Source organism: Streptomyces graminilatus, from assembly GCF_001418565.1.
GTDB classification, from domain to species: domain Bacteria; phylum Actinomycetota; class Actinomycetes; order Streptomycetales; family Streptomycetaceae; genus Streptomyces; species Streptomyces graminilatus.
In genome coordinates this window covers 1-57671 of sequence record NZ_LIQQ01000121.1, presented here as the reverse complement: position 1 = coordinate 57671, position 57671 = coordinate 1, and the positions used below count along the sequence as shown (strand labels likewise).

The following is a 57671-nucleotide window of genomic DNA, read 5'->3' as shown; positions in this document are numbered from 1 at the left end:
TGTCGAGGCCCTGCACTACGTGGTGAACGTCCACGCCAAAGCCCTGTCCGGCAGAGTCGCGGGCCCCGTGGCCCTGGTCCTCCAGGACATCACCGGACCCTCGCTGGCCCATGTCGCGGCAGGGGCGGAGCAGGAGGCGGCGGCGCGCGGCAGGCTCAGTCTGGTCTGCGCCACCCACAGTGACCAGGACCGGGAGGACGACCTCGTGCAGCTCATGCGCGAACAGCACGCGGCGGCGGTGGTCCTCGTCGGCGGAGCGGTGCTCGACGACGGCTACCAGGCCCGCATGGCCGAGTACGCCAGGGCGCTGGACGCCGCCGGCTCCCGGCTGGTGCTGTGCGGCCGGCCGCCCCTGCCCGGCGACCTGCCGGTGACGGTCGTGGAGTACGACAACCGGGGCGGCGCCTTCCAGGCCGTGGACCATCTGCTCGGCGCGGGACACCGGCGTGTCCTCTTCCTGGCCGGTGAACCTCTCAACACCAGCGCCGAGGAGCGCCGGACCGGTTACCGCCAGGCCCTGCGGGCGCACGGCGTGGACTACGCCGGGGAACTGGACATACCCGGCCCGTACACCCGGGTGTCCGGCTATCAGCGGACCCGGGCCGCGCTGGACGAGGGCCTGGATTTCACCGCCGTCTTCGCCGGTACCGACGTGGTGGCCGTCGGTGCCCTGGCCGCGTTGCGTGAGGCCGGTCTGTCCGTGCCCGGTGACGTGTCCCTGGTCGGTTTCGACGACGTCCCCTTCGCCGCCGACCTGACGCCGGCGCTCACCACGGTCCGGGTGCCCTACGAGGATCTCGGGCGCACCGCCGTCCGCCTCGCACTGGAGCGGGAGAACCGCCTGGCCGGCGACGACCACGTGGTGCTCGGCACACAGCTGGTGATCCGGCAGTCGGTACGACCGCCGAAGTGACGCGGGCGTCGTCCGGATCGAGGGCCCGCCGAGCACCGTACGCCCCGCCGTCTACAGCGGCGCCGGCGACGAAGCCCCCGCGATCAGCAGGCGGGGACCGCCGGTGCCGTTCGCCGGTACGGTCCACAGGTCGGTGTCGCCCACCTTGCCGTCGCTGGGCAGGGCGTAGGCGACGGTGTCGTTGTCGAGCCAGGTGGCCTGGTCGTCGACGCTGTGGCGTTCGGCGAGCGCCGTCTCCTTCAGAGTGCCCAGGTCGAGGACGTACTCGTGCCAGAGGGACGTACGGGACAGGACCCGCTTCTTGAACGCGACCCGGGTCCCGTCGGGCGAGAGGGAGGGGCACTCCACGTTCTCGGTCAGGGTGGTGACCTCGCGCCTGGAGAGCGAACCGCGGACCAGGTAGGTCTTGCCGCCGGTGTTGAGGGTGGCGTAGAAGGTGTCGTCGTCGGAGGCGAAGGTGACGCCCCAGAAGTTGATGTCCGAGGCTCGGTGGGGCTTGCCGTCCAGGGTGATGGAGAACGTCTCCAGACTGGGCGTCAGCCGCATGGTCCGGGTGTCCACGATCGACGTCCGGGTGGAGAAGAACGCGGAGGAATAGGACTCGCCGGAGACGAAGACGGTCCAGGCGACGTAGTGGCCGCTGGGGGAGACCCGGGCCCTGCTGGGCGTTCCCGCGAGCGCATAGGTGTGCCGGACGCGGAGGCCGGCGTCGAGGATCAGGGCACGGTTGCTCTGCTTGAGGACGCCGGGGACGGACTGGAGGCAGATGCCCGTGCCGGACGCCGCGTAGAAGCGGGCGCACTTCAGGCCGGAGGCGGTCCGGCCGGACCCCGGGTCGGTGGACGGGACCGAGGCGACCGCGGCGCGGTGCGGGCCGGCGGCGGCGTTGACGAACGCCAGGCGGTTCTTCTGGTCGAGCGTCAACCTGCCCGTGCTGACGGCGGGGCCGCCCCGCTGCGGCCGGTTCGCCAGGTCCGCGCGGTCGGCGGCGTGCAGGACCACACCGGTTCCCACGCCCGTGAGGATCAGCGCTCCCGTGACGAGTATGAGCAGACGGCGACGCAGCGATGTCATGTCGATCCCTGGGACTCTGTGACGGTGGTGATGGTCATCGGGTCTCGCCGCCCGGCCGCAGCACCATGCCCGCGACGGCCGCGCAGCACAGCAGGCCGACCGCGGATCCGGCCAGCGCCGGGCCGTCGCCCCACACCGTCCAGGCGGCGCCGAAGGCCAGCGAGCAGCAGAACCGGGCCAGCGCCTGACCGGTCCCGACGATGGCGAGGCCGCTGGCGCGCAACTGCTCGGGCACGATGTCGGCGAGGGCGGCCGGGAGTACGCCGTCGGTGGCCGCGTAGAACAGGCCGTGCAGGGCGAGTACGAGGAAGGGCAGGGCCGGGGTGGAAGGGGCCCACAGCAGGAGGGCGTAGCCGGTGAGCAGACTCACGTGCCCGGCGAGGAACACGGTGCGCCGTCCGACCCGGTCGGCCAGCGCGCCGAGCGGCACGGCCAGCAGCAGGAACACCGCGGCGGTGCCCAGCGGCAGCAGCGGGAACCACTCGTCGCCGATGCCCGCACGCCGTTGCAGCAGCAGATAGACGAAGGCGTCGCTGACCGTCGTGAGCCCGAGCAGTGCCGCACAGATCGTGAGCGCCCGCAGGCGTGGCAGCTTCAGCAGGGCCAGCGCTTCGCGAACCCGCACGGGCGGTCTGCCCGCCGACCCCGCCGCCGACCCCGCCTCCGACCCTGTCGCAGCCTCCGCACCCGCTTCGTCGGGCCGCGCGACCCGCCCCCTGCCGGGTACGAACAGCACCAGTACGAGCACACCGAGCACGGCGACACACGCGCTCACGCCGAACACGGCGTCGTAGCCATCGGTCGCCGCACGCAGGATGAAGAAGGCGGCCAGCGGGCCGAGCATCGCGCCCGTGGTGTCCATCGCCCGGTGCACACCGAAGGCGCGGCCCTGCTTGTCGGACGGGGTGGACAGGGAGATCATCGCGTCGCGCGGGGCCGTGCGCAGGCCCTTGCCGGTGCGGTCGAGGGCGAGGACGGTGCCGAGGGCGCCGACGCTGCTCACGAGCAGGAGCAGCGGCTTGCACAGGGCGGACAGGCCGTACCCGAGCCCGGCCATCAGCTTGTGGTTGCGCACCCGGTCGGCGAGATGGCCGCCGGTGAGCTGCACCAGCGCGCTGACGCCGTTGTAGACACCGTCGAGGGTGCCGAACACGAGCGGGGTGAAGCCGAGTGTGGTGACGAGGTAGAGCGGCAGAACGGCGGTGACCATCTCCGAGGAGATGTCGGTTATCAGGCTGACCGAGCCGAGCACGAGCACGACCGGAGCGACCCTGTGCCCCGGGCCACGTCTTCGGCCCTGCTCGCTGTCCGCCTGTGCGGAGGCGGAACGGTCGGTGAGATACATGATCGAGTCGAACTCCAGGTGCGGTGCGATCAGTTCTGCCGGCTGCTCTCGTCCCGTAGCCAGGTACCGAAGTCCTGAGCCCGGATGGCCTTTCTGGCTGCCCGCCGGGCGGCGACCGCCGCCGCGAGGAAGACTACGACACTGGGCAGGAGCCGCGGATCCCTGCGGACCAGGGCTTTCAGATCCGCGACGCTGGTTCGCGCCGAGGCGTCCTTTGGCCCCTGGTGCTGCTCCACCTGTGCGGTGGACACCGCGGCCCGGACCCGACGTCGCATCAAGTCCCGCCAGGTGCGCGGCGGGTGGACCACGACACCGGCGCCCCCGACCACGAGCCGCTCCCCGGGGGCGAACGCCAGGGACGCGGCGAGGTCGTCCGCCATCAGCGGGGGCAGCGCGGCGATCCTGGCGTGCCCCGCCTTCGAGACCGCGATGACGCCCCGGCCGAACAGCCCCTCGCGGACGGCCGGGAGGCGCTGCCACACCCGGTAGTAGGCGCGCACCCGCCAGCCGCAGCCGGTCAGCGGGATCCGCCGCTCGGGCGCGGTGGCCAGGATGTCCGAGGCGTCGTCGGTCAGGGGCTCGACCAACGCCCGTACGTCCGCGGCCGTGAGGACGACGTCGGCGTCGACGTAGAGGCGGGGGAAGCCCCGCGCGTGGTCGTCCCCCGCCCGCATGGCGGCGTGTTTCGAGGGGGTGGGGATCTCGACCACGCGGACACGGGGTCCACGGGCGGCGGCGATCCGCGCGGTGTCGTCCGTGCAGCCATTGCATACAACCACGATGTCGGTCTCGCCGTCGCCGGGGGCGGCGGGGCCGGCGGGGTCGGCCACCAGTGAATCGAGGAGTCGGCCGATGACTTGCCCCTCGTTGTGGGCCGGGATCACGATGCTCGTCACGTGGGCAGTATGCCGTCAGTGTCACTAATGCGATGTGTGTTTCGTTCAACCGTTCCCGTCATTGCGTTTGGTGGTCTAGATTGAGTGCCGCCGGACCGGTTTGGGTGGAGAACTTGTACCTGACGTACCGTCACGGTGGGGCTCTTTGTGCGTTTCTGAACTTGTGTTACAAGCATGCTGGGGGGCATGGAGCGGTTGGGGACCGCTCTCGCTCCCTCGCTTTCCAGTGTCGCTGTGTGGAGGGCACTTCGATCGGGGGGTAGCCGCGCATGTGGTGGGGGGAGCATGGCCATTGAGGTCGCGCATGAGCAACTGGTTGTGGAACGCAGGACTCCGGAAGCCCGTCGGAGACGATGGGACCGGAAGTACCGGATCGCCCTGCTGGTCGCGGACGGCTTCGCGGCCCTCGCCGCGGCCTTTCTGATCCACTCGCTGTACGGCCGCTGGGCGGTGGCCCTGGTGCTGCCTCCGATGTGGATCGCGGTCATGGCCACCCACCGTTCCTACGACCGCACCGCACTCGGTCTGGGAACCGAGGAGTACCGACGGGTGCTTCGCGGAGCTTTCGTGCTGCCGGCGCTGGCCGTGTGCGCGCACTACTTGTTCGCGCACGACGAGGGACTCCTCCATGACATGGTCATGGCTGCCGTGCCCGCCGCTGCGATCGCGCTGCCGGGCCGCTATGTGCTCCGCCGGCGCCTCCACCGAAGATGGGCCCGTGGCCGGGACCGGAGCATGACGCTCCTGGTCGGCCCGTCACGCTCCATCGTGGAACTGGTCGCCGTCCTCCGGCGCAACGGGGCACAGGAACTGCACGTCGCCGGGGTGTGCCTGAGCGATCCCAAGAACCGGGCCGAGATCCACCAGTTGGGGCTCCCCGTCCTCGGCGGCATCGGCGACATGGACGACGTGGTCCGGGTGATGGGCGTCAGCACCGTGGTGGCGCTGCCGCTCCCCGAGGCCGACGCCTCCGTCCTGCGCCGGATGTCCTGGACGGCGGCCGTACAGGGCGTCGACTTCCTGCTGGCCCCCGTGCTGACCGACGTGTCCGCCTCCCGGCTGACGGTACGTCCCACCAACGGGGTGCCCCTGCTGCGCGTGCAGGCGCCGAACCTGACCCGGTTATCCCGGCTGCCCAAGGAAGTTCTCGACCGCCTGCTCGCGGCGGTGCTCCTGGTGTTCCTCGCCGTGCCCATGCTGCTGATCGCCCTGGTCGTCCGCCTGGACAGTCCCGGGCCGACGCTGTTCAGGCAGCAGCGGGTGGGCCGGTACGGAGACCACTTCACCATGTTCAAGTTCCGCACCATGCGGCCCGATTCGGAGGATCTGCGGGCGGAACTGGAGCACCTCAACGAGAACAGTGACGGACTGCTGTTCAAGGTGAAGGAGGACCCGAGGATCACCCGGGTCGGTTCCGTGCTGCGTCGCACCTCGATCGACGAACTCCCGCAGCTCATCAACGTACTCGGCGGCCACATGTCGCTCGTCGGCCCCCGCCCGCCGCTGCCCGAGGAGGTCGAGGAGTACTCGCCGGAGGTCAAACGGCGGCTGCTCGTCAAGCCCGGCCTCACCGGGCTGTGGCAGGTCAGCGGACGCTCCGACCTGCCCTGGGAAGAGGCGGTCCGGCTCGACCTCGGCTATGTGGACAACTGGTCGATGGGGCTCGACCTGGAGATTCTGGCGCGCACCGGATCCGTGGTGGTACGTGGAACGGGGGCCTACTGATGGACCGAGAGAAGAGGGACCAAGTGACGCAGGGCGCGGAGCCGTTGGGTATCGCGGTGGTGGGTGCCGGCTACTGGGGACCCAACCTCGTGCGCAACTTCCAGGCCGGCGAGCAGTTCCGGCTGCGCTGGCTGTGCGACCTCGACGTGGACCGCGCCCAGCGGGTCCTCGGCGGCTACTCGACCGTCCAGGCCACCTCGGACTACGCGGCCGTCCTCGCCGACCCGTCGGTCCACGCCGTCGCCGTGGCCACGCCCGCCGGGACCCACCTCGACATCGCCCTGGCCGCCCTGCGCGCCGGGAAGCACGTCCTGGTGGAGAAGCCGCTCGCGGCGACCTACGCCGACGGCATGCGGCTGGTGGCCGAGGCGGAGGAGCGCGGGCTCACCCTGATGTGCGACCACACCTACTGCTACACACCCGCCGTGGGCCGTATCCGGGAGTTGGTCCGCTCCGGGGAACTCGGCGACATCCACTTCGTCGACTCGGTCCGGATCAACCTCGGGCTGGTCCAGAAGGACATCGACGTCATGTGGGACCTCGCCCCGCACGACCTGTCGATCCTGGACTTCATCCTCCCCGACAACGTCGAGCCGGTCGCCGTCGCCGCCCACGGGGCCGACCCGATCGGCGCGGGCCAGGCCTGCGTCGCCTATCTGACGCTTCAGCTCAACACGGGGGCCATCGCCCACGTGCACGTCAACTGGCTCTCACCGACCAAGGTCCGCACCACCATGGTGGGCGGCGCCAAACGCACCCTGATCTGGGACGACCTCAACCCCGCCCAGCGCGTGTCGATCTTCGACCGGGGCGTGGACCTGGCCGCGCCCCAGGAGATCGGCGCGGACGAGCGCCGGGACATGCTCGTCTCCTACCGCTCCGGGGACATGGTCGCGCCCGCCATCGGCGAGAAGGAGGCGCTGCGCAGCATGGTCGACGAGTTCGGCGACTCGATCAGACAGCGCCGGGCACCGCTGACCGACGGCCGCGCGGGCCTGCGGGTGCTGGACATCCTTGAGGCCGCCTCCCGGAGTCTTGAGTTCAAGGGCGCGGTCGTCGGCCTGCGCGCCGGACGTTGACGTTCCCAAATTCACTGAGAGGGCATGGCAGTTGAGCAGCGTACGAGGTAAGAAGATCCTGGTCACCGGGGGAGCGGGCACCATCGGCTCCAACCTCGTCGACCTGCTGGCCGAGGGCGGCGCCCGCGAGATCGTGGTGCTGGACAACTTCGTGCGCGGCCGGCGGGCCAACCTGGCCAAGGCCATGCCCAGCGGCGCCGTGGAGATCGTCGAGGGCGACATCCGGGACGCCGCCACCGTACGGAAGGTCACCGAGGGCGCCGACCTGGTGTTCCACCTCGCCGCGATACGCATCACCCAGTGCGCGCAGGAACCCCGCCTGGCCAACGAGGTCATGGTCGACGGCACCTTCAACGTCCTGGAGGCGGCGGCCGAGGCCGGTGTGGCCAAGGTGATCGCCTCGTCCTCGGCCTCCGTCTACGGCATGGCCGAGACCTTCCCGACGACCGAGCGCCACCACCCGTACAACAACGACACCTTCTACGGCGCGGCGAAGGCCTTCAACGAGGGCATGCTGCGCAGCTTCCACGCCATGTACGGCCTGGACTACGTGGCGCTGCGCTACTTCAACGTCTACGGCCCCCGGATGGACATCCACGGCCTCTACACCGAGGTGCTCATCCGCTGGATGGAGCGCATCGAGGCGGGCGAACCCCCGCTGATCCTCGGCGACGGCACCCAGACCATGGACTTCGTCGACGTCCGGGACATCGCCAGAGCCAATGTGCTGGCCGCCGAATCGGACGCCACCGACGAGGTGTTCAACATCGCCAGCGGCACCGAGACCTCGCTGCGTGAACTCGCCGACGGTCTGCTGGAGGCCATGGGCGCGTCGGGCCTGGAACCGGAGCACGGGCCCGCCCGCGCGGTGAACGGCGTGGAACGACGGCTCGCCGACACCAGCCAGGCCGCCGACCGGCTCGGCTTCACCGCCCGGATCGACATGCGTACGGGGCTCAAGGACCTGGTGGACTGGTGGCGTGCCGAGCGCGCCGCCGACGCCACCACCGCGGAGGCGGCCAAGTGAGCACCGACCGCATCCCGGTGATGATCCCCTGGCTCGGCGAGGAGGAGGCCAAGGCCGCCTCCGACGCCGTGCTGTCCGGGTGGGTCGCCCAGGGCCCCCGGGTCGCCGCCTTCGAGAAGGCCTTCGCCGAGCGCGTGGGCGCCGAGCACGGCATCGCCGTCAGCTCCTGCACCACCGCCCTGCACCTGGCGCTCGTCGCGCTCGGACTCGGCCCCGGTGACGAGGTCATCGTGCCCTCGCTGTCGTTCATCGCGACCGCAAACGCCGTACGGTACGTCGGCGCCGAACCCGTGTTCGCCGACGTCGACCCCGCCACCGGCAACCTGACCACGGCCACCGTCGACGCGGTCCGCACCCCTCGCACCAAGGCCGTCCTCGCCGTCCACCAGGGTGGCGTACCGGCCGACGTGCACGGTCTGCGCGCCGCCTGCGCCGACTGGGACCTGCCCCTCGTCGAGGACGCGGCCTGCGCCATCGGCTCGACCGTCGGCGGCAAGCCCGTCGGACAGGGCGCGCTGATCGCCGCCTGGTCCTTCCACCCCCGCAAGCTCGTCACCACCGGCGAGGGCGGCATGATCACCACCGACGACGCCGAATGGGCGGCACGGCTGCGCCGGTTGCGCGAGCACGGCATGAACGCCTCGGCGGCGGAACGCCATTCGAGCAGCAAGCCGGTCCTGGAGAGCTATCTGGAGGTCGGCTACAACTACCGGATGACGGACGTCCAGGCCGCGATCGGCCTGGTCCAGCTCGGCAAACTCGACGCGATGATCGCCCGCCGCCGTGAACTGGCCGCCCGTTACGACGCGTTGCTGCGGGACGTCCCCGGACTCACCCCCGTACGCGACCCCGGGCACGGGCAGAGCAACTTCCAGTCCTACTGGGTGCTGCTGGCCGAGGACTTCCCCGTCGGCCGGGACGACCTGCTCGCCGCGCTCGCCGAGGCCGGCGTCTCCGCCCGGCGCGGAATCATGGCCTCGCACCTCGAACCCGCCTACGAGGGTCACCCGAGCGCGCCGCTGCCGGTCACCGAGCGGATCAGCCGCGACTCGCTCATCCTGCCGCTGTTCCACACCCTCACCGAGGCCCAGCAGGACCGCGTGGTGGCGGCGCTGCGCGAACAGGCCCGAGGATGAGCGGACTCCTGATCATCGGCGCGGGCGGGTTCGCCCGGGAGACCGCACAGGCCGTACGGGACGCGGGTGACATCGAGCTGCTCGGACACCTCGACGACAACGCGGAGTTGCACGGCACCGAGGTGGACGGCGTCCCCGTACTCGGCGGCTGCGACCTGGTCCATGACCTGCCCGAGGCGCGGGTGGTCATCTGTGTCGGCAACCCCCGGGACTACGCTGCCCGCGCCCGCCTGGTGCGCCGGTTCGGTCTGCCGACCGACCGCTACGCCGCCGTGATCCACCCGACGGCGTCGGTGTCGGCGACCTCGGTGGTCGGCCCGGGTTCGGTGCTGCTCGCACACTGTGTCCTGACCGCCGCCGTGCGGGTGGGCGCCCATGTCGCCGTCATGCCGCAGACCGTACTCACCCATGACGACGTGGTGGAGGACTTCGCCACGATCGCCTCCGGCGTCCGGCTGGGCGGGGGAGCGCGGCTCGAACAGGGCGCCTATGTGGGCTCCGGGGCGCTGGTCAGGGAGGGCACGGTGGTCGGTGCCTGGTCGCTGATCGGGATGGGCAGCGCCGTGCTCGGTGACGTGCCACCGGGCGAGGTCTGGGTGGGGAGCCCGGCCCGGCGGCTGCGCGCGGCGGCGGTGCCCGCGCTCGACGAACTCGCGACAGCGACAACAGTGGGGGGACCGCTGAGATGAACCACATTCCGCTTGTCGACCTGAAGGCGGCCCACCGCGAGGTCGCCGACGAGGTACGGGCCGGATTCGAACGGGTCCTGGCCAACACGGCGTTCATCGGCGGCGACGAGGTGGGGGCCTTCGAGCGCGAGTACGCCGATTTCGGCGATGTCGCGCACTGCGTCGGCGTCGCCAACGGCACCGACGCGGTCGAACTCGCCCTGCGCGCACGCGGAGTCGGGCCCGGCGACGAGGTCGTCATACCCGCCAACACCTTCATCGCCACCGCGGGCGCGGTCGCCCGGATCGGCGCCCGGCCCGTACTGGCGGACTGCCTCCCCGACACCTGTCTCCTCGACCCGCAGGCAGCCCTGGACGCGGTCGGCCCGGCCACCCGCGCGGTCGTGCCGGTGCACCTGTACGGGCAGATGGCGGAGGTGACCGGGCTGGCCGGTCAACTGCCCGGCCACGTACGGATCGTCGAGGACGCCGCCCAGTGCCAGGGCGCCACCCGTGACGGCCGGTCGCCGGGCAGCGGCCAGATCGCGGCGACCAGCTTCTACCCGGGCAAGAACCTGGGCGCCTACGGCGACGCGGGCGCGGTCCTCACCGACGACGAGGACCTGGCGAGCCTGGTCCGCGCGACCGCGAACCACGGCGGCGTCGCCAAGTACCGCCACGACGTGGCCGGGTTCAACAGCCGCCTTGACGGGCTCCAGGCCGTAGTCCTGCGGGCGAAGCTGGCCAGGCTGGCCGACGGCAACGCGGCCCGGCGGGCGGCGGCGGCCCGCTACGACACCCTGCTCGCCGACCTGGCCGCCACCGGACGCGTCGTACTCCCGGCGACGGACACCGGCAACGTCCACGTATGGCACCTCTACGTCGTCCGGATCGCGGGCGCGGACCGTGACGACATCGTCGGCAAGCTCAACGCGGAGGGCATCGGCGCCGGGGTGCACTATCCCGCCCCCGTCCATCTCACCGAGGCGTTCCGGCATCTCGGCCACGCCCGTGGCGACTTCCCCCACGCGGAGAAGGCGGCGGACCGGATCCTGTCCCTGCCGCTCTTCCCCCAGATAAGCCCCGATCAGCAGCAGCGCGTCGTGGACACGCTCGCCAGGGCGCTCCAGAGCTGATCGGCCCCCACAGTCATTTGCTCCACCCCGACGCCAAGGGTCGGACCCCGCACAGTGCACAGCACCGCTGAGAGGTACACATGAACAGATGGAGAAGACGGATCCGGGGCGGGCGCCTCGCCGTCGTAGCAGCGTTGATATGGGCGGTGCTTCCGCAGGCCCTGCCCGCCTCGGCGGACTCCGATCCCTGCGGAGCGGGCTCGAACCCGGTCGTGTGCGAGAACTCCAAGCCGGGCACCCCCATGTCCGACTGGTACGCGCCCAACGCCTACGGCGGCATCAAGGGCTTCACCACCAAGCAGAGCGTCCAGGCCGGTGAGACCGTCCAGTTCAAGATCCAGTCGAAGGTCTCCTACCACGTGGAGATCTACCGGCTTGGCTGGTACGGCGGTGACGGCGCGCGTCTGATCTCGACCCCCGCCCAGGCGGCGGTGACCTATCCGGGCAACTACTGGTCCAACCCGGCCAGTTGCATCACCAAGAGCAGCACCGGCCTGGTCGACTGCGGCAACTGGCCCGTGACCGTGAACTGGACCGTCCCCAGCGACGCCGTGTCCGGCCTGTACATCGCGAACCTGACGCAGACCGACGGCGACGGCCTGATGCCGTACCCGTTCGTCGTCCGCAAGGACTCCAGCACCTCCGACATCGTCGTGCAGACCAGTGACGAGACCTGGCAGGCATACAACGACTACGGCGGCCAGGACCTGTACGGCGGCGGGGGCCCCGCGCCGGACGGCCGCGCCTACGAGGTCAGTTACAACCGGCCGCTGGACATCGGCGGCGACAACGGCATCTACGGCTCCGAGTTCATGATGCTGTCCTGGCTGGAGCGCAACGGCTACGACGTCAGCTATCTGTCGGGCGTGGACGTGTCGACCAACGGCAACACCCTGCTGCCGAACCACAAGGTGTACATGTCCTCGGGCCACGACGAGTACTGGACGCAGAGCCAGTACTCCAACGTCCTGGCGGCCCGGAAGGCAGGCGTACGGCAGGCCTTCTTCAGCGGCAACGAGGTCTTCTGGAAGACCCGGCTCGCCCCGAGCAACGACTTCACGAACACCGCGAACCGGACCCTGGTCTGCTACAAGATGACCAAGATGTCGCAGGGCAACGGCATCGCCGACCCCAGCGGCACCTGGACCGGCACCTGGATGGACCCGACGAGCACCCAGTACGGCCAGGCCTACCAGCCGCCGAACATCCTCACCGGCTCCATGTTCACGGTGAACGGCTACCGCTCCGACGCGATCACGGTCCCCGGCTCGTACGGCCAGAACCGGATCTGGCGCAACACCTCCATCGCGAACCTCACGCCGAGCCAGACCGCCACCTTCCCCACCGGCACCCTCGGCTACGAGTGGGACAGCGACCTCACCAACAGCACCAGGCCCGCCGGGGCGATCGACGTGTCGTCCACGACCGTGGACATCGACGACGGCAAGTACCGCCTCGACTGGGGCAACATGTACGGCAACGGCACGGCGACGCACAATCTCGTCGAGTTCCGTGACCAGGACTCCGGCGCCCTGGTGTTCGGGTCGGGGACCGTGCAGTGGTCGTGGGGGCTCACCAACCTCCCGGTGTACAACCCCGACGACGTGGTCGTCACCGAGGACGCCCGGATGCAGCAGGCGACGGTGAACGTCCTCGCCGACATGGGCGTCCAGCCGCTGACCCGGCAGAGCAACCTCAGCGTCGCCACGGCCACCACCGACACCACCGGCCCGGCCGTCACCGTGACCGGTCCGGCCTCCGGCGTCACCGTCCCGGCCCTGAAGCCGGTCACCATCTCCGGCACCGCCAGTGACTCCGGAGGCGTGGTGGCCCGCGTGGAGGTGTCCACCGACGGCGGAACGACCTGGAACGCGGCCACCGGTCTGACGTCCTGGACCTACAGCTGGACACCTTCGGCACCGGGCGCGGCGACCGTCAAGGTCCGCGCGGTGGACGACAGCGTCAACATCGGCGCCGTCACCACGGTCCCGGTGACCGTCGGCCCGCAGGCCTGCCCGTGCACCATCTGGCCCGCCACCACCGTGCCCGGCACCATCAACGGGGGTGACGGCGGTCCGCTGGAGCTCGGCGTCAAGGTCCGTACCACGGTGGCCGGTTCGATCACCGGCGTGCGCTTCTACAAGTCGCCCGCCAACACCGGCACCCACACCGGCAGCCTGTGGAGCGCCTCCGGCACCCGCCTGGCCACCGGCACCTTCACCAACGAGACGGCCTCCGGCTGGCAGCAGCTGAACTTCGCCACCCCGGTCACCGTCAAGGCCAACACCACTTACGTCGCCTCGTACTTCGCGCCCAACGGCGGATACTCCTACGACGGCGGCTACTTCTCGAACAGCGCGGCCGGCCTGGCTCCGCTCACCGCGCTCAAGTCCGGTACCGACGGCGGCAACGGCGTCTACCGCTACAGCTCGACCAGCGCCTTCCCGTCCTCGGCGTCCTCGGGCAGCAACTACTGGGTCGACGTGGTGCTCGACACCTCGACGGCGAGCACGACCCCGCCCGTCGTCACCTCGAAGTCCCCGACGTCGGGGGCCACCGGCGCGTCGATCACGGCACCGGTGTCCGCCGTCTTCGACCACGCCATCGACGCCGACACGCTGACGTTCACCTTGAAGGACCCGAGCGGCAACACCGTGCCGGGCACCAAGACGCTCCCCGCGTCGAACAAGGCGACCTTCACACCGTCGACGGAACTGGACCTGCACACCACGTACACCGCGTCCGTCCAGGCCGAGGACCTCTGGGGCAACGCCATGTCGGCGCCCGTGACGTGGTCGTTCACCACCAGCTCCACCCCGCCCGCGGCCACCTGCCCCTGCACGCTGTGGAGTTCCGCCGCCGTGCCGGCCAGGGCAGCCGTCACCGACGACCCCAACTCCCTCGAACTGGGCACCAGGTTCCAGTCCTCGGCGAGCGGCTGGGTCACCGGCGTCACCTTCTACAAGGGCGCCACCAACACGGGCACCCACACCGGCAGCCTCTGGTCCGCCGACGGCACGCTCCTCGCCTCCGGCACCTTCACCGCCGAGTCCCCCTCGGGCTGGCAGACGATGACCTTCGCGACGCCGGTGGCGATCACCGCCGACACGGCGTACGTCGTCTCCTACCACGCGCCAGTCGGCAACTACGCGGTGGACGGCGGCTACTTCGCGTCGGCCCACAACTCCTATCCGCTGACCGCGCCCGCCGACATCAGCACGGCCCACAACGGGCTGTACCGGTACGGCAGCGGCGTGGCCTTCCCCAACGGCTCCTACGGATCCGCGAACTACTGGGTCGGCCCGGTCTTCACCGCCGACGACCCGTCCGCGTCACTGACGTCGGGCTCGTCCACCGAGGTGACCACCTCCTCGCCGGCGCACACCGCCGACGCGGCGCACGCACTGGTCACGTCGGTGCCCGGCACGGCCAAGCTGTCGACGGTCAACGCGACGCTGACCGTCCTGCCGGGCGCGAAGGCCGAGGCCGCCAAGAAGCTCAAGGCCAAGGCCTACCTCTTCTACAACCAGGCCACCCACAAGGTGTCCGTCCACCTGTCCACCCCGCTGCCGGACGGCACGCGGTTCACGATCACGGTCACGGCCAAGGACAAGCAGCACCACACGGTGCTGTCCAAGACCTGGACCCTGACCAGCAAGACCGTCCGCAAGAAGAACTGACCGACTGCAACCCACCGCCGATGGCCTCCCGCACCCTCGCGGGAGGCCACCGCCGGGGATTGGTTTTCCCCACGATGAGTACCGTCAGTGTCGTGATCCCGTGCTACAAGTACGGCCATTTCCTCGCCGACTGCGTGAGCAGCGTCCTGGACGAGCAGGACGGCGTTGACGTCCGGGTACTCATCATCGACGACGCCTCTCCCGACGACTCGGCGGAGACCGCGCTCAAGCTCGCCGCCACCGACCCGCGCATCCAGGTCCGTGTCCACGAGACCAACAAGGGCCACATCGCCACCTACAACGAGGGCCTCCTGGAGTGGGCCGACGGCGACTACGTCGCTCTCCTGTCCGCCGACGACCGACTGGTCCCCGGCGCCCTGGTGCGCGCCGCCGCCCTGCTGGACGCCCACCCGGAGGCCGGGTTCGCCTACGGCCGCCCCCTGCGCTTCCAGCACGGCGGCCCGCTGCCCAAGGCCCGTACCCAGGGCACCGGTTCGGTCGTCTATCCCGGGCACTGGTGGCTGGACCGCCGGTTCCGTGAGGGCACCGGCTGCATCACCTCGCCCGAGGTCGTCGTCCGCACCAGCCTCCAGCGCGAGGTCGGCGGCTACGACCCCGAACTCCCGCACGCCGGCGACATCGAGATGTGGATGCGGCTCGCCGCCCGCGCCGACGTCGGCTACGTACGCGGGGCCGACCAGGCCTTCTACCGCGTCCACGGCGACAACATGTCCACCACCGACTTCGGCGGCCAGCTCGACGACCTGCGCCAACGCCTCGTCGCCTACGACTCCGTGCTCACCAAGTGCGCCGACCTGCTGCCCCAGGCCGACCACCTCGCGACATCCGTGCACACCCGCCTCGCCCGCTACGCACTGCGCCGCGCCTACCGCGCCTACGACCGGGGACGCACCGACGTCGTCCCGGTCGACGAACTCGTGGCCTTCGCCGGGGAGTGCCTCCCGGAGTACGAGTCGCTGTCCGAGTACCGCGCGCTGCGGCTCAGACAGCGGATCGGCGCGAGGACGATGCCGTATCTGCAGCCGCTGGTGTGGTCGGCCGTGGCCGAACGCGGGCGGGAGTGGCTGTGGTGGGAGTCGTGGAAGCGCCGCGGCATCTGATGACGACGCCCGACCCGAGGACCGCGCACACCTGCCAGGACGGCTCGCGCCCGCTCAGGCGCTCAGCCCGCCACCGGAACCCCGCCGACCCGGGGGAGCGCCTCCGTGTCCGGGGAGGACACCTTCCTCTTCCTGCGGCGCAGCGCGAACTGGTCGAACCACAGCGCGCTCAGCAGCGCGACGGTCGCACCCAGCAGCGCCGTACCGGCCACAGCACGGCTCCTGGTGCCCATTACCTGGGCGGCGCTCGGGGCGACCAGGACGGACGCGTTGATCCGCGCGCCCGCCGAGATGCCCTGCGCCGCCTGGACGTGCGCGACATGCGCGGAGTAGACGTCGATGATCCGCTGGACCCTCGTGTCGGCCTCGACCGGGTCCGCCGCCCGCGCCTGCACCTGCAACGAGGGGATCAGATAGGCGGGCGTCGCGCTGGTGCCGCTGTTGCGCGGGATCAACTGGTACGTCCCGTGCACACCGGCATCGCTCAGCTCGTCCCGCCCGGACGGCGACGCGAGCTGCTGGATGACCCCGTACGAGAGGGTGGCGAGCGGCGGTTGGAGATTCGTGAGCTGGTTCGGCTGGTTCCCCGTCACCGGGGGCTTGAGCACGACCACCGCCGAACTCAGATACTGCGGGGCCGGACGGATCACCGGATAGGCGCCGACGGCCGTCAGCAGGAGCGCCAGCACGGATATGTACCAGCGGCGGAGCAGCGCTTCGGCGACGTCACGGGGCGACACGGGGATTCCTTCCGTCGGCACCGATCCTCCCAGGCGCCGGGGCGGATCGCCAGCAGATCACGGCACCTATGCTGGTCCGGAGCCCGGACGCCAGGTCACGAGGCAACGGGCCGGGGGGAGTTCTCATGAGCCTTGGCGACATCTGGGCGATCATGTGCAGGCGCTGGTACTTCATGGTGCCCCTCACCCTGCTCAGCCTTCTCGCGGGCGGCTATCTGTACCGGACCATCCCGGTGTCCTACGAGTCGCAGAGCTCCGTCACCCTGCTCGACTCCACGGCGGTCGCCGACATGGCACCGACCTTCGGCAACCCCATATCGAACGCGGGCGGCACGCTCGTCGTCACCGCCGACGTACTGATCAGGACCCTCCAGTCGAGCGACTCGGCCAAGGAACTGCACTCCCGAGGCGTCACCGACCGGTACACGGCCGGATTCGCGCCGGAGGCCGACAGCCCGCTGCTCACCCTGAGCGTCACCGGCACCGACCGCGCCAAGGTGCTCCGGGAGACCACCACCCTCACCGGGTTCGCCGCCGAGCAGTTGAAGGCCCTCCAGGCCGCCTCCAAGGTGCCGGCGAAGTACTCCGTGCAGGCCACGCCGGTCGTACTGCCGCAGACCCCGGTCTCGCAGTCCAAGGCCCGCTACCAGAACATCGCGTCGGTCCTCATCGTCGGGATGGTCAGCGCGTTCCTGCTGTCCATCCTGGCCGAGGGCGTCGCGGTGGTCCGCCGCCGGGGCCGCGCCCAGGCCGGCTACGTTCCCCGCCGCCATCGCGCCCGGCCCCCCGAGCGGCAGCCCAGGGGCCCCCTGGTGCGTAGCCTGGACGCCACGACGATCCTCACCGGCTATCTGGTGCTGGCCTTCTTCGTCCCGTCGAACCTGACCCTGCCCGCACTGGGCGGCGTCGGCACCCCGGCCAACGTCTTCGCCCTGCTCGGACTCCTCTGGTACCTCGCGACCTGGCTCGGCGGCCGTATCCGTCCGGCCGAGGGCACCAGGCTGCCGCGCGTGGTGATGTGCGTGCTCGCCGTCGCGGTACTGCTGTCGTACCTCGCGGACGCCAGCCGCGAAAGCTCGCACCAGGAGGTCCTCGGCGCCGACCGGGGGCTCATCGGACTCGGCGTTTGGGTGGCGCTGGTGGTGCTGGCCTCGGCCGGCATCCAGGACCGCGATCGGCTGGAGACCCTGATGCGCCGGCTCGTCGTCCTGGGCACGGTGGTCGCCCTGATCGGCTACTACGACTTCTTCGCGGCGACCAACATCGCCGACTCCATCCACATACCCGGCCTCCAGTCGAGCACCGCCGGGATCACCACCATGGACCGCGGCTCCTTCACCCGGCCGCGCTCCACCACGGCCCATCCGCTGGAGTTCGGCGGGATGCTGGCCATCCTGGTCCCCTTCGCCGTCCACCAGGCCTTCGACCCGGTACGCCGGCACGCCGGGGCGCTGCGCCGCTGGGGCCCGGTGGCGGTCATGGCGGGCGCGCTGCCGCTGACGGTGTCCAGGACGTCCATCATCGGCGCCCTCATCGTGGCCCTGGTGATGGTGCCCCGCTGGAAGCCGCAGCGGCGCTGGGCGGCGATCGGCATCATCCTGGGATCGGTGGCCGGCTTCAAGGTGATCATCCCCGGGCTGATCGGCACCATCACCAACCTGTTCGCCACCTTCCTGTCCAACTCCGACAGCAGCACCCAGGCGCGCACCGTGAAGTACAGCGCGATCGTCCCCTACCTCCAGGAACACCCCTGGTTCGGGCGGGGATTCGGCACCTTCACCCCCGACCTGTACTTCTTCACCGACAACCAGTACATGCTGACCCTGGCCGAGATGGGCATCGTCGGTCTCGTCGCGCTGCTCGCCCTGTTCGTCACCGGGATCCACACCGGCGGTGCCATCCGCAGGCTCGCCCGCACGGAGACGGACCGCGAACTCGGGCAGGCGTTCCTCGCCTCGGCGCTGGTCGCCCTCGTCATCAGCGCCACCTTCGACGCGCTCAGCTTCCCCATGTACGCCGGGATGTTCTTCCTGACGCTGGGCGCCGGCGGCAGCTACCTCGGCTTCATCCGCAGGGAGGCGGCGGAGGCAACGGCTGCGACCGCCGCCGAGGTTCCCGCCCTCCGCAAGGCGTCAGAAGCCCAAGCCCAGCGACCTCAACTCGCGGAGTCCCGATGAGCACCGTCGCCGTCATCGTCGTCACCTGGAACAGCGCCTCGGTGCTTCCCGGATTCCTCGCCGCGCTGCCCGACGGCATGGCAGGCCTGGACTGGCGGCTCGTGGTCGCCGACAACGACTCCGCCGACGACACGGTCGAGGTCCTGCGGGAGTTGGCCCCCGACGCCACGGTCGTGCGGACCGGCCGCAACGCCGGGTACGCGGCCGGGGTCAACGCGGCGCTGGGCGCGGCCGGTTCGTACGGGACCGTCCTCATCTGCAACCCCGACATCCGGATGGGGGAGGGCTGCGCCAAGCGCCTGGTCGACAGTCTCGGCGACGGGGTCGGGATCGCCGTTCCCCTCCTCTACGAAGAGGGCAGCGACACCCCTCACCACTCGCTGCGCCGCGAGTCGAGTGTGACCAGGGCGCTGGGCGAGGCCCTGATCGGAAACACCCGCGCGGGACGCTTCCCGCGCCTGAGCGAACTCGTCACCGACCCGGCGGCGTACCAGCGGCCCACCCGCGCGGACTGGGCGACCGGCGCCCTGATGGCCGTCTCGGGCGACTGCCTGACCGCCTGCGGTCCCTGGGACGAGACCTTCTTCCTCTACTCGGAGGAGACGGAGTACTGCCTGCGCGCGAGGGACCACGGCTACGCCACCCAACTCGAACCCACAGCAGAGGCCGTTCACCTCGGCGGCGACTCCCAGGTCTCCCCCCGCCTCTGGACCCTCCTCACTCTCAACCGCGTCCGCCTGTACGCCCGCCGCCACGGCCCCCTGGCAACAGCCGCCTTCCGTACGGCCGTACTCCTCCGCGAATCATCCCGAGCAGCCCTCGGCCGCCCGGCAGCCCGAGCGGCTGCAACCGCGCTGGCCCGACCGGGCGCCCTGCGAAAAACGCCGGGCCCATAGAAGCGAGCCTCTGCATGGGCGCCCTGAAGGGGCGCGGGGAACTGCGCGACCAGCCACAACGACGCCGCAGCCGACAGATCACGCACGGAGCGGACTAGACCGCCGGTGCGCCGTCCCGCTCCGTCTTCACGGCTATGAGCGACTTGGGCGCACCCAGCACCCGCTCACTGAGGAGCACCGAGCCGGGGAACAGATAGCGCATCTCGGTGCGGGTCAGCAGCTCGATGTTGATCACCGCGTCCATCGCCGACTCCGGGCTGTCGGGGCGGCTGTGGACCAGCGGCCAGCGGCGTACGAGACGTGCCCTGGCGGCCAGCGGCAGGAACTGGAAGCCGGGCGCCACGAAGTGGGGCTCGACGGGGAAGTACCGGTACGGCGTCTGGATCCAGTGCAGCGGCGCCAGCGTCTCGACGGCCGACACGAACTTCCGGCGCTGGCTGTGGCCGCCCACGTGCTCGATGGTCGAGTTGGAGAACACCAGGTCGTAGCCGCCCTTGGCGCTCAGCTCGGCGGCGACCGCCTCGTCGGTGACGTCGGCGATCTCGGCGGTGATCCAGTCGGGCAGCTCGGCGGGATGCGCCTCCAGGTTGATGAGGTGGACGTGCTTGGCGCGCAGCGGTGCGCGCAGCCACATCTCGGCCGTACCGCCCAGGTCCAGGACACTCATGTTCTCGATGCCGGGGAAGCACCGCCGAAACCGCTCCCAGCGGGCGATGCGCATGCGCTCGCCCAGCGAGCCGGGTGCGTCGACGAACTTGTTCCTGAGGGCGCGGGAGCGGGCCATGGGATCAACCACCTGTGTTCGGAAAGAGAGACGAGCAAACGAGAGACGAGCAAACGAGAGACGAGCAAGCCAGAGATGAGCAAGCCAGAGATGAGCAGGCGAGAAGAGAGCAACGGTTGGCGGAGCGCGTCGGATTCATCCGGCCGTCACCACTGGGTATAGAAGCTGGCCGGATTCACCAGATACCGCACGGTCGGGTGCGCCACATGAAGCACCCGGTGCCCACGCGCGTACCGGTGGATCAGCTCCCAGTCCTCCCGGGGCATCACCTCCGGTGTCCGGCGCAGGCGGCTGAAGCGAAGAGAACGATCGCGGCGGGCGACGAAGGCGTTGGTGTCCAGGAAGGACTCGCGGGCGGCCCGCCGCCGGTCGTAGGGCACCGACAGGACGTCCATCTCGCTGCCGTCGGGCAGTACCCGGCGCAGTGCCGTGTAGACACCGTCGGGCCCGCCCGGGGCCTCCAGGACCGCCAGCGCCCGTTCGAGATGGTCGGGTTCCCACAGGTTGTCGTCGTCCAGGAACGCCACGTAGCGCGAGTGGCCGAGGCGGATGCCCACGTTGCGGACGACTCCCGCCACCCCGGTGTTGTGTGCCAGGGAGACGGCGAACAGCCTTGGATCGTCGGGGAGTTCGGGCAGTCCGGCGCCGTCGTCGACGACGATCACCACCTGGTCGCGCACGGTCTGGTCCAGCGCCGAGCGTACGGCGGCGCGCAGCGCCTCGGGACGCCGGTGGGTGGGGATCACCGTGGCGACCAGCGCGGAGGGCGGCGACGGCAGGCCGGCGGCGAGTCGCCTGGTCTCGGCGTCCTCGATCCGCCGCAGCCGCACCGCCGTGGGGGCCAGCAGGACCTTGTTCCTGGCCTCGTAGAGCACCAGCCAGCCGAACAACGCCTTGAGCAGGGTCCAGGGCGCCCGTACGGCCCGGCGCACCACCCCGCTCACGCCCCCGCTCACGACGACGGCTCCGGCTTGACCAGTCTGCCGTCGGACATCCGGTTGTCGCGCCACACGTTTCCGGCGCCGCCCTCGTTCCAGTGGGCGACCACACCGTAGCCGCCGGAGGTGGGGTGGTACTCGGTGGAGAAGATGTTGCCGGTGACCCTGATCCCGGTGGCACCGGTGCTGCCGCCGTAGAGGGCGTAGGCGCCGCCGGCCATCCAGTTGTCGTCCACGGTGACGTTGCGCACCACGCCGGTGTCCGCGAACAGGCCGACGCTGCCCGAGGCACCCTCCTTGAGGCCGGTCGGGTTCAGCAGGGTGTTGTGGCGGATGATCAGGTGGCCGGTGTTGCCCCCGCCGCTGATCACCGAGTTGGTGTGCTGCCACTCGCCGCCGAGGTTGATGAACGGCTCGATGTCGTGCACGTAGTTGTCGTGGATGTTCCCCTGCCCCATGGACAGCGCGTCGCCGAACACCGACACGTCGCACCAGCCGACCTCGATGGAGCTTGCCCCCATGTTCGACACCGCGTAGTCCACACCGCCGTTGTCCGGCCCCTTGCCGGGTACGGCCGTGATGGTGGAGTGCAGGACCTTCAGACCGCTGAAACCGGGGCGCAGGTTGATGCCCCACCAGTTGTCCGAGGTGACCTTCGTGTCGATGACGGTGACGTCGTTCGCGTAGATGTCGAGCGAGCCGGTGATGTCCTGGCCCCGGATGACGAGCCCGTCGGTACGGATCGCCCAGTTCCCGGCCTTCTTGGGCTTGAGGGAGATCCGCGGACCGGTGGAGTCGGCGTCGGGGAATCCGCAGGCGCCGGGCGAGGCGCAGTTGGTCCTCGCGGCGGGTGCGCCGTGCGTACTGCCGGCGCCCGCCGTCGGCGTGGGCTTCGCGGGAGGGGCGGGCGTCCTGGTCGCCGTGGGCTTCGGGGTCGGTGTCGGTGTCGGGGACGGCGACGCGGAGAGGCCGGCGGTCGCCTCCCCGGCCGTGGCCGACGGCGTGGCGCTCGGGGAGGGTGCGGCCGGGCTCGTACGACAGGTCGGCCCGTCGTCCGGGCAGCCCCGCGACTCGGACCGGTCCGGTCCCGAACAGGCCACCCCCAGTACCCCCAGAACCGCCAGCAGGGCCGCGAGCAGCAGTCCCGCGCGGGAGTTGCGGCCGATGTGCCGTGACATCAGGTCACCTCAGGTCCTTTTGGGGCGGCCGACGCCGCGCAGGAAGTCGCGGCTGGGCAGAACGCACAGCGCGTAGGCGGCCAGGGCGATCGTGCCGATGGCGAGCAGCGCGAGCCGGCCGTCGCCGAGCAGGCCCCGCAGGCCGAGGACGACGGCGGCCATCACGGCACCGCCGAGGAAGGGCCACGCGCAGGCCCTGGCGACCTGGCCGACACCGATGCCGCCACGGCTGAGGGCGACCAGGAACACCGGCACCACCAGGCCCCCGGCGACCAGGACATGGGCCTGCGAGACCCCGACGATGCCGTTGAGCCTGGCGGCGACGAGGAGTACCGGGACCAGTGCCACCAGCCACAGGCCCTGCACCAGGAAGAGCGACCGGCGCTGTCCGATCGCGACCAGACAGTCGTACGCGAGTTCGCTGCCGATACGGATCAGGCCGAGGACCATCAGCCAGGGCAGCGCCGAGGCGGCGGGCCCCCACCGGTCCCCGTAGATCGTCTCGATGGCCGGTTCGGCGAGGCAGGCCAGCAGGACGCACAGCGGGACGGTGCCGGTGATCACCACGCCCAGGGCGCGGCTGAAGCCCTGGGCGAGCGCCCGCGGCGACTCGGCCAGCCGGGAGAAACCGGCGAAGGACACCCGGCGGGCGGCCTCGGAGATGATCCGCACGGGCCAGCCGGACATGTTGAAGGCGAGCACGTAGAACCCCAGCGACACATTGCCGAGCGTCGCGCCCACCACCATGGTGTCGACGTTGACCACCGCGAGGGCCAGCATGCTCGCCCCCGCCAGCGGCAGCCCGAACCTGAGCAGCGCCCGGGCCTGGCCGGGGTCCCAGCCGAACTTCAGGGTGCCGGGCGCCGCCAGCCAACAGCCGATCAGGGTCACGACGTTCCCCGCCACGGCCCCCCAGGCGAAACTCATCGCGCCCCAGCCCTCGAAGGCCAGCAGCAGCGTCACCGAGGTGCTCACCACGAAGTTGAGCGCGTCGACGATCATCCGCTTGCCCTGGGCGAACTCCCGGGTGAGGAAACCGGCGGGCACCTGTGCCACCCCGTCGATCACCACGCACAGGCACATCACCCGCAGGACGTTCGCCGCGTCCGGCGAGCCGAGCAGACCCGCCACCGTCGGTGCCGCCGCGAACAGCGCCACGTACAGCAGGCCGCTGGAGAGGGCGCTGAGGGTCAGTACGGTCGGCGCGAACCGCCGTGCGTCGCCCTCCCAGCGGATGATGGCGAGGCCCACGCCCAGTTCGTTCGCGGACAGCAGTACCAGCAGCACGGTCTGGGCGATGCCGTAGACGCCCCACTCGGCCGGTCCGAGGGCGAAGCGGGCCAGCAGGATGCCGGTCGCGAAGTTGCCCAGCCGCATGACGACGGTGTTGATCAGGCTCCAGCGGGCCGCCGAACGGACTTTCCCGCCCAGCGAGGGGGCAGCGGGCGGTGCGGGGGTGCCGCCGGATTCAGCGGTCCCGCTGTCCGGTGTGCGAACGCTGTCCATGAGTCGACTCCTCGTCGAGCGGCTCGGCGGCGGGTGCCACGACCGTGGCGGCCCGTCCCGTTCTCGGCTCCGTGGCAGGCCTGTTGGCGGACCGCGCCCAGGCGGGCGGGGTGCGCAGCGCGATCGTCTGCTCCGAGACCGACTCCTCGGTCATCGGCCGGGGGGCGGTGACGCGCGTATCGGCCGTCGGCACCGGCTCGGCGGCCTCCACGGGCCGCGTGGGCTCCTCCGGCGGCGCCGCCGGGCGGTTCCGGCGGCGCGCCTCCACGTAGAAGACGGCGACCAGGCTGAGCACCAGGCCCCCGAGCCCCGCCATGATCATGTACTGGAGGCGGGTCTTGGTCTGGGCCACCGGCGGCTGCGGTTCCACGATCGGCCACAGCCGGATCATGGCCTGCGGACGGACCTTCTGCTGCTCCTGGAACTGCTTCAGCCGCTCACCGGCGTACGTGGTCAGAATGCGGTCCGAGGCCAGGACCGCGGCCTTGTCGGTGCCGGTGACCGTGAGCCACATGAGCGGCCCCTGGGCGTTGTCGGCGATCTTGGCCTCGAACTTGCCGCCGGCGCCACGGGACTTGAGCTCCCGCACGGAACCGTCGGAGTTGAGGTTGCGGGCGAGGCTGTCGGCCATGCCGGTGAGCGAGGTCTGCGTGCTGAGGAAGGGGTTGCCGTCATAGGCGGCGGTGGCTTTCTGGGAGTTGAGGAGCTGCACCGTGCTCTGCGACTGATAGGTGACCGGGACGAGCATCACCACGGCGGCTATCAGACCGGCGGTCAGCAGCAGCCCGGGCAGCAGGACGTACCACCGCCTGCGTGTGACCCGGAAGATCTCAGCGAGATCCATGGCAGTCCCCCCTTACGGCCAAATGTTCAACGAGCATGTGTTTCAACCGGATCATATGGGGAGAGGGCGGTCCGTGGCTCGCGGCTGGTCGGTCGGTCTGGGCCGGGTGCTCGCGGTGCCCCCCTCCAGCAGCACATCGGCGATCCGGTCGCTCGCGCGGCCGTCCCACAGGTCGGGTCTGCGCGGTGCGGGCGGAGTGTCCAGCACCCGGTGCACGGTGGACACGATCCGCGCCGGATCCCGGCCGGCCAGCACATTGGTGCCCTGCTCGACGGTGATGGGCCGCTCCGTGTTGTCCCGCAGGGTCACACACGGCACACCCAGCGCGGTGGTCTCCTCCTGGATGCCCCCGGAGTCGGTCAGCACGACGCGGGCCGAGTCCTGAAGGGCGATGAAGTCCAGGTATCCGGCGGGCGGTACGAGCCTGATGCCCCCGGGGACTCCGATCTCGGCCAGCCGCCGTGACGCGCGCGGATGCACGGGCAGGACGAGCGGAAGGCGGCCGGCGATCTCGCCCAGGGCCTTCAACAGCCCGGAGAGGACCTCGGGATCGTCCACATTGGCCGGCCGGTGCAGGGTGACGAGGCCGTACTCGCCCTTGGCCAGGCCGTATTCGTCCAGGACCGCCGAGGCCCTGGCCCGCTCCAGGTTGGTGAGCAGGGTGTCGATCATGACGTTGCCGACCAGGTGGATCTGGTCCTCCCGGTACCCCTCGGCGCGCAGGTTGTCGGCGGCGTCGGGCGAGGGGGCCAGCAGATAGTCGCTGACCCGGTCGGTGGCGACGCGGTTGACCTCCTCCGGCATGCTCCAGTCACGGCTGCGCAGGCCCGCCTCGACATGGGCCAGCAGCGGCCCGGCCTTCGCGGTGACCAGGGCGCAGGCGAGGGTGGAGTTGATGTCGCCGACCACCACGACGATGTCCGGGGACACCTCGTCGATGAGCGGCTCGAACGCGGTCATCACCCGTCCGGTCTGCTCGGCGTGGCTGCCCGAACCGACCCCGAGGAACCGGTCGGGCGGCCGGATGCCGAGGTCGGCGAAGAACACGTCGTTCATGGCCGGGTCGTAGTGCTGGCCGGTGTGGACGAGGACCACCTCGGCGCCCCGGCGTTCCAGGGCGTCCATCACCGGTTTGATCTTCATGTAGTTGGGTCGCGCCCCGGCGACGCAGATGACTCGCGTCATGGTTCAGAGCACCTCGATCGTGGGTCCCGACGACAGCCGGCGGCGGCAGTCGAGGACAACGGGGGCGTGTTCGGTGATGAGTTCGTAGTCGAAGCTGTCGTGGTCGGTGAGCAGCACCACCACATCGGCGGCGGCCAGTTCCTCCGGGGTCGGTTCGACCCGTATCAGCCGGCTGTCCACCGGCAGGCTCTCGACCACGTGCGGGTCCGCCGCCCTGACCTGGGCCCCCATGTCCAGCAGGAGCTGGGAGATGCGCAGGGCGGGCGACTCGCGGGCGTCGCTGGTGTTCTTCTTGTACGCCAGACCGAGCAGCAGCACGCGTGAGCCGTTGACGGAACGGCGTCTCGCGTTGAAGAGGTCGCTGATCCGTCTCGCCACGTACTCGGGCATGTGGTTGTTGATGTCGTTGGCCAGCTCCACGAAGCGGAAGCTCTGGCCCAGTTCGCGCTGCACCCGCCACGACAGGTACGAGGGGTCGATCGGCAGGCAGTGGCCGCCGACACCCGGGCCCGGCGTGAACTTCATGAACCCGAAGGGCTTGGTGGACGCGGCGTCGATGGCCTGCCAGACGTCGATGTCCAGATGATGGGCGAACATCGCGATCTCGTTGACCAGCGCGATGTTCACATGCCGGAAGGTGTTCTCCAGCAGCTTGGCGAGCTCGGCCTCCTTCGGCGTGCTCACCGGCACGGTGGTGTCGACGAGTTGCGCGTAGAAGTCCTGAACCGCCTTCAGGGACGCCTCGTTGACCCCGGACACGACCTTCGGGGTCTCCTTGAAGCCCCAGACGGCGTTTCCGGGGTCGATCCGCTCCGGGCTGTACCCGAGGTGGAAGTCGGCGCCCGCCGTGAGGCCCGAGCCGTCCTCCAGGATCGGAGCGAACAGCTCCTGGGTGGTGCCGGGATACGTCGTCGACTCCAGGACGACGGTGGCCCCGGGGCGCAGATACCGGGCGAGGGTGACGGCCGACTCCCTGATGTAGCGGAGGTCGGGGGTGCCCTCGTGCAGCGGGGTCGGGACGGTCACCACGGCGATGTCGAAACCGCCGCAGTCCCGGGCCGACTCGCTCGGCCGGTACGAGCCGTTGTCCAGCGCCGCGCGGATCCGCTCCGAGGAGACGTCCTCGACGAAGGACTCACCGGCGGCGAGGGTCTTGATCCGCCGGGAGTCGACGTCGTAGCCGATCACCTCGTGTCCGACCTCGGCGGCGCGGATGGCCAGCGGCAGACCGACGTATCCCTGTCCGACCACGACGACGCGCATCAGTGGCTCCTGTTCGCGGAGGCGGGTGACGGGGTGGGCCGCATGAGCTCCCGGACCGTCATGAGGACGAAGGCGGTGTTGGTGGTGAGGTAGCGCTTGCCGAGGCGGCGCGGCTCCTGGAGTGCGCGGTAGAGCCATTCGACTCCCCACCGCTGCCAGGCCTCGGGGGCCCGCCTGGTGACCCCGGCGAGGATGTCGAAGGAGCCGCCGACACCGTGCACGACGCGGGCGCCGGTGCGTTCGCCGTAGGCGGCGGTGAAGATCTCCTTCTTCGGCGAGGTCATGCCGAGGAACAGCATCTGGGCGCCACTGTCGGCGATCGCGCCCGCGATGGCCTCCTGCTGCGAGTCGTCGAAGTAGCCGTTGCGGCTGCCGGCGACCTTCAGACCGGGGAAGCGGTCCTCCACCCGGCGCAGCATCTGGGCCAGGACCTCTTCCTTGGCGCCGAGGAAGTACACGGAGATGCCCGCCGTCTCTGCTTCGGCCAGCAGCCGCATGAACAGGTCGATTCCGGCGACCCGTTCGGGCAGCGGGGCGCGCAGTACCCGGCCTGCCCAGACCACGGCCTGCCCGTCGGCGACGACGAGATCGCAGCCGGACACGGCGTCCGCGAGCCGCTGGTCGCGCCGCATGTTCACCAGCTTCGCGGCGTTGACGACCCCGATCTCCAACTGTCTGCCGTCGCGCACCGCTTCGAGGCAGCGCCCGACGGTCTCGTCCATGGTCAGCGGGTCCAGTTCGACCCCGAACAGAGTCCGGCGCTCGTTCCCGTGCGTCTTCATATTCGTCCCCCCTGCCAGGCGTGCAGCATCCAGCCGAATTCGTACGGCCGGCATTCGCGGTCCACGGAGACGGGGCGGTACACCCGGTCCAGGGACTTCAGCCGGAGGTTCGGGGCGACTCGGGTGCCGAGTCCCCGGGCGGCGCGTACCGCCTTCTTCGGGTCGCCCCGGTAGACCTTGCGCCAGGTGACGCCCAGCTCGTCGAGGATCATCGACTCCTCGTGTCCGCCCGCCAGTTCGGGTACGTCGGACATCCAGCGCAGACCCCTGCGGATCGCCGCGCCGTAGTCGCCGCCGCCCGCGTCGGTCAGATCGAACAGGGCGGTCGGCGCCATCGCGTGCTGGTGGACGCTGTAGACGGGGTAGCCCTCCACGACACCGCCGGTACGCGCGTCGTAGTGCCACCACCACTGCCCGCCCTCGCCCTGCAGTTCACAGATGCGCGCCGCACACGCGTCGGCTGCGGCGAGCGCCTCCGGGTCGCCGCCCGCGTCGCCACTGGCGTGTGCGCGGGCCAGGGCCTGGAGCGGATACGTCTGGTCGGCGAAGCAACTGACGTGCGACCGGTACCAGGGCACCAGGCCGGGCCCGGTGGCGTGCGGGAACAGCGGGCTGTCCCCGATCCGGGCCCGCAGCAGACGGTCGCGAGCTGCGGAGAAACGTCTCTCCATATCGATCGTGGAGCGTGCCGCCGCGAAGGCGGACAGCACCCACGCCGCCTCGACGGTGTACTGCGGCCGGTCCTCGTCGTCGAGTACGCCGACCCGTTCGACGGCGTCGGAGAGCTTGGGGTGGTCGGTCTCGGCGGCGGCCCACGCGATCAGCGCCGCGTCACCGAGGTTGGTCACCGTGGGCAGCGACTGGACCAGCAGACCCGTGAACTCCTGGGCCGTGTGCCCGCCGAGCACCGCGCGCTGGCGGTCCTCGGGGAGGTACCGCGCGCCCAGCGCGGTGATGGCCGCGTACCGGGTGCTGGTGCCGCGCCGCTCCAAGGTCCGGGCGCCGCCCGGGGTTTCGCGGCCGGTCATGGTGAAGACGAAGGTCTCACCGCCGGGGAGCAGCATCGACGGCAACCCCGACTCGGCCACCGCGAGAAGGCGTTGGGCGAGCGCGAGCAGCGGTGGTTCCTCACGACCGAGCGTTGCCAGACGTGTGGTGGTCATGGTTTGGGCACACCAACCCCCCTGTGGGTCCTGTGGTGAACAGACTTGTGACCGCCGCGGCACAAAAGGGTCACACGGCGGAATCAAACTTCGGACATCAGACATCGGCCATCGGTCGTCGTGGATCGGACGTCAGGCGTCAGACATCAGCCATGAGGCGTCGAAGCGGTTGTCGCTCCTGACTCGTGGCACAGGCGTATCCACCCGGTAACCCCCCCTGGGCACTGGTTAGTGTGCTCATTGTGCTTGCTCTGCGTAGTTCGCACACATGTTATGCCTGTAGATGTTCGAAGATTTGCCTTTTGTGGGACGCAACAGCTAGGCGCGCTCGACGAGTTGGCCGTCCTTCTCCTCGTATACGGCGCCCGTCCCGGGGCACTCCCACACGCCCAACTCGCCCTCGCGCGCGGTGAGTCGTACGCCGGCCCGGCCGACCCAGCCGATCCGGCGGGCCGGAACTCCGGCCACGAGCGCGAAGTCGGGCACGTCCCGGGTCACCACGGCGCCGGCGGCGACCAGCGCCCAGCGGCCGATGCGCACCGGCGCCACGCACACCGAACGGGCGCCCACCGACGCGCCCTCGTCGACGACCACCGCCACGGCCTCCCAGTCGCCGCCGCGCTTGAGCCGGCCCTCCGGGTCCACCGAGCGGGGGAAGTAGTCGTTGGTGAAGACCGCCGCCGGGCCGACGAACACCCCGTCACCGAGCACCGCGGGCTCGTAAACCAGCGCGTAGTTCTGGAGTTTGACGTTGTTTCCGATCCGGACCCCCGGGCCGACGTACGCTCCCCGGCCCACGACGCATCCGCTGCCCAGCCGGGCGTCCTCCCGGATCTGGGCCAGATCCCAGACCGTCGTCCCGTCGCCGATCACGGCCGTCTCGTCGACCTGCGCGGTCGGCTGGATCCTGGAGCTCACCTGGTTGAACCTTTCTTCTCACCGGGCAACAACAGTGCTTTCACGGGATCACCATACTTACGCCGCAACAGGGGTTGACGGTGCCCGGCGCCCGTCCCGCCGCCGACGCGGTGGGCGGAAAACAGGCTTCTCCATGCTCATCGCGCAGGTTTCACACGGGAGTTCATCGACTCTTCGCATTCCAAGGGCTACGCTCCGCCCGAGTTGAGTGGCCGACGGCCCCGCGCCCCGGTGCTCATTCCCCCCCCGGGTGAGGCGCCGGCTCGCCTACAAGTTGCCCTGGCGCGAGGGGTGGAAGCCGACCTCGCAGGTACCTCAACTACGGCAACTATGGCTTCCGGCCCCGTTGTTACTCTCCCGTACGCCCTGCGGTAGGGTCCCCACCGTTTCCAACTACCGGATGAATCCATGCCGGTACGGGGAGTGTTGGAGGGGCGGCGCGACGATGAGATCCCAGTGGGGCGACAGCGGACCAGTGAACCTGGACGACACGCGGCTGGAGGAGATGACCCCTGAACCGCTGCTGACCAGGGACTACGAGACGCGTCCCGGGCTCGTGTACGAACGGCTGCGGCAGCGCCACGGCCCGGTCGCACCCGTCGACCTGCTGGGCGTACCGGCGTGGCTGGTTCTCGGCTACCGGGAGTCGCTCCAGGTTCTGCAGGACGACGCCGGGTGGCCGAAGGGGCTGGAGAACTGGCGGGCCCGCTCGGAGGGCCGGGTGCCCGCCGACTGGCCGCTCGGACCGTCCCTCGAAGTCAACCACGTACTGATCCAGGGCGGTCCCGGATACCGGCCGTTACGGGTGGCCTGGGACATGGCGCTGAAACCGTTCCAGGATCCGGGCCACCCCCAGGCGAGGCGGCTCAAGAAGGCCGTCACCGACTACACCGACGAGTTGATCGGCCTGATGGGCCAGGGCGGCAATACGGGCCTGGCGGACCTGTCCGCCCAGTTCTCCCGGCCGCTGCCGCTGATGGTGGCCAGTCGTCTGCTCGGCTTCCCCGGTTCGCAGGGCGACGACGCGCTGATGGACATGTGGCGGGTACTGGACGCGGGGCCGGACGCGGGACCCGCCCTGGAGCGGCTGCTCACGACACTGGCCGAGCTGGCCGCGGCGAAACTGGACAGACCCGGGGACGACTTCCCGTCGTACCTGATGGCCGCGCACCCCGGACTCTCGGTCGACGAACTGGCCCGCGAACTGTTCATGCTGCTGGGCATGACCTCCGACCACGTCGGCATCCTCATCTCCAACACGGTGGTCGAGGTCATCTCGGGCGAGGGCGGTGTACGGGCTAGCCTGTCCGCCGGGATGGTCAGGGAGACCATGAACCGCGTGGTCATGCGCAAGCCGCCGCTGGTCAACTTCGTGCCCCGCTTCGCGGCCAAGGACATGGCGCTGGGTCGCTACACGATCCGGGCGGGCGACCCGGTGTGGGTCTCCTCCGCCGCAGCGCACGCCGACCCCCTCTTCGCCGGGAGCGTGTGCCCGAACACCACGGTCAGCACCCGGGCCCACCTGTCCTGGGGCGCCGGCCCACGCCAGTGCCCGGCGCGTGAACTCGCCTCGACGGTCGCGTCGGTGGCGGCGGGCCGCCTGTTCGAGCGGTTCTCGCACCTGGAACTGGCCCTCCCCGTCGACCAACTCCCGTGGCGCTCCTCACCGTTCATGCGCGGACTCCGGTCACTGCCCGTCCGGTACGAACTCGTCCCGGTGCCCGGCCGACGCCTGGCATACGACCAGGCCATCCCGTCCGCCAAGACGGACCCGCCGGACCCGCCGGACCCGTCGGCCCGTCAGCGCTCTTCGCTGTGGCGCTATCTGACGGGGCTGATCCGCACGGGCGGCTGAGTCGGCGGCTGGGTTGGAGTGGGCGGCTGGGCGCGCGCGGCTTTCGCGCGAGGGTGGCGTGGTGACTTGGTGGGTCCGGCGGGTCCGGTGGGTCCCGTGGGTCACGTGGGGGTGCGGGGGTCGGCTACTCGGCCATCGAATCGCCGGGTGCCGATCGCGCCGGGGCGCCGGCGCGCCGATTACGGAGCTGCTGGGCGCGCCGCAGGGCGGGGCTGGGCCGTGCCTATCCGTGTGCACCGGCATGTCCCTGTGCACGTGGGCGGACGGCCCCGCGACTGAGCACCGGGACTTTGCGGGTTCGCGCGTCCGCAGGTCGCCTTCAGGCGCCGTAACCGGCGCGCGGCGCTTTGGCTGGGCGCGCCGTAGGACAGCGGTGAACCGAAGTCTCCGTGGTCTCCGTGTGCGCCGGCTCGCCTTGCGTATGCGGGCGGGCGACTCCGTGAGTGAGTGCCAAGGCCACGGTCCGCGCATCCGCAGGCGCCGTAACCGGCGTGCGGCGAGGGCGCATTGGTTGGGCGCGCCGCAGGGCGGGGCTGGGCCGTGCCTATCCGTGTGCACCGGCATGTCCCTGTGCACGTGGGCGGACGGCCCCGCGACTGAGCACCGGGACTTTGCGGGTCCGTGCTTCCGCAGGTCGCCTTCAGGCGCCGTAACCGGCGCGCGGGGCGCTTTGGTTGGGCGCGCTGTAGAGAGGGGCTGGGCCGTCCCTTCCCGTGTGTACCGGGGCATGTCCCCGTGTACGTGGGCGGGACGGCCCCGCGACCGAGCGCCAGGATCGCGGGACCGCGCGTCCGCAGGCGCCCTCAGGCGCCGTACACCGGTGCGGGCGAGGGCGCTTCGGTGAGCAGTCCGTGTACCGCCGGGCCGATCTCGGCCGGAGTCCAGCGGCGGTCGCGGACCCGTCGGGGCCCGTGCTGCCAGCCGTCGGCGAGGCTGATCGTGCCGCCCTCGGCCTCGAAGACGCGGCCGGTGACGTCGCCCGAACCGGCCGAGGCCAGCCACACCACCAGCGGTGAGACGTTGCCGGGGTGCGGCGCGTCGAAGCCGGACTCCGGTGCGCGCATCTTCTCGGCGAACGCCTCGACCGCCTCGGTCATCGGGGTGCGGGCGGAGGGGGCTATCGCGTTCACGGTGACGCCGTACCGGGCCAGTTCGGCGGCGGCGATCACGGTGAGCGCTGCGATACCTGCCTTCGCGGCGCCGTAGTTGCCCTGGCCGACGCTGCCCATCAGCCCGGCGCCCGAGCTGGTGTTGACGACCCGCGCTTCGACCGGCCGGCCCTGCTTGCTCATCTCCCGCCAGTAAGCGGCGGCGTGCCGCAATGGCGCCGCATGCCCCTTGAGGTCGACCTTGAGGACGAGGTCCCAGTCTTCCTCCGTCATCGACACCAGCATCCGGTCACGATTGATGCCCGCGTTGTTCACCAGTGCGTGCAGCGCGCCGAACTCGGCGACGGCCCGGCCGATCAGCCGCTCCGCGTAGTCCCAGTCGCTGACGTCCCCCAGATCGGCGACGGCGACGCCCCCGGCCGCCCCGATCTCCTCGGCCACCGCCTTCGCGGCCTCGCCGAGGTCGTTGACGACGACCCGGGCTCCCTCGGCCGCGAGTGCGAGCGCGTGCTCGCGACCGAGACCCTGTCCCGCCCCGGTCACGATGGCGACCCGGTTCCGGCAAATCCCGCTCATGTGCCCGCCCTTTCACTCCCGATGCCGATGCCGATGCCGATGCCGGCGCTGATGCCGTCCACAGCCGGGGGGCCGTTCGCCGGGTTCTTCTCGGCCGCGAGTGCGAGGGCGTGTTGGTCACCGAGGCCGACGACGGCGCTCCGGTCCCGACGGATTCCGCTCATGCGCCCGCCCCCTCGCCGCCCCTGTCGGCCGCTCCGGTGAGGCCCAGCCGCCGGGCGATGGACTCCCGGTGTTCTGTCGGGCCGCCCCAGTCGGCGGCCAGGGCCCAGGCCCGTTTGGCGTACAGGTGGAGGTCGTACTCGGTGGTGTACCCCATGGCGCCATGGCACTGGAGCGCCGTACGGGCCGCCTTCCGGGCCGCTTCCGAGGCGAGCACCTTCGCCATCGACGTCCGTACGGCGGTCTCCGGGTCCCCGGCAGCCTGGGCCCAGCCCGCCGCGAGGACTGCCGGGCGGGCGAACCGTACCGCCAACTCCACGTCGGCCAACGCGTGTTTGACCGCCTGGAACGAGCCGACCGGTACGCCGAACTGGTGCCGTGCCCGGACATGAGCCACGGTCAGTTCGAGCATCCGCCCGGCGAGTCCGACCAGCAGGGCTGCCGTGGCCAGCACCCCGCGCCGGTACGCGACCGCCAGTTCGGCAGGCCCCTCGGCCAGCAACAGCCCGCCGCCCGCCGGAGCGCGCACCCGGGCCAGCCACCGGGAGCCGTCCACCGAGTCGACCGGCTCGGTCTCCACTTCGTCGCGCGCGTACAGGCGCAGCCCGTCGCCCTGACGTACGGCGATCAGGTCGGCGAGCGCGGCGAAGGGGACCGGGGCAGCGCGGGTGAGGGAGACGGTGAGCAGCGCCGACCCCCGCAGTACGGACGGGAGTTGAGGCGCGCCCGCGGTGGCCAGCAGGGGGGCGCCGACCGCCACTGTCTCGGCGGCGGGGACCGGGAGCCCGCTGCGGCCGAGGGTCTCCAGCAACGGCGGGAGCGCGTTCTCGTCGAGGCCGAGGCCGAGGCCGAGGCCGGTGCCGGTGCCGGTGCCCAGGCCTTCGCTGTGCTCGGGGACCAGGGCGCCGGTGACACCGACCCCGGCCAGCGTGCGCCACACGCCGTGGACGCTCTCGATGCGGCCACCCGGCCAGCCTGCCCGGATCTGTTCGGCACCGGCCTGTTTGGCCAGCACCTCACCGGCGGCCTCGGCGAGAGCCGTGTCCCGTTCGGTTACGGCGAACCGCATCGCTCCCGGTCACCTCCTCGGCAGGCCGAGCAGCCGCTCGGCGACGATGTTGCGCTGGATCTCGTTCGTGCCCGCGTAGATGGGGCCCGCGAGGGAGAAGAGGAAGCCTCGGCTCCAGGGGGCGTCGATCTCCGCCTCCGGCCCGAGCAGTTCGGCGGCTGTCTCGTGCAGGGCGATGTCGAGCTGGGACCAGAACAGCTTGTTCAGGCTGGACTCGGCGCCGATCTCCCGCCCTTCGACGATCGACGTGACCTGTTCCAGGGTGAACAGCTCGTACGCCTGGGCCTCGATCCACGACTGCACGACCCGGTCCCGATGCACCCCCACCCCCTCCGCCCCCTGCGCCTCCTTTGTCCGCGCCAGGTCGAGCAGCCGGTCGGCGGTGTGCAGGAAGCGGCCGGGGGAACGCAGGGTCAGCCCGCGCTCGGACCCGGTCGTCGCCATCGCCACCCGCCAGCCCTCCCCGACCCCGCCGAGCACATCGGCATCGGGCACGAGGACGTCGTCGAGGAAGACCTCGGCGAACCCCTCGTCGCCGTCGAGGCGTTCGAAACCACGGACCGTGACCCCGGGAGCGTCCAACGGAACGAGGAAATAGGTGAGGCCTCGATGACGCTCCGCCTCCGGATCCGTACGGAAGAGCCCGAAGAGGTGGGTGCAGAAGGCGCCTCGGGTCGTCCAGGTCTTCTGGCCGGTCAGGCGCCAGCCACCGGCCCCCTCGTCCCGGACCGCCCGGCTGCGGATGGCCGCGAGGTCGCTGCCCGCGCCGGGCTCGGACCAGCCCTGTGCCCACAGATCCTGGGCGGCGGCCATCCTCGGCAGAATGCGCCGCTGCTGCTCATGCGTACCGAACGCGAAGACGGTCGGGGCCAGCAGGAAGATCCCGTTCTGGGTGACCCGGGCGGGCGCCCCGGCCCGGTGGTACTCGTCCTCGAAGACCAGCCACTGCCACAGGGACGCGTCCCGGCCGCCGTACGCCTCGGGCCAGGACACCACCGACCAGCGCGCCTCGAACAGGGCGCGCTCCCACTCCAGATGGGCGGCGAACCCCTCGCGGGTGTCACCGGACGGCAGCGGGTCCGCCGGGACGTTCGCCGCGAGCCACTCCCGGGCCTCCTGCCGGAACGCCTCGTCCTCCGCACTCCAGGTGAGATCCATGGCTCACCCCTCCCCGTCCGTACGGCCGCCGAAGGTGTCGCGGACCTCGGCGGCGACGCCCGACAGGTTGATCTCGAAGGTGAAGCCCTGTTCGTAGCGGTAACTGCGCTTGACGTCCCACAGGTCGATGCCGTTGAAGGCCTCCTTGGCCGCACGGATCACCGCCGGGTTCTTCCCGGCGATGTCGGCGGCTATCTCCAGGGCCCGGTCCCGCAGTCGGCCGGCCGGTACGACGTCGAGCACCGAACCGAAGGCGTGCAGCTCGGCGGCGGACGCGGTGGCACAGGTGTACATCATCGCTCTGGCGCGGTGCTGCGGGACGAGACGGGACAGGTGCGTCGCGGCGCCCAGCGCGCCCCGGTCCACCTCCGGCAGCCCGAAGTAGGCGTCCTCGGCCGCCACGATCACGTCCGAGTTGCCGACCAGACCGATCCCGCCGCCCAGACAGAAACCATGGACCGCTGTCACGACCGGCACCGCACAGTCGTAGACCGCTGCGAACGCGGCGAAGCAGCCACGGTTCACCGCGATCACCGCGGTGTGGCCGGTGTCGGCCGTCAACTCCTTGATGTCGACACCGGCGTTGAAACCACGGCCCTCGGCACGCAGCACCACCACCCGTACAGCCGGGTCGCGGCCGAGCTGTTCGACGGTCTCCGCCAACTGGTACCAGCCCGCCACCGGCAGGGCGTTGACCGGAGGACAGTCGACGACGACCTCGGCGATGCCGCGTGCGTCGACGCCGGCCTTGACGAACTCATAGCCCATGGGTCCTCCTGTGTCGCGGTCACGGTCGCGGGGCCGGATCGCGGCGAGGTCGGCCCGGCCGCTGTTGGCCGCATTCACGGTTTTGCTCCGGCGGTCGTCAGGCGGGTGAGGACGGCGTCGGCCTCCGCGATGACGCGTTCGACGAGTTCGGCGCAACTGGGCAGGTCGTCGATGACACCGGCGACCTGGCCGGAGGCGAGGGTGCCCAGGTCGGTCCGGCCGTCGACCATGCTCGCGCGCAGCATCATCGGGGTGTTCGCCGCCATCACGACCTGGGACCAGCCCAGTTCATGCCCGCGCCGCATCGCCAGTCCCTCGCGGACCAGGTCGGACCACGACGTGCCGGAGACCTTCCGGAACGCGACGGCGTGCCGCAGCGAACGGACGAGCCGCGCGGGTGCCCGCTCCCGCAGCAGCCGTTCCACCGCGTCGGTGCGCAGTACGCGCTGGGGGATGCCGTCGAGGACGGGGGTGACCACGGTGTCGTTGACGCCCCGCCCGAGATACTCGGCCTTGACCGAGTCGCGCACCGTGCTGTCGCTGGTCAGCAGGAACCGCGTGCCCATCGCGATGCCCACGGCACCCTGGGCGAGCGCGGCCACCAGTCCCCGCCCGTCACGGAACCCGCCGGCCGCGATGACCGGTATGCCGACGGCGTCCACGACCTGGGGGAGCAGGATCGAGGTGGGTACGCCCCCGGTGTGTCCGCCGCCCTCACCGCCCTGCACGACGACCGCGTCCACACCCCACGCCTGGACCTTCTCGGCATGGCGGCGGGCGCCGACGGACGGGATGACGATCAGCCCCGAGTCCTTCAGCTCGCGGACGACGCGTTCGTGCGGCGCGAGCGCGAAGGACGCGATCTTCACGCCCTCGCGCACCAGGAGGCGCCCGCGCTCCAGGACGTCGGGGGAGTCGCCGCGCATGTTCACCCCGAACGGCGCGTCGGTGCGCTCCCGGACGGCACGGACGGCGTCCCGGGTCTCGTCCAGGGTGAGCGTCGCGCTCGCCAGGATGCCGAGCCCGCCCGCCGCCGCCGTGGCCGCCGTCAGCTCGGGGCCCGACACATACCCCATGCCGGTCTGCACGATCGGGTAGCGGACGCCGACCAGGTCGCACAGCGCCGTGTGCAGGGCGGGATGGAGAGGGCGGGCGGGATGGACCGGGCTGGTGGAGGCGCTCATACCGGGGCTCCTTTTCTCCTTCGCGCGCTGCTCGCCGGGGTGGGGACGATTCCCCGGGCCCGGCTGCCGAGGGGTTGTCGGTCGAGCCAACGTAACCTAACAATTGTTTGCTAGGTAAGACTCCGTATGGGTGAGAGCGTGGGAGGGAGCGGTCCGTGGGTGACAAGTCGATGTCCCTGGAGGACTTCGCCGGCGCCGTCGAGTCGGGCATGACGATCGGGATCGGCGGGTGGGGATCGCGACGCAAACCGATGGCACTCGTACGCCAACTCCTGCGCACCGGTGTGCGTGACCTGACCGTCGTCACGTTCGGCGGTCCGGACGTGGGGCTGCTGTGCGCCGCCGGGCGGGTCCGCAAGCTCGTCTACGGCTTCGTGTCGCTGGACAGCATCGCCCTCGACCCGCACTTCCGCGCGGTACGGGAACAGGGCGCCGTGGAGACCGCCGAGTACGACGAGGGCATGTTCGTCACCGGCCTGCGGGCCGCCGCGAGCCGCCTGTCCTTCCTGCCCACCCGCGCGGGCCTCGGCTCCGACGTTCTCACGATGAACCCGGACCTGGTGACGATCGCCTCGCCGTACGCCGACGAGGAGTACGTCGCGATGCGGGCCCTGCGGCTGGATATCGCCCTGGTGCACGTCAACCGCGCCGACCGGACGGGCAACGCCCAGTACCTGGGCCCCGATCCGTACTTCGACGACCTGTTCGCGATGGCGGCCGACCGCTGCTACGTGAGCACCGAGCGGATCGTGGAGCCGCAGGATCTGCTCACCGCCGGACCCGCCCAGTCACTGCTGATCAGCCGCCTCTTCGTCAACGGGGTGATCGAGACCCCCCGTGGCGCCCACTTCACCTCCTGCGACCCCGACTACGGACGGGACGAGGCCTTCCAGGCGCACTACGCGTCGGCGGCGCGGGACACCGACTCCTGGCGGCTGTTCCGCAAGACGTTCCTCGACGGCGACGAACAGGCGTACCACGAGGCCGTGGCGGAGTTCCACGCCAACCGCGAGGGACAGGAGAAGAGCCGATGACGGAGATCACCCGCGCGGAAGTGTGCGCCGTGGCCTGTGCCGATGTGTGGCGCGACGCCGGGGAGGTGCTCGCGCACACGGCCGGTGTGCTGCCCTCGGTCGGAGCGCGCCTCGCCCGTCTGACCACCAGCCCGGACCTGGTGCTGACCGACGGCGAGGCCTACTTCATGAGCGACCCGCCACCGCTCGGCCGAACAGCGGCGGACGGGGGCGTCGTCGAGGGCTGGGTGCCGTACCGCCGGGTCTTCGACATCGTCGCCAGTGGCCGGCGCCAGAGCATGATGGGGGCCAGCCAGATCGACCGGTACGGCAACCAGAACATCTCCCTGATCGGCGACTGGCGCCGGCCCACCCGGCAGCTCATCGGTGTGCGCGGCGCTCCGGGCAACACGGCCAACCACCGCACCGACTACTGGGTGGCCCGGCACACCCCGAAGGTCTTCGTCGAGAAGGTCGACGTGGTCTGCGGGGTGGGCAACGACCGTGCGCGGGGCGTCAAGGGGCTGCGCTTCCACCACCTGGGCGTGGTGATCACCAACCTCGCGGTCCTCGACTACGGCGACGACGGGCGCCTGCGCGTGCGCTCGCTGCATCCCGGCGTCACCCCCCAGGAGGTCCACACGAACACCGGCTTCGCGCTCGACGCGACCGGCGCCCCCGAGACCCGACTGCCCGACGAGACCGAACTGCGGCTGCTGCGCGAGGTCGTCGACCCGCTCGGTCTGCGCGAACGTGAGGTGAGCGGGGGCGCCAGGCCGTAGGACCCGGCACCCCGGCGCGATCAGGGCGTGGACAGCTCGAACCGTGCGACGCGGACCGAGCCGCCGAGTGCCTGGGTGGCGTGGTTGAAGATGGCGAAGCGGTACCCCATGAAGAACTGCCAGTTGTTGCCCATGGTGAAAGAGGGCCCCAGACGCGTGAAGTTGACGCCGTCGGTGCTGTAGGAGAACGTTCCCGGGCGCGGTGATCCGGGCCGGATGTCGGCGGTGGCGCGCAACCAGACGCGGCCACCGGAGACACCGGCGCCCGCGGCCTCCGTACCGGTACCGGTGGTGTTCCAATTGCCGTCCATGGTCAGCCCGTTGACCATCACCACCCGGGTCGCGCCACCGTCACGCCGAACGCCGATCCAGGCGGAGGAGTCCCGCAGCAGAGCGAGCCCCGCGCGGTCCCCGTCCCGCATCGCCGAGTAGTCGAGCTGGACGGTGGCCGTCGAAGTGGGGCCCTGGATGCGGTGTGTGAGGGTGTTGCGGGCCCAGTACAGGTCGTTGGTGACGGTCGCGGTTCGTAGAGTCAGCCCGTTGCCGACCGACCACTTGGTGTTGTCCGGGTTGTGGTTCCACTCCCACTTCGGCTTGAGCGTCGTACCGTCGAAGGTGTCGACGCCCGTCATCGGGGTCACCTGCCGCGTGGGCGCCGGGACGACCGGGCTGGGATACGACGACCCCCACCTGCCGTTGGCGAGCTGTACGACGGGCCAGCCGTCCGAGGTCCAACTGACCGGCGCCAGCACGGGGATCCGGCCGCCGGGGAAGGCGTCCACGAAGGCCAGGTAGTGCCAGGACCCGCTCTGCGTCTGCACGAGTCCGCCCTGGTGCGGGACACCGCCACCGGCGACCGGTCCGGGCAGATCGAGGAGGACCTGACGCAGGGTGTACGGGCCGAAGGGGCCGCTCGTCGACTTCAGGACGTACTGGCCGTTGGCCGGGCGGGTCACGAAGATGTAGTGGTTCCCGTTGATCCGGTAGAAGCGGGAACCCTCCAGGGTGCCGATGTTCGAGGGCGTGCTGAACACCTGCTGCGCCCGGACCTGCGTACGGCCGTCCGGCGAGAGCTGGGCCACGCTGATGGTGCCGTTGCCGTACGCCACGTACATCGTGTCGTCGGTGTCGACGAGCAACCCCGCGTCGTAGTAGGACGTGTTGAGCGTCGTGAGTCTGCTCCAGGGACCCTCGACACCGGTCGCCGTGTACACGTAGGTGCGGGCGAAGTCGATCTGGCCGAGCCAGTAGAAGGTGCGGTTGCTCGGGCGGTAGGCGAGCGACGACGCCCAGATGCCCCGGACGTAGCCCCGGGCGCCGTTCAGGTCGTACTTGGCCCCGAAGTCCAGGACCGGCACCGAGTGACCGGCGAACTCCCAGTTCACCAGGTCGTACGAGCGGAGGATCGGCGCCCCGGGGGAGTAGTGCATCGTCGACGCCGAGTAGTAGTACGTGTCGCCGACGCGGATGACGTCGATGTCAGCGAAGTCCTGCCAGAGCACGGGGTTCGCGTACTGCCCGGCGGCCGGGAGGGATCGCGCGGACGCGGACGTGGATACCGCTGCGGGCAGGGCCGCTCCCACGACCAGGCCGCTCGCTGCGGTCAGCGCGTTCCGGCGCGTGCGAGGTTGATGTAGCCATGACATGCGGGCGCTCCTCTTGTCTGGGGGCTAAGAGGTGTGCGGGGTAGGGCGGGCGGTGGTGCGGAAGCCGGGCTCTCGATGTTCGTCATGTCGAACGCGGGTCGTGTCTTCGGGCAACTTGGATACTAGGAGGCGCGCGGCGGGCGTCAATACCTCTCGTATCCTTCGCAGCATTCGCTTTTCAGATCAAAAGCTTTCGACGGTCGTCCCGTCCGGTGAGCAGCCGCCGTGGATTGGCGATACGGAAGGCGTACGCCGCCGCTCCGCCCAGGCCGAATCCGGGGTGCAGCGGGGGCTCCGCGTAGGGCCGGTCCGAGCCCTGGACGACGGCGTCGGCGCCGAGGACGCGAACGATCGCGTCGACCGCGCGGGGACCGTAGGACGAGGTGTCGACGAAGACGTCCGGGTCCGCTTCTCCGTCCGCGCCGTCGCCCCGGGCGGCGAAACGCTCCCCGTGCAGCGGGGCGAGCCCGGCCAGCAGGGCGAAGCACACGCGCAAGTGCGGATGGCGGGGCCGGCCGAAGGCGCGGAAGGCGAACCAGGCGGAGTGCATCTGCTGGACGTACGGGACCATCGCGGGCCACCAGCCCGGCCCCGCAGGTTCGCCCGCCGCCGGTCCCGGGTGCACGAACAGCGGCAGGTCACGCTCTTCGAGCAGGTCCAGGAGCGGGGCGCAGCGCGCGTAACCGGCGGCGTCGGCAAGGGCGTTCGCCGGGAGCTGGAGACCGGCGAACCCCCGGTCGAGGTCCTTGGCCGTCGCGTTGGCGTCGATGTCCCGCACGCAGGCGGCGGCCCAGGCGTCGAAAGGTTTCGGAAGGGCGGCCGATCCGTCGTGATAGGCGTCCAGCAGCGGCCGGGCCTCGGCGCCGGGCAGCCACTCCACGCCGATCGGGGCGGACAGCGAGACGAGCACCCGGCCGAGACCGTCGGCGGCGGCGAGTTCCGCACGGCCGGCGATGTCGTGATCGGCGGGCGGGATCTCGTAGGGCGGCTCACCGCGCAGATACAGGGTCCAGCCGTCGAGGAACGGCGGCTCGCGGCGCGCCCGCAGGGCCGCCAGCAGCGGTGGGGTCCACAGATGCTGGTGCACGTCGACGCTGGTCATGACGTTCCTCCCGCCGGGACTGACGATTCTTCCAGCAGCGCGCGCAGTGCGCCCCGGACGTCGTCGGACCCAAGGATGCCGTCACTCACCGCCTCCACGTCCACCCCGCAGGGCCGGTCGTCCTCCAGCCGGGGCACGGCCGCCCGGATCGCCCGGTGCAGCAGCCGGGGGCCATGGCCCAGGGAGGCGGGGCCCGCCAGGTCAACCGCCTGCGCGGCGACCACCGCCTCCACGGCGAGCAGCGGCCGCAGCCGGGCGAGGATCGTGGCCAGCCGCCGGGCGCCGAGCGCCGCGTTGGTCGAGTCGTCCTCGACGGCGTCCGCGCCGTGCCGGGGATCGGTGGACACCGGCACGGACAGCATGCGGATCTCGGCGACCAGTGCCTGCGCGGTCTTGGTCAGGGGCGCGAAGCCCGAGCGCTCCGGGCCGTACGGCGAGAGGTTCGCCGGCAGTCCGCTGACGGCGGGGTCGAGCAGCCGGCGCATCCGCTCGGCGGAGACCGCCGCGGTCTGGGTCAGGGCCAGCGCGAGCGTGTCGAGGGCGAGCGCCAGCGCCGGGGTGTGGAAGTTGCCGGAGGAGAGGATCTCACCGCTGTCGGGCAGCACCACCGGGTTGTCGCCGCAGCCGTTCAGTTCCGGATCCAGCGCGGCGCCCGCGAAGTCCAGGGCCGCGTACGCGGCGCCGTGCACCTGTGCGGCACAGCGCAGGCTGACGGGGTCCTGGACCCGCCGGGCGTTGCGCGGATCGCCCAGCTCACCCCCGGCGAGGAGGGCGAGCAGTTCGCGCGTGGCACGGGACTGGCCGGGGGCGGGGCGCAGACCCAGTACCCGGGCGTCGAGCGGACTCGTGTTCGCCCGGAAACCCTCGTAGGTCAGCGCCGTGACCGCCTGGGCCAGTGCGAGGAGCGCGGTGGCCTCGTGCAGCGCGAGCGCGCCCAGCCCGGCCGCCAGCGGGCTCGCGCTGCACAGCACATGCCCGTCCTTGGGCCCGAGCGCGGCCGGCGCCAGACCGGCCCGCCGCAGCGCCGTGGCGCCGTCCAGCACCTCCCCGCCGAACTCGGCGCGCCCCTCGCCGATGACGACCAGGCCGACATGCGCGAGCTGGCACAGATCGGAGGCGCCGATCGACCCCGTCTCGGGGATCACGGGATGCACGCGCGCGTTGAGCATCGCCACGAGCAGCCCGGGGATCTCCGGTCGCACCCCGCTGCCGCCGCCCGCGATGCCGTTCACCCGGGCGAGGACGGCGGCGCGGACGACGGGGACCGGCAGCGGAGCGCCGACCGCGTTGGCCCGTCCGCGTACCGTACGGACGCTGAACTCGGCCAGTTCGGCGCGCGGCAGGGCGTACGAGGAGCGGGTGCCGAGTCCCGTCGTCAGACCGTACGTCGGCACCTGGCGGTCGACGATGTCCTCGACGACGGCCCGTTCGCGCTCCAGCCGGGGCGACACCTCGTCCGCGAGGGCGACTCGGGCGCCGTGGCGGGCGACGGCGACGACATCGTCGTACGACAGTGTCCGCCCGTCGACGACGACCTCCGGGATGCCGGTGCCCGTGCCGGGATCCGTCATGAGAAGCGGAGTTTCTGGCCGAGGCCGCGCTCCTCGGCCTTCCTCAGCATGGCTGCGCCCAGCGCGATGTCGGAGAGGGAGAGGCCCCGGTGCCAGAACAGGTTCGTCTCCTCGGGGCTCTCCCGGCCGGGCTTGCGGCCCGCGACGATCTCCCCCAACTCCCCATGCAGATTGGTTCTGTTGAGCCTGCCCGAGTCCACGTGGGCGCGCAGCGCGCCGAACGGTCCGGCGTGTGCCTGGCCCCAGTCGTCGACGACGATCTTGTCCATGATGTCCGTGAGGCCGAGCTCCACCGCGCTGTTCGTCCCGTAGGGCACGACCAGGGCGCCTGGGGTGATCCACTCGGTCCTCAGCAGCGGCTCCGGACGTTCGAGGCGGGAAGCCTCCACCACGATGTCCGCGCCCTCCACACAGCTCTGCCAGTCCTCCGTGACGACGACCGGCTTGCCCAGGTCCCGCTCCAGGCGCGCGGCGAAGGCCTCGCGGCTCTCCGGGCGGCGCGAGTGGACGCGGATCTCGGTCAGGTCGAAGAGCCGGTCCAGAAGACGGACGTTCCAGTACGAGGTGGCGCGGGCGCCGATGTGGCCGAGCACCCCGGAGTCCGGGCGGGCCAGATGGCGTGCCCCGAGCGCGGTGAGCGCGCCGGTGCGCATCTCGGTGAGGGCGGTCGCGTCGACCACGGCCACGGGCATTCCGGTGCGCGGGTCGAAGAGGTTGAGCAGCGCCATCTCCGAGGGCAGCCCCGACTTGTAGTTGCCGACGAAGTCGCCCACGATCTTGACCCCGGCCAGCGAGAGCGGCGCGACATAGCCGCGCAGCACGTTGAAATGGCCGTCGAACGCGGCGTCGGGCACGAGGTGGACGCGCGGTTCGATCACCGTCTCGCCCTGTCCCTGGGCGCGCAGTCCGTCCTCGACGGCTTCGAGGATCTCGGCGTCGGTCAGCTCCAGCTGCTCGATGTCCGAGCCGTTCAAAAAGGTGAACCAGACCGGTTTCATGCCTGCCTATCCTCGTAATTCGGACATCTTGGCCTGATTTCGTGTGAATGTAACGCGCCATTCACAGATGGGCATTGACTGTCATTCAGCAGCAGATAACCCTGCATGACTATATGCAGTCAGGTAAGGGGCAGCTTTGATCAGATTCGACGCGGTGAGCAAAAACTATCCAAACGGGACTACGGCGGTGGACCACCTGTCGCTGGAGTTGGCCGAGGGCGGTCTCACGGTTCTGGTCGGTCCCTCGGGCTGCGGCAAGACCACCACCCTGCGCATGGTCAACCGCATGGTCGAGCCCACGGCCGGGACGGTGAGCCTGCGCGGCAAGGACATCCGCGAGGTCAACGCCCCGGAGCTGCGCCGTGGCATCGGATACGTGATCCAGCACGCGGGACTGTTCCCGCACCGCACCATCCTCGACAACATCGCCACCGTTCCGCTGCTGCTGGGCTGGAGCCGGAAGAAGGCGCGGGCACGGGCGGCGGAACTGCTGGAGCTGGTCGGGCTGCCGAGCGAGATGGCCAAGCGCTATCCGAACCAGCTCTCCGGCGGACAGCAGCAGCGTGTCGGGGTGGCCAGGGCGCTGGGCGCCGACCCGCCCGTGCTGCTGATGGACGAGCCGTTCAGCGCGGTCGACCCGATCGTCCGGGCGGAGTTGCAGGCGGAGTTCATCCGGCTCCAGAAGGAACTGCACAAGACGATCGTGTTCGTCACCCATGACATCGACGAGGCGATCAAACTCGGCGACAAGATCGCCGTCTTCCGTACCGGTGGCAAACTCGCGCAGTTCGACACCCCTGAACGACTGCTCGCCGATCCCGCCGACGACTTCGTCGCCGGGTTCGTGGGGCACGACCGGGGCATTCGCCGCCTGTCCTTCGTCAACGCGGCCGATGTGCCGCTGCGGGACGGCCCGGTGCTGCCGGTGGCCTCATCGGTGGCGTCGGCCCGGGCGGTGGGCGAGCCCTGGGTGCTGGTCGTCGACGCCGGCCGTCGGCCGCTCGGCTGGGCCTCGGTCGCCGGCCTGCCGGAGGGCGGCACGCTGGCGGACGTACCGCTGGCACCGCTCGGCCACACCTTCAGCCTCGTCGGCGACTCCGCACGGGCCGCCCTCGACTCGGCGTTGCTCTCGCCCGCCCGCCTGGCGGTGGGCGTGGACACGCACGGCGCGGTCGTCGGAGTCGCGGACGCCCACGAGCTGTCCGCCGGGCCGGCCGACACCGCCGGGACGGACGCGGATGCGGTCGGTGCGGTCGTGGCGGACGGAGCGGGCGGTGGGATCGGATGAGTGACAACGAGCCGCTGATCCGGTGGCAGTGGATCGGCGACCACGCCGGTGAACTGGCCTCCTACACGGCCATCCACCTCAGACTCGGGCTGCTGCCGGTGCTGTTCGGGCTGATCATCTCCGTACCGCTCGGCATCCTCTGCCACCGCTACCGCTGGCTGTACCCGCCTTCGCTGACGGTGTCCAACGTCCTGTACTCGATCCCCTCGCTGGCCCTGTTCATGATCTTCGTCCGCTACACGGGGCTCACCGAGCGCACGGTGATCATCCCGCTGACCCTCTACACGCTGTCGGTGCTGGTGCCCAACGTCGTGGACGGCCTGGCGTCGGTCCCCGAACCGGTCCGGCTCGCGGCCACCGCGATGGGATTCGGCGCCATACGACGGGTCGTCCAGGTCGAACTGCCGATCGCCGTGCCCGTCGTCATCGCCGGTGTCCGGGTCGCGGCCGTGTCCTCCATCAGCCTGGTGGCGGTGGGGCAGCTGATCGGTCAGGGCGGACTCGGGTACTACATCACCCGGGGTCTCCAACTCGACTTCCCGACCCCGATCATCACCGCGATCGCCCTGATCATGCTGCTCGCACTCGCCACCGACGCGCTCCTGGTCCTCGCGCAGCGGCTGCTGACCCCGTGGTCCCGGAGCAAGGTGACGGCCGCATGAACGACTTCCTGAACCAGATCCGGCTCGTGGCCGACTGGCTGACGTCCCCGGCCCAGTGGCACGGCGACGACGGAATCCCCCACCGGCTCGCCCAGCACCTCGTCTACAGCGGTCTGTCCCTGTTCTTCGCCGCCCTCATCGGGCTGACCCTCGGGCTGCTCGTCGGGCACACCGGCCGGGGGTCGTTCGCCGTGGCCAGCGTGGCGAACCTGGCGCGGGCGATCCCCACCTTCGGTCTGGTGGTCCTCGTCGTCACCGTCGCCGGGCTCAGCACGACGCCCGTACTGATCGCCCTGGTCGCCCTGGCGATCCCGCCGATCCTCATCAACACCTTCGAGGGCGTCCGGGGTGTCGACCCCGACACCAGGGACGCGGCGCGCGGGGTCGGGATGACCGAGTGGGAGGTCCTGCTGCGGGTGGAGGTGCCGATGGCGCTGCCGCTGATCCTCCTCGGGCTGCGGGTGGCCGCGATCCAGGTCGTGGCCACCGCGACCGTGGCCGCCTACCCCGGACTCGGGGGCCTCGGCCGGTTCATCGTCGACGGGCTCTCCCGCAACGACTACCAACTGGTCATCGGCGGCTCGACCGTCGTCGTCGCACTGGCACTCGTCGTCCAGGTCGCGTTCACCGCGCTGCGGCGCGTCATCGTCTCGCCGGGCCTTCTGGCGCCGGCGTCGAAGCCCTGAATCTCCTCGTCCTCGATTCTCCTCGTCCTCAGAGTTGCCGAGCCTGCGGGCTCCAAGAAAGGAAACACCCCATGAGCACCACCCGACGCATCTACCGCGGTGCCGCGTTCGGCCTGATCGCCGCCCTCTCGCTCACCGCTTGCGGCGGCGGCAGTGACAGCGACAGCAACCCGCTGACGGGCGACAGCGGCGACAGCGGCGGCAAGGGCAAGACCATCGTCGTCGGCTCGGCGAACTTCCCCGAGAACCAGTTGCTCGCCGAGATCTACGCCCAGGCCCTGGAGGCCAAGGGTCTGAAGGTGACGCGGAAGTTCGACATCGGCGCCCGCGAGGTCTACTACGACCAGATCGTCAAGGGCGGCATCGGCGTCTTCCCGGAGTACAACGGCGCCCTGCTGTCGGTGGCGGTCGACAAGAAGAGCACCGCGACCAGCACGGAACAGGTCAACGCCGACCTGAAGGCGAAGCTCCCCGCGTCGGTGGAGATCCTCGACTCGGCAGCGGCCGAGGACAAGGACTCGGTGTCCGTCACCGCCGAGACCGCCGCCAAGTACAAGCTCAAGACCCTCGCCGACCTCAAGTCGGTGGCCAAGAACCTGACCCTCGGCGCCGGTTCCGAGTTCAAGACCCGCACCCAGGGCTGGATCGGCCTGAACTCGGTCTACGGTGTCGAGTTCGGCAAGTTCCAGCCGCTGGACGCGGGCGCCCAGACCACCCTGGTGAAGCTCCTCAAGTCGAACCAGGTGCAGGCCGCCAACCTCTACACCACCGACCCGGCCATCGTGGAGGACAAGCTGGTGGTCCTCGAGGACCCGAAGCACCTCTTCTCCTCGCAGAACGTCACGCCCCTGGTCTACAAGTCGGCGGTCAACGACACGGCCAAGGCGGCGCTCAACGGTGTCTCGGCGAAGCTCACCACCGCCGACCTGCTGGAGATGATGAAGAAGCTCGTCGACGACAAGGAGGACTCCAGCACGGTCGCCAAGGAATGGCTCAAGAGCGCCGGCCTCGTGAGCTGACCGGGTTCTCCCCCCGCGCACACAGCCGCCCGGCTCTTCGAGAGCCGGGCGGTCCCCCGACAGGCACAAAGGTGCCGCAGAAAGAGTTCGCACCGGATGACACCGAACGGCACAACACCGGACGGGACGACACCCCGCCTCGTCGAGGGCTGCCCGCTCGGCGCCGCCACCACCCTCGCCGAACTCGCCGACGACCCGCATCCGCGGCTCGCACTGCTGCGCGAGCACGAACCCGTGTCCTGGCTGCCCGAGTTGAACGGCTGGCTGGTGACCCGGCGCGACCTCGCCCTGAGCGTGATGCGGGACGCCGCGACCTTCACCGTCGATGACCCCCGCTTCTCCACCGCCCAGGTCGTCGGCCCCAGCATGCTCTCCCTCGACGGGGACCGGCACACCCGCCACCGTGAACCCTTCAACGCGCCCTTCCGCCCGAGGGCTGTCCACGAGGGCTTCGCCGCCTGCATCGAACGCGAGACCGACCGCCTCATCACCGCACTCCCGCCGATCGGCGCCGCCGACCTGCGGCGCGCCTTCGCCGGACCCCTCGCGGTCGCCGTCGTCACCGAGGCGCTCGGGCTCACCGGCACCACCGCCGACACGGTGCTCACCTGGTACGACGCCATCGTGAAGTCGGTCTCCGACATCACCGCCGGACATATGGCGAGCCCCGCGGGCACCGACGCCTACGCGCGGCTCAGGGCCGCCGTGGAAGCCACCGTCGCCGACCGGGACACCGCCTCCCTCCTCGGCACCGCCGCCGAACGGCTGACCGTGCCCGAGGTGGCCTCCAATGCCGCCGTCCTGATGTTCGGGGGCATCGAGACCACCGAGGCGATGATCGCCAACGCGCTGCTCCACCTGTTCCGGAACCCCGCCCAACTCGCCCTCGTACGAGCCGACTTCGACCTCCTGGACGGCGCGATCGAGGAGTCTCTGCGCCTCGAACCCGGCGCCGCCGTCGTGGACCGCTACGCCACCCGGGACACCGTCCTCGGCCCGGCCGAGATCCGCCGAGGCGACCTCGTCACCGTCTCCCTGACCGGCGCCAACCGCGACCCCGCCGTCTTCCCCGACCCCGACCGGTTCGACGTCCGCCGTGCGAACGCCCGCCTCCAACTGGCCTTCGCCCACGGCCCCCACCACTGCCTCGCCGCGCATCTCGCCCGGCTGGAGACCCGTATCGCCCTCCACCGCCTCCTGGAACGCCTGCCCGGCCTGCGCCTCGATCCGGTGCACTCCGCCACGGTGAGCGGCCTGGTCTTCCGCAAGCCGGCCACCCTGCACGTGCGGTGGGACGCGGCGCCCGCCTGACGAAGGGCGTCCAGGCAACGAACCGGTCCAGGACAGGACATGACGAGCCATCAGGAACCAACAGAGTCCGACAGGATTATTGCTTCGGCTGTGTTCGAAGTCCTAGGGTGAGCCTGGCTCGGCAGCTCCCACTGTCACCAGCAGCTGTGTGCTGACCCAATTGCAACTCCCGCACCGCCCAGGTGAGTTGAGCCGTCACCGATGACCACAGCGCTGCCGGATTCCGGGTCGGTTTGTCAACAGTAACGAACAACATCTGACGCACCCTCAGTCCGTACAGCGCGCACTGTCGTACCGAGGAAGGCCAGGCATGCCGTACCCCCACGAGTTCGCCGTCAGCCGCCGCCGTCTTCTGGAGGGAGGAGCCGCCGTACTCGGCGCGCTCGCCCTGTCCGGATCGGCCGCCGCCCATCAGGCGGCCGCAGCGGACCCGGCCGACGCCACCCCCGAGTGGAACGGCCACATCGACGTCTTCCGCGTCGGCACCGAACCCGCGCACACCACGCTGATGCCGTACGCGACCCTCGCCCAGGCCCTCACCGCGGACCGCACCCGCTCGCCGTACCGGCTGAGCCTCGACGGCACCTGGAAGTTCGCCTACGCCGACCGCCCCGACGACCGGGACACCGACTTCCACCGCACCGACCTCGACGACCGGGGCTGGGACACCATCCCCGTCCCCTCGGTCTGGCAACTGCACGGGTACGACAGCCCGATCTACATCAACAGCGACTACCCCTGGTGGGGCGCCAACGGCCGGGGCGAGGACGTGCGGCCACCGGCCGCCCCGACCGTGCACAACCCCGTGGGCCAGTACCGCCGCACCTTCACCCTCCCGCGCGACTGGTCGGGACGGCGCACCTTCCTGCACTTCGAGGGCGTCAAGTCGGCCCACTACGTATGGATCAACGGGACGCTGGTCGGCTACCACGAGGACTCCTACGACCCCTCCGAGTACGACATCACCCCGCACCTGAAGCCCGGCACCAACCAGATAGCCGTGGAGGTCTACCGCTTCTCCGACGGCGACTGGATGGAGGACCAGGACATGATCCGGCTGAGCGGCATCTTCCGCTCGGTCTACCTCTACTCCACCCCCGCCGTACGTGTGCGCGACTTCCGCCTCGACACCCTGCTGAGCGACGACTACAAGGCGGCCGAACTGTCGGTCACCGCGAACGTCCGGGACTACGGCGGCAAGGGCGCCGGCCAGTACTCCGTCGAGACCCAGCTGTACGACGCGGGCGGACACCCGGTGTGGCCGCGTCCGCTCCAGCAGACCGTCACGCTCGGCGCCGGCGAGGAGAAGTCCGTAACCGCGTCGAAGGCCGTGCCCGCGCCGCGCCTGTGGTCGGCCGAACACCCCAACCTCTACACGGCCGTTCTCCGCCTGCGCGACCCCGCCGGCCAGGTGGTCGAGACCCTCTCCCACCGCGTAGGCCTGCGCGAATTCGCCCTCAAGGACGGGCTGATGCGCATCAACGGCCGGCCGGTCTCCTTCCGGGGCACCAACCGGCACGAGATGCACCCTGTCCATGGTTCCGCCCTCACCCGCGCGGACATGGTCGAGGACATCGGCATCATCAAACGGCTGAACATCAACACCGTCCGCACCTCGCACTACCCGAACAACCCGATGTGGCTGGAGCTCGCCGACGAGTACGGCCTGTACCTCGTGGACGAGACCAACCTCGAAACCCACGGCATCCGTGGCGAGTACCCCGGAAACCACGCCGAGTGGACCACGGCATGCGTGGCCCGCGCCCAGAACATGGTCCACCGCGACAAGAACCACGCCTGTGTCGTCATCTGGTCCCTCGGCAACGAGGCGGGCGGCGGCAGCACGTTCACCGCCATGCACGACTGGATCCGCTCCTACGACACCACCCGCGTCATCCAGTACGAGGGCGACGACCGCCCCGGGATCAGCGACATCCGCTCCGAGATGTACGACAGTCCCGCCCGCGTCGAGCAGCGCGCGAAGGACACCCGCGACACCCGGCCGTACGTGATGATCGAGTACTCCCACGCGATGGGGAACTCCAGCGGCAACTTCCAGAAGTACTGGGACCTCGTGCGCCGGTACCCGGTCCTCCAGGGCGGCTGGATCTGGGACTTCGTCGACCAGGCCCTGAGCTGGCCCACCCCGGCACGCAAACTGTTCACCGAGACCGGGCCCGCCGCGCTCCGCGGCGAGATCATCGCCCCCGCCGGCACCTTCACCCGCGACAAGGGCGTCTCCGGGGGCACCGTCTTCGCCCGCGACGAGAGCCTCGACCTCACCGGCTCCCTGACCCTGGAGGCGTGGATCACCCCGCACTTCCTCGGCTACCACCAGCCGATCATCGCCAAGGGCGACACCCAGTACGCCCTGAAGCAGTCGGACAGCGGCCTGGAGTTCTTCATCTACGGCGGCGGCCAGTGGGTCAGCGCGTGGTGGGCGCTGCCCGACGACTGGACCGGCAAGGAACACCACGTCGCCGGAGTCTTCGACGCGGCGGCGGGCCGGCTGACCCTCCACGTCGACGGCGTGGTGCGGGCCACCAGTACCACCACCCGGCGGCCTGACAACAACACCGCGTCCCTCTCCCTGGCCACCGACATCGACAACCCCACCCGCGAGTTCAGCGGCACCATCCGGCGGGCCCGTGTGTACGCCCGCGCGCTGAGCGCCACCGAACTGGCCTCCGACACCCGTGGCCCCGGCGACGAAGGCGTCCGGTTCTGGTTCGACGCGGCCGATGTCGGCCTCACCGAGAAGAAGCCCCGCGACAAGACGTTCTACGCCTACGGCGGGGACTGGGGCGACAACCCCAACGACGGGGCGTTCTCCGGCGACGGCATCGTCACCGCCGACCGCGGACTCACCGGCAAGTCCGCCGAGGTCAAGCGGATCTACCAGGCGGTGCAGATGAGTTCGGGTGCGACGACGGGCGCCGTCACCCTCACCAACGAGTACCTCTTCACCAACCTCCGCGAATTCGACGGACGCTGGGAACTGGTCGCCGACGGCGAGGTGGTCCGGCGCGGCAGTCTGACCCGGGCCCAGCTCGACGTGCCGCCACTGTCCACCAAGACGGTCACCGTGCCCGTCGAACTGCCGAAGGACCCCGCGCCGGGCGCCGAGTACTTCCTCCAACTGTCCTTCACCACCCGGGAGTCCACGAAGTGGGCCAAGGCCGGCTTCGAGGTGGCCCGGCAGCAACTCGCCCTGGACACGGGCAGCCCCGCCATCGCGCCCAGGCCACTGACCAGCGTCCCGACGCTCCGGTACGAGAACCGCGACGCGGCGGTCACCGTCAAGGGCAAGGACTTCTCGGTCACCGTCGACAAGGCGACCGGCACCATCACGTCGTACAAGGCGGGCGGCGCCCGACTGCTCGCCTCCGGGCCCACCCCGAACTTCTGGCGGGCGCCCACCGACAACGACCGGGGCAACGGCCAGCACACCCGCAACGAGGTCTGGCGCGACGCGGGCACCCGGCGCGCGGTGACCGGCGTGAGCGTCCGCGCCCTGCGCGACCGCGCGGTGGAGATCAGGATCGAGGGCACCCTGCCCACGACACCGTCATCGACGTACACCATCACCTACACCGTCTTCGGCAACGGCGAGATCAAGGTCGACAACACCTTCCACCCCGGGGCCGGTTCGCTCCCGTACATCCCGGAGGTCGGCAACCTGCTCCTCCTGCCCGGCCGTCTGGACAGGCTGCACTACTACGGGCGCGGCCCCGAGGAGAACCACTGGGACCGCAACAACGCCACCGACGTGGGCCTGTACTCCGGCACCGTCGCCGGGCAGTGGAGCGGCTATCTGCGCCCGCAGGAGAACGGCAACAAGACCGACGTCCGCTGGATCGCCCTCACCGACCGCAAGGGCTCCGGCCTGCTGGTCTCGGCCGAACCCCTCCTGGAGGTCAACGCCTCGCACTTCACCCCGGAGGACCTGTCCGTCGGGGCCCGCCACGACTACCAGCTCACCCCGCGCGCCGAGGTCGTCCTGCGCCTGAGCCACCGCCAGATGGGCGTCGGCGGCGACAACAGCTGGGGCGCCCACACCCACGACGAGTACAAGCTCTTCGCCGACCGCGACTACTCGTACACCTACCGGCTGCGCCCCCTGACGGACGTGGACGACGCGATGGCGGCCTCGCGGCGGCCCACGGCGGGGGAGTCCGCCGGGTAGCACCCGCCGCCGAGTAACGGCAGAGCGTGACTTCGGGGGCGTCACCCTTCACCAGGGGTGGCGCCCTCGCCCCCGCCGTCGCGCCGGTCAGGTCGCCCGGGAGCGGGCCGCGAGGACGGCGATGTCGTCCTCGGCGGGGGCGTCCGCGAGCTGGGCCAGGACCTCGTCGAGGATGATGTCCAGGGAGGCCCGCGGGGACAGCCGCAGCCGGGTGAGGCGGCGCAGTGACACGTCGATGTCCTCGCCGCGCCGCTCCACCAGCCCGTCCGTGTAGAGCAGGAGCACACCGCCCGGAACCGTCGGGCGGGTGAGCGTCGTATAGCTGCCGAATCCGGTGCCCAGGGGCGGGCCCGCCGGGACCTCGACGAGACCGACCGTGCCGTCCGGGTGGAGGAAGACGGGCGGGAGATGGCCGGCGTTCGCGTAGGACACCGTCCGGTGGGCGGGATCCTCCAGGGCCAGCAGACAGGAGGCGACCCGGTCGAACCCCGAGTCGGCCACCGTGCGGTCGGCGTGCGTGAGCACCAGATGCGGGGGAAGGCCCGCCATGGCCAGGGCGCGCAGCGCGGAGCGGTAGTGGCTCATCGCGACGGCGGCCTCGACGCCGTGCCCCATGACATCCCCGATGACCAGCAGATTCCGGCCGTCGGGCAGAGGTAGGGAGTCGAACCAGTCGCCTCCGATGAGGGCCACGTCGTCGGCGGGCAGATAGCGGAACGCGGTCGGCGAGTGCGGGTCGGACGGCGCGCCGGTGTCGGTGAGCAGGGCGTGCTGGAGCTCCAGGGCCATGCTGTGCTCGCGGGTGTGCAGGGTGGCGCGCTCCAGGGCGCGGGCCGCCCGCTGCGCCACTTCCAGGGCCACCGAGACATCGTCGACGGTGAAGCCCTGGGCATTGAACGCGCGTACGAGCGACAGGGTGCCCAGCGGACGGCGTCCCGCGATCAGGGGCAGCACGAGGACCGAGTGGACGCCGATGCTCCGGTGGGAGGAGGCGGAGGCTGAAGCGGATCGGTCCGCCCGCCCGCCCCCCGCCGGCCACTCCTGCTCGGAGACGCCGTTGCTCAGCCAGGGAAGGCCCGCGTCCAGACACGCCCGTATCTCCGTGCCCGGCGGATAGTCCACGGTGTCGCCGAGACCGGCCAGGGCCAGCATGGCGTCCTTGATACCGGGGACCGCCGCGAGGGCCGCCCGGCGCAGCCGCAGCACTCCCGGAGGCGGCCGGTGCGGACCGGCCTTCACCTGGAGGTTCAGCTCGACACCGGCCGCGTCCGCCAGGTCCGGCACCATGAACTGGGCCAGCTCGACGCAGGTCGCCTGTACGTCCGAGGTGGTGCCGATGCGCGCGGTGGCCGTGTCCAGCAGGGTCATCCGGCGGTGCGCGCGCTCCAGCTCGTCCACGTGCTGCTGCGGGGCGCTGATCTCCAGGAAGATCCCGGCGAGACCGAGCACCCGGCCCTGTTCGTCCTGGAGCCGGTGATAGGTGGCGTGCCAGGCGCGCCGGGTGAAGGGCATGTCCGCGCGCGTGTGCCCCGTCCCCACCAGCTCACGGGGCTGCCCGTCGTGCAGTACCGCCCGCAGCACGCTCTCCGGCCGGTCGACCTGCGGCGATGCCTCGGCCAGGGTCCGCCCCAGGAGCTCCGCCGCCGACAGGCCGCTGATCTCGACCATGTGCGGATTGACGTACTGGAAGCGCAGTTCCGTGTCGAGGACGACCACCCCGGCGGCTGTGCCCTCCAGGAGCTGGCGCAGCACCCCGTACTCCTCGACCAGCCGCGGCAGGTCCCCGGTGGTCGGTCCGGCGAGCAGCTTCTCGACCTCGTCGAAGAGCAGCGGCCGGAAAGCGTCCATGGCCACCGCACCTCTCATTTCTCGTCGGCACAGCGCTTGCCGCACGGCAGAGACAATGTTCGGCGACCCGGGGGCCGCGCGCATGTCGGGCGTGGGTGGCCCGGCAGTGGCCCGGGCGGATGTCCCGAAGGCTCCGGCCCGCCCCGGCCCGCCGTGGCTACCTGCCCTGGTTCGCCTGGCCGGCCCGCTTCTCCTGCTGCTCCTGGTGCAGCTCCTTGACGCGGGCCGCTTCCTTGCGGACGTCGACCTGCACGGAGCGCTCGTGCTTGAGCCAGTCGGGGGCTTCCTGCTTCAGGGTGTCGATCTGCTCGGTGGTGAGGGCCTCGGTGACCCCGCCGCGGGCGAGGCCCGCGATGGAGACGCCCAGCTTCGACGCGACCACCGGACGGGGGTGCGGGCCGTCGCGGCGCAGGTCGCGCAGCCAGGCCGGCGGGTCGGCCTGCAACGCGGTCAGCTCGGCGCGCGTGACGACACCCTCCTGGAACTCTGCGGGAGTGGCCTGGAGGTACACACCCAGCTTCTTCGCCGCGGTCGCGGGCTTCATGGTCTGGGAGGTCTGCTGCGTCGTCATGGTGTCAAGGGTATCGAGCGTATGAACAAGTGCCGACCACGGCCAGGTAGCCTGGCGCGGTGACTGGCTCGGAAGATTCCCCCGCGTTCCGGCTCGCGTACGTCCCGGGAGTGATCCCCGCCAAGTGGGTGCGGATCTGGAACGAGCGGCGAACCGACGTCCCCCTGACTCTGCTCCAGGTGTCCACCGCCGAGGCGCACGCCCTGCTGCTGGCCGGCGACGCCGACGCCGGCCTCGTACGCCTCCCGGTCGACCGTACGGTGCTCAGCGCGATCCCCCTCTACACGGAGACCTCCGTGGTCGTGGTCCCCAAGGACCATGTCGTGGCCGCCGTCGAGGAGGTGACCGCCGAGGACCTCGCCGACGACATCGTGCTGCACCCCCTCGACGACACCCTCGCCTGGGAGAGCCTCCCGGGCCTCCCCGCGATCGAGCGCCCCGCGACCACGGAGGACGCCATCGAGCTGGTCGCCGCCGGGATCGGCGTCCTCGTCGTCCCCCAGTCCCTGGCCCGCCTCCACCACCGCAAGGACCTCACCTACCGCCCGGTGACCGACGCGCCCGCGTCCCAGGTGGCGCTGTCCTGGCCGGAGGAGCGCACGACCGATCTGGTCGAGGACTTCATCGGCATCGTCCGGGGCCGCACCGTCAACAGCTCACGCGGCCGCCGCGAGGAACCGAAGACGGACCAACAGCCGAAGTCCAAGAAGCGCACGAGCACCCAGAACCCGGCCCGCAAGCCCGCAGCCGGAAGGTCCACAGCCCGGGGCGCCCGCAACGGCGGCACCGGCAAGAGCACCGGCACCCGCCAGGGCAAGCCCCGCCGCAAGTCGTAGACCGGCACGGGGGCGGCGGCCGGAGGGAGCCGCGCGCGGGAGATGGCGCGGGGAGGTGGCGCGGAACGCGCCCCGACAGGGGCGCGGGGAACTGCGC

The 57671-nt window shown here is 70.8% G+C and carries 47 protein-coding genes (1 of these 47 running past the window's edge); 21 read left to right on the top strand and 26 right to left on the bottom strand.

Features of this window, described 5'->3' with window-relative positions; genetic code table 11:
* On the top strand, nucleotides 1-913 hold the 3' portion of the coding sequence (locus AOK08_RS11695) for a LacI family DNA-binding transcriptional regulator (protein ID WP_079053978.1). 206 nt of this gene lie to the left of the window's left edge; 913 of the gene's 1119 nt are visible here — the last part of the coding sequence; its start codon lies beyond the left edge, outside the window; the stop codon is at nucleotides 911-913.
* Nucleotides 914-964: 51 nt separating this feature from the next.
* On the opposite strand, the gene AOK08_RS11690 is transcribed toward AOK08_RS11695, so the two are convergent.
* The 3 genes from AOK08_RS11690 to AOK08_RS11680 are packed head-to-tail and all read right to left on the bottom strand — an operon-like array spanning nucleotide 965 to nucleotide 4228.
* A complete protein-coding gene (locus AOK08_RS11690; protein WP_055525426.1) occupies nucleotides 965-1987 on the bottom strand; it encodes a TolB-like translocation protein in 1023 nt (340 codons plus the stop codon).
* Between the two features lie 34 nt (nucleotides 1988-2021).
* Nucleotides 2022-3332: an MFS transporter gene (locus AOK08_RS11685; protein ID WP_198539243.1), complete on the bottom strand. Its 1311-nt coding sequence runs from the start codon at nucleotides 3330-3332 to the stop codon at nucleotides 2022-2024.
* A 29-nt stretch (nucleotides 3333-3361) separates the two neighbouring features.
* Nucleotides 3362-4228, bottom strand: a complete 867-nt coding sequence (locus tag AOK08_RS11680) for a glycosyltransferase (protein WP_055525425.1) — start codon at nucleotides 4226-4228, stop codon at nucleotides 3362-3364.
* Nucleotides 4229-4513: 285 nt separating this feature from the next.
* Between AOK08_RS11680 and AOK08_RS11675 the strand changes: the two genes are divergently transcribed.
* The 8 genes from AOK08_RS11675 to AOK08_RS11640 all read left to right on the top strand — a co-directional run bounded on the left by AOK08_RS11675 (nucleotide 4514) and on the right by AOK08_RS11640 (nucleotide 15800).
* Nucleotides 4514-5953, top strand: a complete 1440-nt coding sequence (locus tag AOK08_RS11675) for a sugar transferase (protein ID WP_055525424.1) — start codon at nucleotides 4514-4516, stop codon at nucleotides 5951-5953.
* Nucleotides 5953-7032: a Gfo/Idh/MocA family protein gene (locus AOK08_RS11670; protein WP_055525423.1), complete on the top strand. Its 1080-nt coding sequence runs from the start codon at nucleotides 5953-5955 to the stop codon at nucleotides 7030-7032. Before AOK08_RS11675 ends, AOK08_RS11670 begins: the two co-directional genes overlap by 1 nt.
* A gap of 31 nt (nucleotides 7033-7063) precedes the next feature.
* Entirely contained in the window at nucleotides 7064-8059 is a 996-nt protein-coding gene (locus tag AOK08_RS11665) for an SDR family NAD(P)-dependent oxidoreductase (RefSeq protein WP_055525422.1), read from the top strand.
* Entirely contained in the window at nucleotides 8056-9195 is a 1140-nt protein-coding gene (locus tag AOK08_RS11660) for a DegT/DnrJ/EryC1/StrS family aminotransferase (protein ID WP_079053976.1), read from the top strand. Before AOK08_RS11665 ends, AOK08_RS11660 begins: the two co-directional genes overlap by 4 nt.
* On the top strand, nucleotides 9192-9884 hold the full coding sequence (locus AOK08_RS11655) for an acetyltransferase (RefSeq protein ID WP_055525421.1): 693 nt from the start codon (nucleotides 9192-9194) through the stop codon (nucleotides 9882-9884). The genes AOK08_RS11660 and AOK08_RS11655 overlap by 4 nt, the downstream gene beginning before the upstream one ends.
* Nucleotides 9881-10999, top strand: a complete 1119-nt coding sequence (locus AOK08_RS11650) for a DegT/DnrJ/EryC1/StrS family aminotransferase (RefSeq protein ID WP_055525420.1) — start codon at nucleotides 9881-9883, stop codon at nucleotides 10997-10999. The genes AOK08_RS11655 and AOK08_RS11650 overlap by 4 nt, the downstream gene beginning before the upstream one ends.
* An 80-nt stretch (nucleotides 11000-11079) precedes the next feature.
* Nucleotides 11080-14679: a DUF4082 domain-containing protein gene (locus AOK08_RS11645; RefSeq protein ID WP_055525419.1), complete on the top strand. Its 3600-nt coding sequence runs from the start codon at nucleotides 11080-11082 to the stop codon at nucleotides 14677-14679.
* Between the two features lie 74 nt (nucleotides 14680-14753).
* Nucleotides 14754-15800, top strand: coding sequence for a glycosyltransferase family 2 protein (locus AOK08_RS11640; RefSeq protein WP_055525418.1), 1047 nt, complete (start codon nucleotides 14754-14756; stop codon nucleotides 15798-15800).
* A gap of 62 nt (nucleotides 15801-15862) precedes the next feature.
* Here AOK08_RS11640 and AOK08_RS11635 read toward each other — a convergent pair whose 3' ends face one another.
* The gene (locus AOK08_RS11635; RefSeq protein WP_055525417.1) at nucleotides 15863-16540 is read right to left on the bottom strand and encodes a hypothetical protein; all 678 of its coding nucleotides are present in this window, start codon (nucleotides 16538-16540) and stop codon (nucleotides 15863-15865) included.
* Nucleotides 16541-16665: 125 nt separating this feature from the next.
* Between AOK08_RS11635 and AOK08_RS11630 the strand changes: the two genes are divergently transcribed.
* Together AOK08_RS11630 and AOK08_RS11625 are read left to right on the top strand one after the other, a co-directional pair.
* Nucleotides 16666-18717: an O-antigen ligase family protein gene (locus AOK08_RS11630; RefSeq protein ID WP_055525416.1), complete on the top strand. Its 2052-nt coding sequence runs from the start codon at nucleotides 16666-16668 to the stop codon at nucleotides 18715-18717.
* Complete coding sequence (locus AOK08_RS11625) at nucleotides 18714-19613, top strand: glycosyltransferase family 2 protein (RefSeq protein WP_055525415.1); 900 nt, start codon at nucleotides 18714-18716, stop codon at nucleotides 19611-19613. Before AOK08_RS11630 ends, AOK08_RS11625 begins: the two co-directional genes overlap by 4 nt.
* Nucleotides 19614-19707: 94 nt before the next feature.
* Here AOK08_RS11625 and AOK08_RS11620 read toward each other — a convergent pair whose 3' ends face one another.
* From AOK08_RS11620 to AOK08_RS11575, 10 genes are all read right to left on the bottom strand, one after another.
* Entirely contained in the window at nucleotides 19708-20397 is a 690-nt protein-coding gene (locus tag AOK08_RS11620; RefSeq protein WP_079053975.1) for a class I SAM-dependent methyltransferase, read from the bottom strand.
* A 146-nt stretch (nucleotides 20398-20543) separates the two neighbouring features.
* Nucleotides 20544-21353 carry a glycosyltransferase family 2 protein gene (locus AOK08_RS11615; protein ID WP_241826920.1) on the bottom strand — a complete coding sequence of 270 codons (810 nt, stop codon included), beginning with the start codon at nucleotides 21351-21353 and terminating at the stop codon, nucleotides 20544-20546.
* Nucleotides 21350-22513 carry a right-handed parallel beta-helix repeat-containing protein gene (locus AOK08_RS11610; RefSeq protein WP_055525414.1) on the bottom strand — a complete coding sequence of 388 codons (1164 nt, stop codon included), beginning with the start codon at nucleotides 22511-22513 and terminating at the stop codon, nucleotides 21350-21352. Before AOK08_RS11610 ends, AOK08_RS11615 begins: the two co-directional genes overlap by 4 nt.
* Before the next feature lie 9 nt (nucleotides 22514-22522).
* Nucleotides 22523-24019: an oligosaccharide flippase family protein gene (locus AOK08_RS11605; protein WP_055525413.1), complete on the bottom strand. Its 1497-nt coding sequence runs from the start codon at nucleotides 24017-24019 to the stop codon at nucleotides 22523-22525.
* Nucleotides 23982-24863: a YveK family protein gene (locus AOK08_RS11600; protein WP_055525412.1), complete on the bottom strand. Its 882-nt coding sequence runs from the start codon at nucleotides 24861-24863 to the stop codon at nucleotides 23982-23984. The genes AOK08_RS11605 and AOK08_RS11600 overlap by 38 nt, the downstream gene beginning before the upstream one ends.
* A 51-nt stretch (nucleotides 24864-24914) precedes the next feature.
* A complete protein-coding gene (wecB, locus tag AOK08_RS11595) occupies nucleotides 24915-26048 on the bottom strand; it encodes a non-hydrolyzing UDP-N-acetylglucosamine 2-epimerase (RefSeq protein ID WP_055525411.1) in 1134 nt (377 codons plus the stop codon).
* Nucleotides 26049-26051: 3 nt separating this feature from the next.
* On the bottom strand, nucleotides 26052-27311 hold the full coding sequence (locus tag AOK08_RS11590; RefSeq protein WP_055525410.1) for a nucleotide sugar dehydrogenase: 1260 nt from the start codon (nucleotides 27309-27311) through the stop codon (nucleotides 26052-26054).
* Nucleotides 27311-28093, bottom strand: coding sequence for a WecB/TagA/CpsF family glycosyltransferase (locus tag AOK08_RS11585; RefSeq protein WP_055525409.1), 783 nt, complete (start codon nucleotides 28091-28093; stop codon nucleotides 27311-27313). The genes AOK08_RS11590 and AOK08_RS11585 overlap by 1 nt, the downstream gene beginning before the upstream one ends.
* Nucleotides 28090-29256, bottom strand: a complete 1167-nt coding sequence (locus AOK08_RS11580; protein ID WP_055525408.1) for a hypothetical protein — start codon at nucleotides 29254-29256, stop codon at nucleotides 28090-28092. The genes AOK08_RS11585 and AOK08_RS11580 overlap by 4 nt, the downstream gene beginning before the upstream one ends.
* A 318-nt stretch (nucleotides 29257-29574) precedes the next feature.
* The gene (locus tag AOK08_RS11575; RefSeq protein ID WP_055525407.1) at nucleotides 29575-30174 is read right to left on the bottom strand and encodes an acyltransferase; all 600 of its coding nucleotides are present in this window, start codon (nucleotides 30172-30174) and stop codon (nucleotides 29575-29577) included.
* Nucleotides 30175-30619: 445 nt separating this feature from the next.
* Between AOK08_RS11575 and AOK08_RS11570 the strand changes: the two genes are divergently transcribed.
* The gene (locus AOK08_RS11570; RefSeq protein ID WP_055525406.1) at nucleotides 30620-32029 is read left to right on the top strand and encodes a cytochrome P450 family protein; all 1410 of its coding nucleotides are present in this window, start codon (nucleotides 30620-30622) and stop codon (nucleotides 32027-32029) included.
* A gap of 803 nt (nucleotides 32030-32832) precedes the next feature.
* Here AOK08_RS11570 and AOK08_RS11565 read toward each other — a convergent pair.
* The 6 genes from AOK08_RS11565 to AOK08_RS11545 all read right to left on the bottom strand — a co-directional run bounded on the left by AOK08_RS11565 (nucleotide 32833) and on the right by AOK08_RS11545 (nucleotide 38055).
* On the bottom strand, nucleotides 32833-33714 hold the full coding sequence (locus AOK08_RS11565; RefSeq protein WP_055525405.1) for an SDR family oxidoreductase: 882 nt from the start codon (nucleotides 33712-33714) through the stop codon (nucleotides 32833-32835).
* A complete protein-coding gene (locus AOK08_RS45655) occupies nucleotides 33711-33878 on the bottom strand; it encodes a hypothetical protein (protein WP_157876651.1) in 168 nt (55 codons plus the stop codon). The genes AOK08_RS11565 and AOK08_RS45655 overlap by 4 nt, the downstream gene beginning before the upstream one ends.
* On the bottom strand, nucleotides 33875-34945 hold the full coding sequence (locus AOK08_RS11560; protein WP_055525404.1) for an acyl-CoA dehydrogenase family protein: 1071 nt from the start codon (nucleotides 34943-34945) through the stop codon (nucleotides 33875-33877). The genes AOK08_RS45655 and AOK08_RS11560 overlap by 4 nt, the downstream gene beginning before the upstream one ends.
* A 9-nt stretch (nucleotides 34946-34954) precedes the next feature.
* Nucleotides 34955-36103 carry an acyl-CoA dehydrogenase family protein gene (locus AOK08_RS11555; protein WP_055525403.1) on the bottom strand — a complete coding sequence of 383 codons (1149 nt, stop codon included), beginning with the start codon at nucleotides 36101-36103 and terminating at the stop codon, nucleotides 34955-34957.
* A gap of 3 nt (nucleotides 36104-36106) precedes the next feature.
* Nucleotides 36107-36871, bottom strand: a complete 765-nt coding sequence (locus AOK08_RS11550) for an enoyl-CoA hydratase family protein (RefSeq protein WP_055525434.1) — start codon at nucleotides 36869-36871, stop codon at nucleotides 36107-36109.
* A gap of 74 nt (nucleotides 36872-36945) precedes the next feature.
* A complete protein-coding gene (locus AOK08_RS11545; RefSeq protein WP_055525402.1) occupies nucleotides 36946-38055 on the bottom strand; it encodes an NAD(P)H-dependent flavin oxidoreductase in 1110 nt (369 codons plus the stop codon).
* A 155-nt stretch (nucleotides 38056-38210) separates the two neighbouring features.
* Between AOK08_RS11545 and AOK08_RS11540 the strand changes: the two genes are divergently transcribed.
* Together AOK08_RS11540 and AOK08_RS11535 are read left to right on the top strand one after the other, a co-directional pair.
* Complete coding sequence (locus AOK08_RS11540) at nucleotides 38211-39089, top strand: CoA transferase subunit A (RefSeq protein ID WP_055525401.1); 879 nt, start codon at nucleotides 38211-38213, stop codon at nucleotides 39087-39089.
* Entirely contained in the window at nucleotides 39086-39850 is a 765-nt protein-coding gene (locus AOK08_RS11535) for a CoA-transferase subunit beta (RefSeq protein ID WP_055525400.1), read from the top strand. The genes AOK08_RS11540 and AOK08_RS11535 overlap by 4 nt, the downstream gene beginning before the upstream one ends.
* A 20-nt stretch (nucleotides 39851-39870) precedes the next feature.
* Here the strand turns inward: AOK08_RS11535 and AOK08_RS11530 are convergent, their stop codons facing one another.
* The 4 genes from AOK08_RS11530 to AOK08_RS11515 form a co-directional block, all read right to left on the bottom strand.
* On the bottom strand, nucleotides 39871-41496 hold the full coding sequence (locus AOK08_RS11530; RefSeq protein ID WP_055525399.1) for a glycoside hydrolase family 43 protein: 1626 nt from the start codon (nucleotides 41494-41496) through the stop codon (nucleotides 39871-39873).
* 178 nt (nucleotides 41497-41674) lie between these two features.
* Complete coding sequence (locus AOK08_RS11525; RefSeq protein WP_055525398.1) at nucleotides 41675-42598, bottom strand: amidohydrolase family protein; 924 nt, start codon at nucleotides 42596-42598, stop codon at nucleotides 41675-41677.
* On the bottom strand, nucleotides 42595-44169 hold the full coding sequence (locus tag AOK08_RS11520) for an aromatic amino acid lyase (protein ID WP_055525397.1): 1575 nt from the start codon (nucleotides 44167-44169) through the stop codon (nucleotides 42595-42597). Before AOK08_RS11520 ends, AOK08_RS11525 begins: the two co-directional genes overlap by 4 nt.
* Nucleotides 44166-45167, bottom strand: coding sequence for an ornithine cyclodeaminase family protein (locus tag AOK08_RS11515; protein ID WP_055525396.1), 1002 nt, complete (start codon nucleotides 45165-45167; stop codon nucleotides 44166-44168). The genes AOK08_RS11520 and AOK08_RS11515 overlap by 4 nt, the downstream gene beginning before the upstream one ends.
* A 136-nt stretch (nucleotides 45168-45303) precedes the next feature.
* Between AOK08_RS11515 and AOK08_RS11510 the strand changes: the two genes are divergently transcribed.
* From AOK08_RS11510 to AOK08_RS11485, 6 genes are all read left to right on the top strand, one after another.
* Nucleotides 45304-46455 carry an ABC transporter ATP-binding protein gene (locus AOK08_RS11510; protein ID WP_055525395.1) on the top strand — a complete coding sequence of 384 codons (1152 nt, stop codon included), beginning with the start codon at nucleotides 45304-45306 and terminating at the stop codon, nucleotides 46453-46455.
* Nucleotides 46452-47117, top strand: coding sequence for an ABC transporter permease (locus AOK08_RS11505; protein WP_055525394.1), 666 nt, complete (start codon nucleotides 46452-46454; stop codon nucleotides 47115-47117). The genes AOK08_RS11510 and AOK08_RS11505 overlap by 4 nt, the downstream gene beginning before the upstream one ends.
* Nucleotides 47114-47803, top strand: coding sequence for an ABC transporter permease (locus AOK08_RS11500; protein WP_055525393.1), 690 nt, complete (start codon nucleotides 47114-47116; stop codon nucleotides 47801-47803). The genes AOK08_RS11505 and AOK08_RS11500 overlap by 4 nt, the downstream gene beginning before the upstream one ends.
* A gap of 71 nt (nucleotides 47804-47874) precedes the next feature.
* Nucleotides 47875-48822, top strand: coding sequence for a glycine betaine ABC transporter substrate-binding protein (locus AOK08_RS11495; RefSeq protein ID WP_241826919.1), 948 nt, complete (start codon nucleotides 47875-47877; stop codon nucleotides 48820-48822).
* Between the two features lie 96 nt (nucleotides 48823-48918).
* Entirely contained in the window at nucleotides 48919-50133 is a 1215-nt protein-coding gene (locus AOK08_RS11490; RefSeq protein WP_055525392.1) for a cytochrome P450, read from the top strand.
* 310 nt (nucleotides 50134-50443) lie between these two features.
* On the top strand, nucleotides 50444-54319 hold the full coding sequence (locus tag AOK08_RS11485; RefSeq protein ID WP_055525391.1) for a glycoside hydrolase family 2 TIM barrel-domain containing protein: 3876 nt from the start codon (nucleotides 50444-50446) through the stop codon (nucleotides 54317-54319).
* An 87-nt stretch (nucleotides 54320-54406) separates the two neighbouring features.
* Here the strand turns inward: AOK08_RS11485 and AOK08_RS11480 are convergent, their stop codons facing one another.
* Nucleotides 54407-56167, bottom strand: a complete 1761-nt coding sequence (locus AOK08_RS11480; protein ID WP_079053979.1) for a SpoIIE family protein phosphatase — start codon at nucleotides 56165-56167, stop codon at nucleotides 54407-54409.
* A 157-nt stretch (nucleotides 56168-56324) separates the two neighbouring features.
* Nucleotides 56325-56738, bottom strand: a complete 414-nt coding sequence (locus AOK08_RS11475) for a DUF5997 family protein (RefSeq protein WP_055525390.1) — start codon at nucleotides 56736-56738, stop codon at nucleotides 56325-56327.
* A 59-nt stretch (nucleotides 56739-56797) separates the two neighbouring features.
* On the opposite strand from AOK08_RS11475, the gene AOK08_RS11470 reads away from it, so the two are divergent.
* Nucleotides 56798-57574, top strand: coding sequence for a LysR substrate-binding domain-containing protein (locus AOK08_RS11470; protein WP_055525389.1), 777 nt, complete (start codon nucleotides 56798-56800; stop codon nucleotides 57572-57574).
* Nucleotides 57575-57671: the final 97 nt, after the last annotated feature.

Bases quoted from the DNA above. Each gene is read 5' to 3' on its own strand.
- AOK08_RS11645 (WP_055525419.1), top strand. From the start codon at position 11,080: ATGAACAGATGGAGAAGACGGATCCGGGGCGGGCGCCTCGCCGTCGTA.
- AOK08_RS11500 (WP_055525393.1), top strand. From the start codon at position 47,114: ATGAACGACTTCCTGAACCAGATCCGGCTCGTGGCCGACTGGCTGACG.
- AOK08_RS11515 (WP_055525396.1), bottom strand. From the start codon at position 45,167: ATGAAACCGGTCTGGTTCACCTTTTTGAACGGCTCGGACATCGAGCAG.
- AOK08_RS11650 (WP_055525420.1), top strand. From the start codon at position 9,881: ATGAACCACATTCCGCTTGTCGACCTGAAGGCGGCCCACCGCGAGGTC.
- AOK08_RS11690 (WP_055525426.1), bottom strand. From the start codon at position 1,987: ATGACATCGCTGCGTCGCCGTCTGCTCATACTCGTCACGGGAGCGCTG.
- AOK08_RS11585 (WP_055525409.1), bottom strand. From the start codon at position 28,093: ATGAAGACGCACGGGAACGAGCGCCGGACTCTGTTCGGGGTCGAACTG.
- AOK08_RS11545 (WP_055525402.1), bottom strand. From the start codon at position 38,055: ATGAGCGCCTCCACCAGCCCGGTCCATCCCGCCCGCCCTCTCCATCCC.
- AOK08_RS11625 (WP_055525415.1), top strand. From the start codon at position 18,714: ATGAGCACCGTCGCCGTCATCGTCGTCACCTGGAACAGCGCCTCGGTG.
- AOK08_RS11670 (WP_055525423.1), top strand. From the start codon at position 5,953: ATGGACCGAGAGAAGAGGGACCAAGTGACGCAGGGCGCGGAGCCGTTG.
- AOK08_RS11485 (WP_055525391.1), top strand. From the start codon at position 50,444: ATGCCGTACCCCCACGAGTTCGCCGTCAGCCGCCGCCGTCTTCTGGAG.
- AOK08_RS11565 (WP_055525405.1), bottom strand. From the start codon at position 33,714: ATGAGCGGGATTTGCCGGAACCGGGTCGCCATCGTGACCGGGGCGGGA.
- AOK08_RS11530 (WP_055525399.1), bottom strand. From the start codon at position 41,496: ATGTCATGGCTACATCAACCTCGCACGCGCCGGAACGCGCTGACCGCA.
- AOK08_RS11675 (WP_055525424.1), top strand. From the start codon at position 4,514: ATGGCCATTGAGGTCGCGCATGAGCAACTGGTTGTGGAACGCAGGACT.
- AOK08_RS11480 (WP_079053979.1), bottom strand. From the start codon at position 56,167: ATGGACGCTTTCCGGCCGCTGCTCTTCGACGAGGTCGAGAAGCTGCTC.
- AOK08_RS11640 (WP_055525418.1), top strand. From the start codon at position 14,754: ATGAGTACCGTCAGTGTCGTGATCCCGTGCTACAAGTACGGCCATTTC.
- wecB (WP_055525411.1), bottom strand. From the start codon at position 26,048: ATGACGCGAGTCATCTGCGTCGCCGGGGCGCGACCCAACTACATGAAG.
- AOK08_RS11590 (WP_055525410.1), bottom strand. From the start codon at position 27,311: ATGCGCGTCGTCGTGGTCGGACAGGGATACGTCGGTCTGCCGCTGGCC.
- AOK08_RS11620 (WP_079053975.1), bottom strand. From the start codon at position 20,397: ATGGCCCGCTCCCGCGCCCTCAGGAACAAGTTCGTCGACGCACCCGGC.
- AOK08_RS11520 (WP_055525397.1), bottom strand. From the start codon at position 44,169: ATGACGGATCCCGGCACGGGCACCGGCATCCCGGAGGTCGTCGTCGAC.
- AOK08_RS11505 (WP_055525394.1), top strand. From the start codon at position 46,452: ATGAGTGACAACGAGCCGCTGATCCGGTGGCAGTGGATCGGCGACCAC.
- AOK08_RS11525 (WP_055525398.1), bottom strand. From the start codon at position 42,598: ATGACCAGCGTCGACGTGCACCAGCATCTGTGGACCCCACCGCTGCTG.
- AOK08_RS11600 (WP_055525412.1), bottom strand. From the start codon at position 24,863: ATGGATCTCGCTGAGATCTTCCGGGTCACACGCAGGCGGTGGTACGTC.
- AOK08_RS11495 (WP_241826919.1), top strand. From the start codon at position 47,875: ATGAGCACCACCCGACGCATCTACCGCGGTGCCGCGTTCGGCCTGATC.
- AOK08_RS11560 (WP_055525404.1), bottom strand. From the start codon at position 34,945: ATGCGGTTCGCCGTAACCGAACGGGACACGGCTCTCGCCGAGGCCGCC.
- AOK08_RS11490 (WP_055525392.1), top strand. From the start codon at position 48,919: ATGACACCGAACGGCACAACACCGGACGGGACGACACCCCGCCTCGTC.
- AOK08_RS11630 (WP_055525416.1), top strand. From the start codon at position 16,666: ATGAGCCTTGGCGACATCTGGGCGATCATGTGCAGGCGCTGGTACTTC.
- AOK08_RS45655 (WP_157876651.1), bottom strand. From the start codon at position 33,878: ATGAGCGGAATCCGTCGGGACCGGAGCGCCGTCGTCGGCCTCGGTGAC.
- AOK08_RS11605 (WP_055525413.1), bottom strand. From the start codon at position 24,019: ATGGACAGCGTTCGCACACCGGACAGCGGGACCGCTGAATCCGGCGGC.
- AOK08_RS11475 (WP_055525390.1), bottom strand. From the start codon at position 56,738: ATGACGACGCAGCAGACCTCCCAGACCATGAAGCCCGCGACCGCGGCG.
- AOK08_RS11535 (WP_055525400.1), top strand. From the start codon at position 39,086: ATGACGGAGATCACCCGCGCGGAAGTGTGCGCCGTGGCCTGTGCCGAT.
- AOK08_RS11655 (WP_055525421.1), top strand. From the start codon at position 9,192: ATGAGCGGACTCCTGATCATCGGCGCGGGCGGGTTCGCCCGGGAGACC.
- AOK08_RS11570 (WP_055525406.1), top strand. From the start codon at position 30,620: ATGAGATCCCAGTGGGGCGACAGCGGACCAGTGAACCTGGACGACACG.
- AOK08_RS11555 (WP_055525403.1), bottom strand. From the start codon at position 36,103: ATGGATCTCACCTGGAGTGCGGAGGACGAGGCGTTCCGGCAGGAGGCC.
- AOK08_RS11580 (WP_055525408.1), bottom strand. From the start codon at position 29,256: ATGACCACCACACGTCTGGCAACGCTCGGTCGTGAGGAACCACCGCTG.
- AOK08_RS11685 (WP_198539243.1), bottom strand. From the start codon at position 3,332: ATGTATCTCACCGACCGTTCCGCCTCCGCACAGGCGGACAGCGAGCAG.
- AOK08_RS11610 (WP_055525414.1), bottom strand. From the start codon at position 22,513: ATGTCACGGCACATCGGCCGCAACTCCCGCGCGGGACTGCTGCTCGCG.
- AOK08_RS11550 (WP_055525434.1), bottom strand. From the start codon at position 36,871: ATGGGCTATGAGTTCGTCAAGGCCGGCGTCGACGCACGCGGCATCGCC.